A 56977-nucleotide genomic window follows, 5' to 3' on the forward strand; every position below is an offset into this window, starting at 1 on the left:
GGCAGCCAGCCCCACGGCCACGATCGGGAGGGTGGCGTAGATGACCCACCAGGCGAACTTGTAGTCGTGGTGGTACCGCTCCTCGCGGTCGGCCAGCCCCCGGCCCCACGCCTTCAGGATCCGGGCGATGTCCTTGGAGAAGTAGACCAGGACCGCGGCGATGGCTCCGACCTGGATCACCGCGGTGAAGGCGACGACCGCCTTGTCGCCCACGGGGATCCCCATCAGCCCCTCGGTGATCTTCAGATGGCCGGTGGAGGAGACCGGCAGGAATTCGGTGACCCCTTCGACGATCCCGAGGACCGCTGCCTGCCCGATGCCGATGGTGCTCAATGCGTCCGTCCCTACGGTTGTGCCTTGAGGTCTACAAGTGTGTAGACGATGGGGGTGACTGTAGAGGATCCGCGGGCAGGTGCGCCACGCCCCGCGCCACGCCCGGCTCCACGGCCCGTGTCCGGCCTGCGTGGCGATCACCGCCGGGGGCCGCCAGAATGAGAGGCCGGAGGGACTTGCGCAGGTAGTGGCAGCAGCGGGGGATCGCAGGGGAGTGCCCATGTGCCGATGGCTCGCCTACTCGGGGACGACCATGTTGCTCGACACCATCCTCTACAAACCCGCCCATTCGCTGATCGACCAGAGCCTGCACTCCAAGTTGGGCGTGGAGACGACGAACGGCGACGGATTCGGCATCGGCTGGTATTCGGAGGGCAACGAGACCCCGGCGCTCCTGCGCGACGTCGGTCCGGCCTGGAACAACCGCAACCTGCGCGAGATGGCGGACCACGTCAGCTCCCCGCTCTTCTTCGCCCACATCCGGGCGTCGACCGGGACGGCCGTGCAGCAGTCGAACTGCCACCCGTTCCGGCACGGCCGCTGGATGTTCATGCACAACGGCGCCATCGACGGGTTCCACCTGATGCGCCGGGACCTCTGCCTCCTGGTCGACCCCGCGCTCTTCGTCCACATCGAGGGGACGACCGACTCCGAGGTGATGTTCCACCTCGCCCTCACCTACGGACTGGACCGGGATCCGCCGGCCGCCGTGGCCCGCATGGCGGGCACCGTCGAGCGCGTGGGCCGCGAACACGGCGTCGAGTTCCCGCTCCAGATGACCCTCGCCGTGACCGACGGCGTGAGCCTGTGGGCCTTCCGCTACTCCACCCGGCACGCTTCGCGGTCGCTGTTCTACAGCAGCCGGGTGGACGCCCTGCGCAGGCTCCACCCCGACGTCGCGTTCCTGCGCGACATCTCCGAGGAGACCCGCCTGATCGTCTCCGAGCCCCTCGGTGACCTGCCCGGCGCGTGGAACGCCGTACCGGAGAGCAGTTACGGCGTGGTCCGTCCCGGCCAGGACGAGATGCACCCCTTCACCCCGCAACCCGTATGACGCCCCGCGTGGAGGCACGATGCGCCCCTACCCGCCGATCGCCGAGCACGGACTGATCGGGGATATGCAGACCTGCGCGCTCGTCTCCTCGGAGGGGGTCCTGGACTGGTTCTGCGCGCCCCGTTTCGACTCGCCCAGCGTCTTCGCGGCCCTCCTCGACCACGAGCGCGGCGGGTACTTCGCCATCACCGCGGAAGGGGCGCCGGGGGAGGGCGGGGTGACCACCCGCCAGCTCTACCTGGCCGACACGGCCATCCTCCTCACCCGGTTCCTGACCCCCGAGGGCGTCGGTGAGGTCGTCGACTTCATGCCCGTCCCCGAGGGGTCCACCGCCACCGACCGGCACGAAGTGGTGCGCTACATGCGCGTGGTACGCGGCACCGTGCGCTTCACGCTGCGGTGCCGGCCCCGCTTCGACTACGGCAGGGCGCCGCACGCGCTCACCCTGGACGGCGCCTGCGCCGCGCGCTTCGAGGGGCCGGGCGTGACCGCGCACCTCCAGTCCGTCGGCGCGGTACGGCTGCTGGCCGACGGCCGGGACGTGGCCGCGACGGTCACCCTCGACGCGGGCCAGAACGCGGCCGTCCTGCTGACGGTCACCGGCCCGGGGGACGAGCCCCCCGGGCCGGCCGAACCGGCCGCCATGGTCGAGCGGTTCGTCGCGGCACGCGGCTTCTGGCACGGCTGGATCGGCCGCTGTACCTACCGCGGCCGCTGGCAGCAGATGGTCAACCGGTCCGCCATCACCCTCAAGCTCCTCACCTACGCGCCCTCGGGCGCCCCGGTGGCCGCGGCCACCATGGGCCTGCCCGAGCAGGAAGGCGGCGAGCGCAACTGGGACTACCGCTACACCTGGGTGCGCGACGCCTCGCTGTCGGTGCGCGCCATGCGGGACCTCGGATTCACCGACGAGGCCGACGCCTTCCGCCGCTGGCTCCAGCAACGCCTGCACGACGGCGGCGCCCCGGGCGGCGAACCCCTCCAGATCATGTACCGCGTCGACGGGGACCCGTACCTGAGCGAAGAGGTCCTCGGCCACCTGGAGGGGTGGCGCCGCTCGGCCCCGGTGCGGGCGGGCAACGGCGCCGCGGACCAGCTCCAGCTGGACATCTACGGCGAGGCGGTCTACGCCCTCGCCCAGTCGGGCCGGACCAGCGACGTCGTCGGCTACGACGCCTGGAAGCGCTCCGCCGGGCTCCTCGACTGGCTGGGCGACCACTGGGACCGCCCCGACGAGGGCATCTGGGAGACCCGCGGCGGCCGGAAGGACTTCACCTACAGCCGTCTCATGTGCTGGGTCGCCTTCGACCGCGGCATCCGGCAGGCCGTGGCCAACGCCCGCCCGGCGGACCTGGCCCGCTGGACCGCCGAGCGCGACGCCATCATGGAACAGATCATGACCCGCGGATGGAGCGCGCAGCGGCGGGCGTTCGTCCAGCACTACGACAGCACCGTCCTGGACGCCTCCCTGCTGCTGATGCCGCTCGTCGGTTTCATCGCCCCCAAGGACCCGCGCTGGCTCTCCACCCTGGACGCCATGGACGCCGAACTCGTCTCGGACAGCCTCGTCTACCGCTACGACCCCCAGGCCTCTCCCGACGGCCTCCAGGGCGCCGAGGGCACCTTCTCCCTGTGCAGCTTCCTCTACGTGCACGCCCTGGCCCGGGCAGGGAGGCTCGAGCAGGCCCGTTACGCCTTCGACAAGATGCTGACGTACGCCAACCACGTCGGCCTGTTCGCCGAGGAGATCGGACCCACCGGCGAGCAACTGGGCAACTTCCCACAGGCGTTCACCCACCTCGCCCTCATCACCGCGGCCCTGGCCCTCGACGCCGAGCTCGACCGCGCCGCGGGCCGGCCCCCGGGGTGAGGGGACACCGAGGGGAGCGCTGCCCGGCGGTCAGGGCCGCACGGAGCCCCGGCCGGAGACCGGGCCGCCGCGACGGCCCGCGCGGGCGGCGGCCGTGGGGGCCAGGGCCGCGCGCAGGGGAGCGGCGAGGAGGCGGCGGACCTCGGACGGGGTGAGGGCCGCCGGGGTGGGGAGGGGGTTGAGGTAGCGGGTGTAGATGAGGCCGCCGAGGACCGTCACCACGGCGGTGGCGCGGGCGGTCGCGTCCCGGCCGCCGAGAAATTCAACGAGCCGTCCCAGCAGCTCGTGTTCGAGGTACTCGCGGAGCACCTCGGCGGCCTCCTCGCCCCGGGCGGAGAGCCGGCGGAAGCCGGTGTCCTCCCACAGGCCCGTGACCGCGTCGACCAGGCGCTCCGGGAGGGTGGCGGGATCGCCGCCGAGGACCTCGTCCACCGTCAGCGCGGTGGCGCAGTGGAACTGCATCACGTCCGCGAACAGGCCCTTCTTGGAGCCGAAGTGGTACGCGATCAGCGCCGGATCGACCCCGGCGGCCGTGGCCACCGCGCGCAGCGTGGTGTTCCGGTAGCCGTGCTCCAGGAACAGCGCGTGGGCCACCGGGACGATCGACGCGCGGATCGGCGGATTGCCCCGGGGGCGGCCCCGGGTGCGGGCGGGCGCGGGGGCGGGTGCGGCGATATTCATCAGCGTTGAGCCTGCGTTCCGGGGCCGACACAGTCAAGGGCGTTCCGGCAACCACACGAAGGGATCACCCGACCTCATGCGCATCGCAGTCTTCGGCGCCAACGGACCGACCGGCCGCCACCTGACCGGCCAGGCCCTCGCCGCCGGCCACCAGGTCGTCGCGGTGACCCGCCGCCCCGGTTCCCTGGCCCCGGCGCCCGGGCTCACCGTGGCCGTGGCCGACGCCACGGACCCGGTGGCCGTCGACGAGGCCGTCGCGGGGACGGACGCCGTCCTCTCCGCGCTGGGCGCACGCTTCACCAAGGAGCGCGTCAGCACGTACTCGGCGAGCGCCACCGTCCTCACCACGGCCATGGGCCGCCACGGCATCGGCCGCCTGCTCGTGGTCAGTTCGAGCGTCGCCGACCCGCACTGGCGCCCCACCGGCGCCCACTTCTTCAACCACGTGCTCGACCCGCTGGTCAACCGGCGGCTCGGCCGCACCCTCCACGAGGACATGCGCCGCATGGAGGACGTGATCCGCGGGACGGGTCTCGACTGGACCCTCGTCCGCCCCTCCGGCCTCTTCGAGCACCCGGTCGTCACGGACTACCACACCGCCGAAACCAGCGCCGACGGCGTCTTCACCGCCCGCACCGACCTGGCCGCGAGCATGCTCCGAGAGCTGGAGGAGCGGCGCTACCTCCGTACGGCGATGGGCGTCGTCACCACCGGGGTGAAGCCGAACGTCGCCAAGCTGATCTGGAACGAGGGCGTCAAGAAGAAGTGACCGGCCCGGCCTCCGGGGGCCCGCCGGGCCACTCCGGCCTTCTCGGCCCCGCCGACACCATCGGCCCCGGACCCTCGCGGTCGCCTCCGCGCCCTCCCCGTACCCCCCGTACCGAAAGCGAAGTGATCCCGCGTGCCCACCGTGCCCGTCCTCGACTCCACCTTCCACTACCGGGAGTCCGGTGACCCCGACGGACTGCCGTTCGTCTTCCTCCACGGCAACCCCACCTCCTCCCACCTGTGGCGCAACGTCCTGCCCGGGGTCGCCGCCCCCGGCCGGCGCCTGCTGGCGCCCGACCTCATCGGGATGGGCGACTCCGGCAAGCCCGACCTCGGCTACTCCTTCGACGACCACGCCCGCCACCTCGACGCCTGGTTCGACGCACTGGGCCTGGCCGAGGCCGTCCTCGTCGGCCACGACTGGGGCGGCGCGCTCGCCTTCGACCGGGCGGCCCGGCTGCCGGGCACCGTGCGCGGCCTCGCCTTCACGGAGACCATCGTCAAGCCGCTGGCCGGGGACGAATTCCCTTCCGCCGGGCGGGAGTTGTTCACCCTGCTGCGCACCCCCGGAGTGGGCGAGGAGATGGTCCTGGAGAACTCGCTGTTCATCGAGGGGCTTCCCGCGACCCTCGCCACCCCGCTGGCCCCGGTCGACCTCGACGCCTACCGGCGCCCCTTCCCGACCCCGCGCAGCCGCCGCCCGGTGCTGGCGTGGACGCGCATGATGCCGCTGGACGGCGAGCCGGCCGAGGTCGTGGAGCGCATCGAGCGCTACGACGCGTGGCTGGCCGCGAGCACCGAAGTTCCCAAACTGCTGGCCGCGTTCGAACCGGGCCCGGGCGCGATGACCGGCCCGGAGACGGTGGCCTGGTGCGAGCGGAACATTGCCGCCCTGGAGGTCTCCCGGCACGGTCCGGCCGGCCACCACTCGCCGGAGGACCGCCCCGGGGAGCTGGCGGCGGCGATCGACGGCTGGGCCGTCCGGCACGGACTGACGCGCCGGTAGTCCCGCGAGGCCATCGGGGACTTCCGGGCCCGTGCCCGCTTGGTGGGGATTTGGGATTTCCGATGGCGTATCAAAACTCAGCCCCGGGTAATGCCGAATCCGTGTCCAGAAACGCAAGAAATGACCCGATTTGGCCAGAGTGGCCGCGCTCCCGCCCCGCGCACGGCCCGGGATGCGCCGCGCACCCCACCCGGATGGCGGCGGCGCGGTGACCGGCGCCCCGGCGACCCCGGCGACTCCGGCCGCCGCGGATCCGGCCGCCGCCCCCGGTGCGGTCCCCGCCGGACCGGCCGCGTCCGAGACGTCCACCCACTGCCCGTACTGCGCCCTGCAGTGCGCCACCCTGCTCGGCGGTCCCCGGCACGCGGTACGGGTCCGCCCGGACCCGGGATTCCCCGTGAACCGCGGGAGCCTGTGCCAGAAGGGATGGACCGCCGCGACGGTCCTCGGCGCACCGGACCGCCTCACGACCCCGCTCCTGCGCGACGCGGCCGGCCGGCTCGCCCCGGTGGACTGGGACCGGGCGCTCGGGCACACGGCCGAACGGCTGCGCCGCCTCCGGGCCGCCCACGGTCCGGACTCCGTGGCCGTCCTGGGCGGCGGCGGACTGACCAACGAGAAGGCCTACCTCCTGGGCAAGTTCGCCCGACTGGCCCTCGGCACCGGCCGCGTCGACTACAACGGCCGCTTCTGCATGTCCGCCGCCGCGGTCGCCCAGCAGGCGGCCTTCGGCCTCGACCGGGGCCTGCCCTTCCCCGTCACCGACCTCGACGCGGCCGACGTCGTCCTGCTCGCCGGATCCAACCCGGCCGAGACCATGCCGCCCCTCATGCGCCACCTGGAGCGCGCCGACCTGATCGTGGTCGACCCCCGCCGCACCCGCACCGCCGCCACCGCCGCCCTGCACCTGCGCCCGGTCCCCGGCACCGACCTCGCCCTGGCCCTCGGCCTCTTCCACCTCACCGTCAGCGAGGGACTGCTCGACAAGGCGTACGTGGCCGAACGCACCAACGGCTTCGACGAGACCTGGGCGCGGGCGAGCGCCTGGTGGCCCGAGCGGGTCGAGGCGGTCACCGGCGTACCGGCCGCGGAGCTGCGCACCGCCGCGCGCATGCTCGCCGGCGCGGCCGGTGCCTACGTCCTGACCGGACGCGGCGCCGAGCAGCACAGCAAGGGCGCCGACACGGTCGCCGCGTTCGCCAACCTCGCCCTCGCCCTGGGCCTGCCCGGCCGCCCCGGCCGCGGCTTCGGCACGCTGACCGGCCAGGGCAACGGGCAGGGCGGGCGCGAGATGGGACAGAAGGCCGGCCAGCTGCCCGGCTGCCGCTCGCTGGCCGACCCGGCCGACCGGGCCCACGTCGCCCGCGTCTGGGGCGTCGCCCCCGACCGGCTGCCCGCCCCCGGGAACGGCGCGGGCGCCTACGAGATCCTCGACGCCATCGGCAGCCCCGGCGGACCCCGGGCCCTGCTCGTGTTCGGCTGCAACCCCCTGGTCTCGGCGCCCGACGCCACCCGGGTGGGCCGGCGGCTGGCCGCGCTGGAGCTGCTGGTCGTCGCCGACTTCGTGCCCTCCGAGACGGCCCTGGCCGCCGACGTGGTCCTGCCCGTCACCCAATGGGCCGAGGAGGAGGGGACCCTGACCAGCCTTGAGGGCCGGGTCCTGCGCAGGCGCCGCCTGCTCGACCCGCCGCCCGGCGTGCGCCCGGACCCCGCCGTCATCGCGGAGCTGGCCGTACGGCTCGGCGAGCCCGCGGCACGCTTCCCCGCCGATCCGCGCACCGTCTTCGAGGAGATCAGGGCGGCCACCCGGGGCGCCCCCGCCGACTATTCGGGCATCGACTACGCGCGGCTCGACGCGGGAGAGGCCCTGTACTGGCCCTGCCCGGAGGGCGCCGGCCCCACCCCGAGGCCCTTCCTCGACCGGTTCGCGCACCCCGACGGCCGGGCGCGGTTCACGCCCGTCGAGCACCGCGAGGCGGCCGAACGCCCCGACCGGCGTTTCCCGCTGTACGCGACCACGGGCCGGGTCCTGGCCCAGTACCAGAGCGGGGCCCAGACCCGGCGGGTGCCCGAACTGCTCGAAGCGGCCCCCGGACCCTTCGTGCAGGTGCATCCCGACACGGCGGCCCGCGCCGGACTCGCAGACGGACAGCGCGCCCGCATCGTGTCGGCCCGCGGCGCCACCGTGGCGGAGGTCCGCTGCGATGCCACGCTGCGCACCGACACCGTCTTCGTGCCGTTCCACTTTCCGGGCGCCGGGCGGGCCAACCTGTTCACGCACGCCGCACTGGACCCCCGCAGCGGGATGCCCGAGTTCAAGGTGTGCGCGGTACGCCTGGAGGCCGCCCCGTGACCGGCCCGGTGAACGGCTTCGCGCGGGTGCGCCGGCGGGGGAGCGCGGATCCCGAGCGGATCGTCGTCGTCGGATACGGCCCCGCCGCCCACCGGCTGGTGGAGCGGCTCGGCCACCACGGTGGGGCGGGCCCGGTCACCGTCCTCGGCGCCGAGCCGGAACCGGCCTACAATCGGCCCCTGCTGACCCACGTACTGGACGGCTCGCTGCCGGCGGACGCACTGCGGCTGCCCGAACCGCCCCCGGGAACGGTGGTGCGGCTCGGTGTCCGGGCCGTCGCCCTCGACCGGCGCCGGCGCCTGGTGCACACCGACGACGGCGAGCGCCACCCGTACGACCGGCTCGTCCTCGCCACCGGCGCCACGCCGCTGGTGCCCGGGCTGCCCTGGGCGCGCGGCGCCGACGGGCGCCTCACGGAGGGGATCCGGGCGCTGCGGACCCTCGCCGACGGGACGCTCCTCGATGCGAGGGGCACCGCGGTGGCGGTGATCGGCGGCGGTGTCCTGGCCGTCGAGGCCGCGCTGGCCCTGCGCCGCCGCGGCCGTCCGGTGACCCTGGTCCACCGGGGCCCGTACCCGCTCGACCGCCACCTCGACCCGCGCGGCGGTGACACCCTCACCGCCCGGCTGCGCGCCCTCGACGTGGACGTACGGGCCGGCCGGAGCGTCGTGGCCCGCGCGCCGGGGGCCCTGGTGCTCGACGACGGCAGCCGGACCGATGCCGACGAGGTCCTGCTGTGCCTCGGGGCCCGCCCCCGGGTGGCGCTCGCCCGGTCGGCCGGGCTGGCGGTGCGCACCGGCGTCCTCGTGGACCACCGGCTGCGCACCAGCGCCGCCCGGGTGCACGCGCTGGGCGACTGCGCCGAGCCCCTCGACGCGACGGAGCCCGCCGGGCGGGTGCCCGCGGGCGGTTTCGCGGCGGCCTGGGACCAGGCCGAGACCCTGGCCGTGCTGCTCACCGGGGGCCGGGTCCGGCCCGACGGGAGCCGGCGGGTGCTGCGGCTGAAGGCGGAGGAACTCGACCTGATGCGGGTCGGCACCCCGGAGGGCGCCGAGGAGACCGTCGTACTCGGTGACGCGGGCCGGGGGCGGTACGCGCGGCTGTCGCTGGCGGGCGGGCGGCTCACCGGCGCCGAGCTGATCGGTCTCGGCCGCGCCGCGGCCGACGTGGTGCGGCTGCACGAGCGGGGCGGGACCGTGCCCGCCGACCGGCTGGCACTGCTGCTGGGCGGCCCGCCCGGGTACGCGGCCGGTCCGCCGCCCGGGACGGCCCTGGTCTGCCACTGCAACAACGTCACCGGTGACGCGCTGGCCGCCGCCTGGCGGGCCGGGGCCCGTACGGGCGAGGCGCTGGCGGCGGCCACCCGGGCGGGCACCGGCTGCGGGGGCTGCCGGGACGAGGTCCGGGACCAGTGCGCCGCGTGGGCCGCCGAAGCGGAAACGGGAACGGGAGCGGAACCGCGAACAGGGACAGCGGCGGCAGAAGAAGCGGAACAAGCGGAACAAGCAGAGGCGCGAGCGGGAGCGACGGCGGCCGGGCGGCCGCGGGAGGCGGGGCAGCGGTGACAGGGGTGCTCGTCGTGGTCGGCCACGGGATGGTGGGGCACCGGCTGGTGCGCGAGGTGCGGGAACGCGACCGGTCGGACCGGTGGCGGATCGTCGTGCTGGCGGAGGAATCCCGGCCCGCCTACGACCGGATCGCCCTCTCGGCGTACGCGCGCGGCGCCGACCCGGCGGAACTCACCCTGGACGGAGCCGCGTTCACCGGTGACGAGCGGGTCCGTTCCCGGCGGGCGAGCCCGGTGGCACGGATCGACCGGGCGCGGCGCACGGCGTACTGCGCGGACGGCACTGCCGTGCGGTACGACGCGCTGGTACTGGCCACCGGAGCGCGGCCCTTCGTACCGCCGGTGCCGGGGCACGACCTGCCGGGATGCCATGTGTACCGCACGCTCGACGACGTGACGGCGATCCGGTCGGCGGCCCGCCCCGGCCGGCCGGCGGTGGTCGTCGGCGGGGGCCTGCTCGGGCTGGAGGCCGCGGGCGCGCTCGCCGCGCTCGGGATGTGCCCGCAGGTGGTGGAGGCCGCTCCCTGGCTGATGGCGGTCCAGCTGGACGAGGGCGCGGGGCGGGTACTGGGCCGCCTGGTGGGCGCGCTGGGCGTGCGGCCCCGGTGCGGAGCCGGGCTGAAGTCCGTCGACGCCGGGCCGGACGGCCGCGTCCGTACGGTGACCCTCGCCGACGGGGAGCTCCTCGACGCCGCCCTCGTCGTCTTCTCCACGGGCGTCCGCCCGCGCGACGAACTGGCCGCGGCGGCGGAGCTGCCCACCGGCGAGCGCGGCGGCTTCCTCGTGGACGCCCGCTGCCGCACCCCCGACCCCCGGGTGTGGGCGGTGGGCGACTGCGCCGCCGTGGAGGGCCGCTGCCACGGCCTGCTGGCCCCCGGGTACCGGATGGCCGAGACGGTGGCCCGGGAACTGTGCGCGGATCCGGGGGAGCCGTTCACCGACCCGGACCTGTCCACCAAGCTCAAGCTGCTCGGGGTGGAGGTGGGGAGCTTCGGGGACGCGCACGCCCGCTCCGAGGGGGCGATGGAGTTCATCCGCAGCGACCGGGGCGGCGAGCGGTACGCGAAGCTGGTCCTCGACGGGACGACGGGCGCCCTGCTCGGCGGGGTGCTGGCGGGCGACACGGCCCCGTACGCCACCCTCCACTCCCTCCTCGGCAGGCCCCTTCCGGACCCCCCTCACCTGCTGCTCGGCCCGGTCGCCCGCTGACTCCCGCCCGGCGGACCGCCCCGTACCCGGCCATCCCGGGGCGGGGTGAATGCCCCGATTCACGCCTTATGCGATTTCAGCAACGCGGAGTGACTCCCGTCACTTCCCGTGACGGAAGGGACATGGCTCCCGAAGGACCGGGCAAGCGGGCACGAGCACCACCACCGCGGGTCCGCCGCGGTGCCCGATCCGGAGGTACAGCGCGTCGTGTCCGAGCAGCAGACCATCCACATCGCCGGAGCCTGGCGGTCCGCGGTATCAGGAGCCACCCGAGAGGTGCTCGACCCCGCCGACGCGACCGTCCTCGCCGTCGTGGCCGAAGGCGGCACCGCGGACACCGACGCGGCCGTCAGCGCCGCCCGCGCGGCCTTCGACGGCGGTGAATGGCCCCGGACCCCCGTCCTGGAACGGGCCGCGCTGCTGCGCCGCACCGCCGACCTGCTCCAGCGCGACCGCGAACGCATCGGGCTGCTGGAGAGCCGCGACGCGGGCAAGACCCTGGAAGAGGGCCGGGTGGACGTGGACTGCGTCGCCGACGCCTTCCGCTACTTCGCCGGCCTCGTCGCGGGCGAGAGCGCGGGCCGCGTGGTCGACGCCGGCACCCCCGACGTCCACAGCGTCGTCGTCCACGAGCCCGTCGGGGTCTGCGCCCTGATCACCCCGTGGAACTACCCCCTCCTCCAGGCCTCCTGGAAGATCGCCCCCGCCCTCGCCGCGGGCAACACCTTCGTGCTCAAGCCCAGCGAGATCACCCCGCTGTCCAGCGTGGCCCTGATCGGCCTCCTCGCGGAGGCCGGACTGCCCGCCGGCGTCGCGAACCTGGTCACCGGTCCCGGCGATCCCGTCGGCGCGCGCCTGGCCGCCCACCCCGACGTCGACCTCGTCTCCTTCACCGGCGGCCTCACCAGCGGCACGAAGGTGATGCGCGCGGCGGCCGACTCCGTCAAGAAGGTCGCCCTCGAACTCGGCGGCAAGAACCCCAACGTCGTCTTCGCCGACGCCTGCGCCACCGACGAGGGCTTCGACACCGCCGTCGACCAGGCCCTGAACGCCGCCTTCATGCACAGCGGCCAGGTCTGCTCCGCCGGCTCCCGGCTGATCGTCGAGGAGAGCGTCGCCGAGCGCTTCGTCGGCGAACTCGCCCGCCGGGCCGACCGGATCCGCCTCGGCCGCGGCACCGACCCCGGCGTGGAGTGCGGCCCGCTCGTCTCCGCCGCCCAGCGCGAACGCACCGAGACCTACGTGGCCTCCGCCCTGGAGGAGGGCGCTGTCCTGCGCTCCGGCGGCGAACGCCCCGACGGACCGGGTTACTTCTACCGGCCGACCGTCCTGGACCGCTGCCACCGCGGGATGCGCGTCGTGCGCGAAGAGGTCTTCGGCCCCGTCCTGACCGTCGAGACCTTCCGCACCGAGGACGAGGCCGTCGCGCTCGCCAACGACACCGAGTTCGGCCTCGCCGGCGCCGTGTGGACCTCCGACCCGGGCCGCGGCCGCCGCGTGGCCGGCCGGCTGCGCCACGGCACCGTCTGGATCAACGACTTCCACCCCTACCTCCCGCAGGCCGAGTGGGGCGGCTTCGGCAAGTCCGGCACCGGACGCGAACTGGGCCCCTCCGGCCTGGCCGAGTACCGCGAGACCAAGCACGTCTACCAGAACCTCGCCCCGCGCCCCGTGCGCTGGTTCGCGGGCTGAAGGAGGAGCGAGCCATGACCACCCCCACGCACCCCCGCGCCGAACGCGCGCCGGAGCACGAGTTCGCCTACGACTACGTCGTCATCGGCGGCGGCACCGCCGGCTCGGTGATCGCCTCCCGCCTCACCGAGGACCCCGACGTCACCGTCGCCGTCATCGAGGGCGGCCCCAGCGACATCGACCGCCCCGACGTCCTGACCCTGCGCCGCTGGATGGGCCTGCTCGGCGGCGAGCTCGACTACGACTACCCCACCACCGAGCAGCCCCGCGGCAACTCCCACATCCGCCACAGCCGCGCCCGCGTCCTGGGCGGCTGCTCCTCGCACAACACCCTCATCGCCTTCAAGCCCCTCCCGTCCGACTGGGACGAGTGGGAGCGGGCGGGAGCCGAGGGCTGGCACGCGGCCGCCATGGACCCGTACTTCGACAAGCTCCTCAACCACATCGTCCCGGTGGACGAGAAGGACCGCAACGCCATCGCGCGCGACTTCGTCGACGCCGCGCAGAGCGCCCTGGGCGTCCCGCGCGTCGAGGGCTTCAACCGCAAGCCCTTCCACGAGGGCGCCGGCTTCTTCGACCTCGCCTACCACCCCGAGGACAACAAGAGGTCCTCCGCGTCCGTCGCCTACCTGCACCCCGTGATGGACGACCGCCCCAACCTCCGGATCTTCCTGGAGACCTGGGCCCACCGCCTCGAACTCGACGGCACCCGGGCCCGCGGCGTCCACGTACGCGCCAAGGACGGCACCGAGTCCCTGATCACCGCGCGCCGCGAGGTCCTCGTGTGCGCGGGCGCCGTCGACACCCCCCGCCTGCTCCTCCACTCGGGCATCGGCCCGCGCGCGGACCTGGAAGCCCTCGGCATCCCCCCGGTGCACGACCTGCCCGGAGTGGGGGAGAACCTGCTCGACCACCCCGAATCGGTGATCGTCTGGGAGACCGACGGCCCGATACCGGAGAACTCCGCGATGGACAGCGACGCGGGCCTGTTCGTCCGGCGCGACCCCGACTCCCCGGGCCCCGACCTGATGTTCCACTTCTACCAGGTCCCCTTCACCGACAACCCCGAACGCATCGGCTACGAACGCCCCGCGCACGGCGTGTCGATGACCCCGAACATCCCCAAGCCCCGCAGCCGCGGCCGGCTCTACCTGACCAGCGCGGACCCCGAGGTCAAACCGGCCCTGGACTTCCGCTACTTCACCGACGAGGACGACTACGACGGCCGCACCCTGGTGGACGGCATCAAGATCGCCCGCGAGATCGCGGCGACCGAGCCGCTCGCCGGCTGGCTGCGGCGCGAGGTGTGCCCCGGCCCGGACATCACCGGCGACGAAGAGCTGAGCGCCTACGCCCGCTCCGTCGCGCACACCGTCTACCACCCGGCCGGCACCTGCCGGATGGGCGCCCAGGACGACCCCGGCGCCGTCGTCGGCCCGGACCTCAAGATCCGCGGCCTCGACGGCATCCGCATCGCGGACGCCTCCGTCTTCCCGACGATGCCCGCGGTCAACCCGATGATCGGAGTGCTCATGGTCGGCGAGAAGGCAGCCGAACTGCTGACCCGGGAAGGCGGTGCCCGATGAACACCGCCCCCACCACCGCCGCCACGGCCCCCGCCGGCACCACCGCGGCGCCGCCGGTCTTCTCCGTGGACGGGCTCTGGAAGGTGTTCGGCCCCGAGAAGGCCGCCGCCGAGATCCCCGGCTCCGCCGACCTCGCCGGGCTGTCCGCCGCCGCACTGCGCGAGCGGACGGGCTGCACCGCGGCCGTCCGCGACGTCACCTTCGACGTCCGCAAGGGCGAGGTCTTCGTCGTGATGGGCCTGTCCGGCTCCGGCAAGTCCACCCTCGTACGCTGCCTCACCCGGCTCATCGAGCCCACCGCCGGGAGCCTGTCCATCGACGGCGAGGACGTCCTCGCCATGGACGCCCCCCGGCTGCGCGCCCTGCGCCGCCACCGCGCCGCCATGGTCTTCCAGCACTTCGGCCTGCTCCCGCACCGCAGCGTCCTCGACAACGTCGCGTACGGACTGGAGATCCAGGGCGTCGCGCGGGGCGAGCGCCGCGACAAGGCCGCCGAACTCGTCGCCAAGGTCGGCCTCGAAGGACTGGAGGGACGCCGCCCCGGCCAGCTCTCCGGAGGCCAGCAGCAGCGCGTGGGCCTGGCCCGCGCCCTCGCCGCCGACCCCGAAGTCCTCCTGTTCGACGAACCGTTCAGCGCGCTCGACCCCCTCATCCGCCGCGAGATGCAGGAGGAGGTCACCCGGCTCCACCACGAAGAGGGCCGCACCATGGTCTTCATCACCCACGACCTCTCCGAGGCCCTGCGCCTGGGCGACCGGATCGCCCTGATGCGCGACGGCCGGATCGTGCAGCTCGGCACGCCCGAGGAGATCGTCGGCTCGCCCGCCGACGACTACGTACGCGACTTCGTCCGCGACGTCCCGCGCGAACAGGTCCTCACCGTCCGCACCGCCATGCGTCCCGCGACCTCCGCCGAGGCCGAACAGGGACCCGCGCTGAGCCCCGGCACCACCGTGGTCGAGGCCATCCAGGCCGTCGCCCGCACCGGAGGCCCCGCCCGCGTGGTCGACCACGGCCGCTGCCTGGGCGTCGTCGACGACGCGGGCCTGCTCGCCGTCGTGGCCGGACTCCCGGCCGCCACCGGACGGGGGGTGGCGGCGTGAACCGCCCCCTGCGTCCGCCGGTCCCCGTCCCCGACGCCCGGAGGTGGTGCGCGTGACCGCGACCCCGACCCACACCCCGCCCGACACCCGCCCCGCGCCCGCAGGCCGGGCCACCGCACCTCCGGACGCCCCGCAGTCCTCCGGAGGGTCAGCCGGCCCGCACGGCGCCACGGCCGGGTCCCCCGCCCACGACCGCCCCCGCAGAACCCGGACCGGCGGCCGGTCCGCCCGCCGCGCCCTGCTCATACCGATGGGCGCCGCCCTCGCCCTGCTGATCCCGCTCGCCGTGGCCTTCCCGGGCGCCGGCAGCTGGCCCGCGGCCCTGGCCGTCGACCTGTCCGGCCCGCTCGGCCGCGCCGGCGACTGGATCATCGACCACCGCGACAGCCACCCGCTGTTCCTCTACTTCTTCGGCCACGTCAGCAACGCCGTCGTGGTGTCCGTCCGCGCCGTGTACCTGCTCCTCCTCGCGGCCGGCTGGACCGGGGTCACCGCCCTGGCCGCCCTGGTCGCCTGGCGCCTCGCGGGCATCCGCCTCGCCCTGACCTGCGCCGCCGCCTTCGCCGCCTGCGGACTGCTCGGCATGTGGGTGCCGACCATGCAGACCCTCGCGCTCATGGCCGTCGCCGTCGCCGCCTCCGTCGTGCTCGGCGCCCTGCTCGGCCTCGCCGCCGGGCTCTCCCCGCGCGCCGACCGCGTCCTGCGCCCCGTACTCGACACCATGCAGATCCTGCCCGCCTTCGCGTACCTGCTGCCGATGGTGCTGGTCTTCGGCATCGGCGTGCCCGCCGCCGTCCTCGCCACGGTCATCTACGCGGCCCCGCCCATGGCCCGCCTCACCGCCCTCGGCCTGCGCGAGGCGGACGCCGGGGTCATGGAGGCCGCGGCCTCCCTCGGCGCCACCGGACGCCAGCGGCTGCTCACGGCCCGCCTGCCGCTCGCCCGCCGCCGGCTCCTGCTCGGCGTCAACCAGGCCATCATGACCGGCCTGTCCATGGCCGTCATCGCCTCCGTGATCGGCGCGGGCGGTCTCGGCGACCGCGTCTACCAGGCACTCGCCTCCGTCGACGTCGGCGCCGCCCTGGCCGCCGGCATCCCGATCGTGCTGCTCGCCGTCGTACTGGACCGCACCGCCGACGCCGCCGGCCGCCGCATCGGCACCGACCCCGTCCCCGTCGGCGAACGGCACCTGCTGCGCCGGGTGTTCGCCGGCTGGTACGGACGCCTCCTGACCCTCCTGGCGGCCGTCGCCGCCGCCGTCGCCGGCCGCATGGCCACGAGCTCCGTATGGCCCGAGTCCTGGACCGTCTCCCTGGCCGCCCCGGTCAACTCCGCCGTCGCCTGGATGACCGACCACCTCTACTCCGGTGTGCCCGTGGTCGGCGGCACCGCAGACTGGGCCGCCCGGTTCACCGGCTGGATCCTCGACCCGCTGCGCAGCGGACTCCAGGCCGCCCCCTGGTGGCTGCTCCTCCTCGTGGCCTGCGCCCTCGCCCTCCTCGCGGGCACCTGGCGCACCGCACTGACCGCCGTCCTCGCGCTCGCCGCCATCGGCGTGCTCGGCGTGTGGGAACCCTCCCTGGACACGCTGTCCCAGGTGCTCGCCGCCGTCGCGGTCACGCTCGTGCTCGGCTTCGCCATCGCGGTCGCGGCCGCCCGCAGCGCCCGCGCCGAACGGCTGCTGAGGCCCGTCCTCGACGTGTGCCAGACCCTGCCGCAGTTCGTCTACCTGATCCCCGTGGTCGCCCTGTTCGGCGTCGGCCGCGCACCCGCCGCGGCGGCCGCCGTCGTGTACGCGCTGCCGGCCGTCGTCCGGATCACCGTCCAGGGCCTGCGCGAGGTCGACCCCACCGTCGTGGAGTCCGCCCGCTCGCTCGGCGCGACCCGCTCGCAGCTCCTGCGGCAGGTCCAGCTGCCCCTGGCCCGGCCCGCTCTGCTGCTGGCCGTCAACCAGGCCGTGGTCCTCGTACTCGCCGTCGTGATCATCGGCGGCCTGGTCGGCGGCGGCGCGCTCGGCTACGACGTCGTCCTCGGCCTCGCCCAGGGCGACCTGGCCACCGGCCTGGTGGCCGGCGCCGCGATCGTCTGCCTCGGCCTGCTCCTCGACCGCGTCACCCAGCCCGCGAAGGAGGCCTGACATGCCGCGCACCACCCCCCGGCACGCCCTGGCCGCGCTCGCCGCCGCCACCTCACTGGCCGTCCTCACCGGCTGCGGGGCCGCCGACATGACCCGCCAGTCCTCCCCGTACGCCGACGCCCGGGGAGCGAAGACCGTCACCCTCTCCGTCCAGTCGTGGGTCGGCGCCCAGGCCAACACCGCCGTCGCCTCCTACCTCCTGGAACACGAGCTGGGCTACCGCGTGGACACCGTCCAGGTCGACGAGGTCCCCGCCTGGGACGCCCTCAGCCAGGGCCGCGTCGACGCGATCCTGGAGGACTGGGGCCACCCCGAGCAGGAGAAGCGCTACGTCGAGGGCAAGAAGACCATCACCTCCGGCGGCGAGCTCGGTGTGACCGGCCACATCGGCTGGTTCGTCCCCACCTACTTCGCCGAGGCGCACCCCGACGTCACCGACTGGAAGAACCTCGGCAAGTACGCCGACCAGCTGCGCACCCCCGAGAGTCGCGGCAAGGGCCAGCTGATGGACGGCTCACCGTCCTACGTCACCAACGACAAGGCCCTCGTCAAGAACCTGGGCCTGGACCTCGAGGTGGTCTTCGCCGGCTCCGAGGCCGCCCAGATCACCCAGATCAAGCAGTTCGCCAAGGAGCACAAGCCCTTCCTGACGTACTGGTACGAGCCCCAGTGGCTCTTCGAACGCGTCCCGATGACCGAGGTCAAGCTCCCCGAGTACACCGAGGGCTGCGCGGACGACCCGCAGAAGGTGGCCTGCGCCTACCCGCACACGCCCCTGAAGAAGTACCTGAACACCCGCTTCGCGGACACCGGCGGCGAGGCGGCCTCGTTCCTGAAGAAGTTCCACTGGACCAAGGCCCAGCAGAACGAGGTCTCCCTCATGATCGCCGAGGAGAAGCTGTCACCGCAGCAGGCGGCGAAGAAGTGGGCCGACCGCAACGAACAGGTCTGGAAGCCCTGGCTCCAGTGATCACCCCGCTCCCCGCCCCCGCTCCCCGTCGCCCCGCTTCCGCCGGGGCGGCGGGGAGCGCTCGTCTCCCGGCCCCCCGTCGGTCGGCCCGACGCCGACAGGTGTTCACCCGCCGCCCCGGCCGCCCGCGCCGTGCCGGTCGCGGGGGAGGATACCGTGACGTGGCTGTGCCGTCGGGAGCGCAGCCCGGCTGTCGGGCGTTGGACCGTACGAGGGTGCGGTCGTGCCGGGCACACCGCAGCACCCGAGGGATGAGGAGGACCGATGAGCACGGCCGACGAGGGACGGCAGTGGCCGGACGAGGCCAGTCTCGACAACGCGAGGGCGACGCTGTTGCAGCTCCTCGCACGGGCGGGGGTCCCTTCCGGTGACGCACGGGAACTGATCGGGCTCGTGGAGGCCGGCGCGCTCGCCCTCGCGCACGAGGAGCTGAGCGCCGCGGGCCGCACCGCGCCCGGGGACAAGGGCGAGGAGTACGAGGCGGGCCGGCTCGACGGCGCAGACGACGTCCTGGAGGGGCTCGGCGACATCGCCGAGCGGACCCTGCTGCTGGTCGTGAGCCCGGACGGACAGCGCAGCGCGCCGGGGGAGCGGCCGCGCGCCGGCCGGGTGGAGGTGGAGCAGACGCGGGTGGCGCTCACCCCCCTGTACCTGTCGTTCACCGCGGTCTCGGAGCTGGATCCGGAGGTGACCGAGGAAGTTCTCGTCGCGGTCCTCGCCACGATGACCCTGCGCCAGCGGGCCGGGTACGCCGGGCGGCTGACGCGCTTCACCGGAACCCACCGGGCCCGGCTGGAGCGGCTGTTCGCGCAGTTCGGGCCGGGCAGCGCCATCGCGGTGCACGGCCGCTATTCGCTCCTGCACTCCGCCACCAGCATCGCCGTGCTGGAGCGGCTCGCCGCCGCGCCGCAGGAGCTGCGCCTGGAGTGGGACGCCGCGGAACTCCCGCCCGCGTGGCTGGACGGCCTGACCGCCGCCTGGACGGCCGGGGGCTGAGCGCACCGCCGGAGCGCGGGCGGCCGTGGGACGATCGGCGGACGTCCTGTACGCACCTGTCACGAGGAGTCGCCGATGGCCGTCCGCCGGGTCGTTCCGAACATCGAGTCGCGGACCATGGAGGAGGACCGGGCGTTCTACGGCCTGCTCGGGTTCGAGGAGGTCATGAACCACGGCTGGATCATGACGCTGGCCTCCTCCTCCCAGCCCGCCGCGCAGATCAGCTTCATGACGGCCGACGCGACCGCGCCGGTCATGCCCGACATGAGCGTCGAGGTCGACGACGTGGACGCCGCCTACGCGGCCGTGCTGGCGAGCGGGGCGGAGATCGTGCACCCCCTCCAGGACGAGGAGTGGGGAGTGCGCCGCTTCTTCGTCCGGGACCCGAACGGCCGCGTGGTCAACGTACTCGGCCACCGCTAGGGGCTGTCGTCGAAGTCGTGTCGTAGCCCGGAGGGCGGCCCCGCGGCGTCCGGTGCGTGCTCTCGGCGTGCCGGGCGGAAGCCCTCGTACTGGACGTACTCGGGATTTCGCCCGGTGCGGCGAGAGTGCGTGCCGGGCGTCGCGGGGCAGACACGACTTTGACGACAGCCCCTAGCCCCTACCGCCCCCGGTCGCGCGCGGCGCCCGCGACCGGGGGCGCCGCGCCCGGGCGGGCGCGCCGCACGCCACCGCGGGGACCGGTGAGGTCACCTACCGCTCGCGCTCCGGCGGTCCCCGCGGGCGTCGCCCCGGACGAGGGCGTGCAGGTGCTCGTCGTGCCAGCCGTCCGCGTGCAGCAGCGCGCCGCGCATGGTGCCCTCAAGGGTGTAGCCGGCCTTCGCGGCCACGCGACAGGACGCCGGGTTGGCCACGGAGTGGCACAGGCGCAGGCGGTGCAGGCCGAGTTCGTCCAGGGCCCAGTCGGTGACGCGCCGGGTCGCCGCGACCGCCACCCCGCCACCGCGCGCGGCCGGCAGGAGCCAGTACATGATCTCCGCACTGCCGCCCGCCAGGTCGATGTCGCCCCAGCCGCACAGCCCCACGGCCTCCTCGCCGGGGCGGGCGACGGCCCAGATCGCACTCAGCTCGGCCCCCCAGCGCTCCCGCATGCCCTCGATGCGCCGGCGGGCGTCCCGCTCCGTCTCCACCGTCAGCCGGTTCCACTGACGGACCTGCGGGTCCCGGGCCGCGGCCAGCAGGGCGTCGGCGTCACCGAGCCGCCAGGGCCGCAGCTCCAGACCGCCCGCCAGACCCAGCACCGGTTGTTCCATCGCAGCCATCCGGCCCGCCTCGACGACCGCCGGTATGCGTGAACTGTTGATCATCGCGGCATCTTCCCACAGCCCCGTGGGGGTCCCGAGGGGTCCGGGGCGTCTGCCACACCGGCTCCGGAGCCAGCCGGCCGTGGTGGGGCCCGTCCGGCGCGGCCGGCGGGCCCGCTGCCGCCGGACGCCCGGGGGACAGGAACTCCCGGAACACCCGTGCCGAGCGCGGGTTGTCCTCGCACTGCCACACGCCGTGCGGGCAGTAGTCGGTGATGCTGTGGTAGACCGGCCGGTGCGCCTCGATCCAGAGCAGCATGCGGCGCACGTACTCCGGATTGTCGCCGCGCCGGAACAGGCCCCACTCGGGGAACGAGATCCGCTTGCCGTGCGCCGCGGCGAAGTCGGCCTGCTGCTGGAGTCCGTAGGGCTGGGTGACCTGCTCGTCGAAGGTGTCGCCGGGCGGCTGGTCGTAACTGTCCATCCCGATGATGTCGACCACGTCGTCCCCGGGATAGCACCTGGTCCACGCGATGGCGTCAGCACCGCGGTTGGGCGCGAAGTCGAAGCGCAGCCGCTGCCCCGGCACGGAGCGCATGGCGGCCACCACGCGCCGCCAGTACGTCTTCCAGCTCTCGGGGTCCGGACGGCAGCGGTGCGCGTAGTCGAAGCCGTTCATCTCCCAGCCCAGGACGATCACCGTGTCCGGCACCCCGAGGGCGACCAGCCGCTCGGCCAGCCGCCGGAAGTGCTGGTCGTACGCACCGCGCGCACCGGAGCGCAGCAGCTCGGCGACCCGGGCGTCGGGCACGCCGGACTCGTTGTGCTGCGCCATCGGCACGTTCAGGACGAACAGCCGGTCCGCCCCGGCCCTGCGCCACCGCGCCCAGCTCCGCAGGGAATCGGGCGCCCCCTCGATGTTCGCCCAGGTGTCGCCGGGCAGGTACGTGTGCCCGGCGCGCAGCTCGGCGCCCCCGAGCCAGGCCGACAGCTCCCGCATCCGCTCCACCCCGGGGGAGCCGTAGTGGAGGTAGGCGCCCACCGCGACGTCGGTCCCGGTGTCGCGGACGGGCCCCCGGTGCGGGGGCGGGGCGTGGCCGCCCCCGGTGACGAGCAGGCAGACGGCGAGCGCGCTCGTACAGGCGCCGGCCAGCCAACGGCCCCGATGGGACATGACGCCTCCACGAGCTTCGCGAGCCGATGCATCAGGCTGCGAGGTTAGGCGGGTTCCCCAGTCCACCGCGCGTCCGGTGGCCCGGCGCTGGGCCGTTCGCGGGGTCCGCGCCCTGCGCCGGGCCCGATCGGGTGAACGGGCGTGCGGGGGGTGCGGCCGCCCCGTCGCCGGGGCGGCCGCACCCCGTCCGTCACAGGCCGCGCGTCAGCCGGTCGGTGAGCAGCCGGGTGAAGCGGGCCGGGTCGGGCAGGTCGCCGCCCTCGGCGAGCAGCGCGCTGCCGTACACCAGCTCGGCGATCTCCGGCAGGGCGGGATCGTCGGCGTTGGCCCCGTGCGCCGAGCGCAGGGCGGTGATGAGGGGATGCGTCGGGTTCAGCTCCAGGATCCGCTTGACCGGCGGCATCTCCTGGCCCATGGCCCGGTACATCTTCTCCAGCGTCGGAGTCATGTCGTGGGCGTCGCCGACGATGCACGCCGCCGAGGTCGTCAGCCGCGACGACAGCCGGACCTGCTTGACCTGGTCGGACAGGGCGCCGGTCAGCCAGGGCAGCAGCGCGGCGAACTCCTCGTCGCGCCGCGCCCCGGCCTCGGCGTCCCCCTCGTCGTCGGCGGCGTCACCGAGGTCGACCTGCCCCTTGGCGATGGACTGCAGACGGTGGCCGTCGAAGGCGGGGACCTGGTCGGCCCAGACCTCGTCGACGGGGTCGGTGAGGATCAGGACCTCGTACCCCTTGGCCGCGAACGCCTCCATGTGCGGGGAGTTCTCCACCATGGCGCGGGTCTCGCCGGTCAGGTAGTAGATCGCGTCCTGGCCCTCGCGCATCCGCCCGACGTACTCGCGCAGACTGGTCTTCTCCTCCTTGTCGTGCGTGGAGTCCGCCGACACCAGCTCCAGCAGGGCCTCGGTGTTGTCGGTGTCCTCCAGCAGGCCCTCCTTCAGCACCCGGCCGAACTGGTCCCACAGCTTCGCGTAGCGCTCGGCGTCATTCGTCCGCACGCCCTTCAGCGCGCCGAGGACCTTCTTGACCAGGCGCCGGCGCACGCTGCGGATCTGCCGGTCCTGCTGGAGGATCTCGCGGGAGATGTTCAGGGACAGGTCGTGCGCGTCCACCACCCCCTTGACGAAGCGCAGGTAGTTCGGCATCAGCGCTTCGCAGTCGTCCATGATGAACACGCGCTTGACGTACAGCTGCACGCCGCTCTTGCTCTCGCGGGAGAACAGGTCGAACGGCGCCTGCGAGGGGATGAACAGCAGCGCCTCGTATTCGAAGTTGCCCTCGGCGCGCATGTGGATGGTCTCGGCCGGGTCGAGCCAGTCGTGGCTGATCTGCCGGTAGAACTCGTGGTACTCGGCCTCGGTCACCTCGCTGCGCTGACGCGCCCACAGCGCCTTCATCGAGTTGAGCGTCTCGACCTCGTGCGTGCTCGCCCCGTCGGCGCCGGAACCCGCCTCGGAACCTTCCTCGGCGGAGGCCTCGGAGGGGGCCTCGGCGGGCCGCTCGACGGCCATGCGGATCGGCCACCGGATGAAGTCCGAGTACTGCTTGACGATCTGACGGATCTTCCGCTCGGCCAGGTAGTCGGCCAGCCCGTCCTCGCTGTCGACGGGCTTGAGGTGCAGGGTCACCGAGGTTCCCACGGGCAGGCCGTCGACGGCCTGGATCTCGTAGGTGCCCTCGCCGTCCGACTCCCACTGGGTCCCCGACTCGGTGCCCGCCCGCCGGGTGCGCAGGGTGACCCGGTCGGCCACCATGAACGCCGAGTAGAAGCCGACGCCGAACTGCCCGATCAGGTGCTGCGCCGCGGCGGCGTCCTCGGCCTCCTTGATCTTCTGCAGCAGGCCGGCGGTGCCGGACTTGGCGATCGTGCCGATCAGCTCGACGAGCTCGTCCCGGCTCATGCCGATGCCGTTGTCGCGGACGGTCAGCGTACGGGCGTCCGCGTCGGTCTCCAGCACGATGTGCAGGTCCGAGGTGTCGGCTCCGAGGTCTGCGTCGGTCAGCGACTCCAGCCTCAGTTTGTCCAGGGCATCGGAGGCGTTCGAGATCAGCTCGCGCAGGAAGATGTCCTTGTTCGAGTAGATCGAGTGGATCACCAACCGGAGCAACTGACGGGTCTCGGCCTGAAATTCCAGCGTCTCGACACTGCTGACCACTCTGGGGGCTCCTTAGTTTTCGGATGAAAATGCATGATAAACGGGCTCCGCCCGCCCACGGGCCGGATCGGCCCCCGGCGAGCGGAGCAGGGAGCCGCACCGGTGCCCGAATGCCGTCGCCGTCGTGGGATACCCGCGCGAGGCGGGGTAGGCGCCCTCCATGAACACACATGCCCTCGACACCTCGCCGCAGGCCGGGAAGACGTCGGCACTGCAGAAGACGTCGGCACTGGACACGGCGGCGTCCTGGTGGCTGACCTCCCTCGACCGTCTCGAACGGACCACGGCCGCCGATCCGGCCATCCGGGTCCTCCAGCGGACGATCCGGGCCCTTCCGCTGGGAGACGTGCGCGAACTGCTGCGCGGCAGACCGCTCGGCCATCCCGTCCACCCCGTTCTCGTCCAGGTGCCGATCGGCTGCTGGCTGTCGGCCGGCGTGCTGGACGCCGTACCGGGGGCGCACCGCGCGGCCACCACCCTCACGGCCGTCGGGCTGGTGGGCGTCGCCCCGGCCGCCATCGCCGGCTGGGCCGACTGGGCGGACCTCCCGCCCGAGCAGGCCCGGGTCGGCCTGGCCCACGCGGCCACCAACGCCGTGGCGGTGACCTGCTACGGGCTGTCCCTGGCGGCGCGGCTGGGCGGCCGGTCCGTACGGGGCCGGCTGTGGTCGGCGGCGGGACTGGCGGCGGTCGCCGTGACGGGCGCCCTCGGCGGCCACGTCGCCTACCGGCAGGCCGTGGGAGCGGACGCGGCAGCGCACTGACCGGCCCGGATGGGCCGGAGCGCGCATCATCCGGCCGTGACGGGCCACACGTCCATCATGAAGAGACCACGCGGCTTCGCCGCACCCGGCGGGCGGCCACTGCCGCTGCTGCTCCTGCTCCTGCCGGTACAGGCGGCCCTGCTGGCCGGACTCGGATGGCTGGTCACCGGACCGGCCGCCCGCCACTGGCCGCTCTCGGCGGAGCCGGGGGCCGAAAGGGCGCTCGCGGAGCACCGCTCCGGCCCGGGGAACGGGGTCACGGGCTGGTTCTCCGTGCTCGCCGGGACGGAGGCCGTCATCGGGGTGACGCTCGTCTGCGTCGTCGCCCTGCTCCTGCTGCCCGGGGCCGCGCGCCGCACGGACGCCCTGTTCCTGGGGGTCTCCGTGGCCGCCCAGTCGACGGTGTTCGTGACCGTGACCGCGCTCGTCGCCCGCCCGCGCCCCACCGTGCCCCACCTGGACGGGGCGCCCCCGACATCGAGCTTCCCCTCCGGGCACGTCGGAGCCTCGCTCGCCCTCTACGGCGGCCTGGCCGTACTGGTCCTGCTGCGGATGCGCAGCCCCTGGAGGCATGCCGTCGCCGGAGTGCTGCTGCTGATCCCGCCGGCCGTCGGCCTGTCCCGGATGTACCGCGGCATGCACCACCCCAGCGACGTCGCGGGCGGGCTGCTGAACGGCGCCCTGACGCTGCTGATCGTGGGAGGGGCGTTCCTGAGCGCGCGCGGGACCGGAAAGGAGCCGGAGCCCGGGCCGCAGTCCGAGCCCGGGCCGCAGTCCGGGCCGCGATCCGCGTCGGAACCCCCGTCCGCCCTCGCCGGCGGCGCCGTCCTCGTCGTACGCCATCCCCTCAACTGCCCGGACCGGCTCGCCGACCGGGTGCGCGCCGAACTGCACGCCCGGGGCCACCGGGAGCAGCGGTGGCTGCTGACCTCCGCTGAACACCCCAGCGCGGACCTGGCCGAGCGGACCGCCGCCGGCGACGCCGCCCTGGTGGTGGTCTGCGGAGGTGACGGCACGGTGCGCGCCTGCGCCGACGTCCTCGCCGGTACGGGGATCGCCATGGTCATCGCCCCCTGCGGCACCGGGAACCTGCTGGCGCGCAACCTCGGCCTCCCCCTCGACCCGGTCAGCGCCCTCACCGAGTCCCTGGCGGGCGACGGCTTCGGGATCGACGTCGGCCGGATCCGGGGCGACGGCCTCCCGCCGACGCGGTTCACCGTCATGGCCGGGGCCGGATTCGACGCCGCCATGGTCCGCGACGCCTCGCCACGGCTCAAGTCCCGCGTGGGCTGGGCCGCGTACGTCCTGTCCGCCGTGCGCCACCTCGGCGACCCGGGTGTGCGCCTGACGGTCCGGATCGACGGGGGACGCCCGCGCCGACGCCGGGCCCGCATGGTCGTCATCGGGAACGTCGGCACCCTCCAGGGCGGCCTGCCGCTGCTGCCGGGGGCCCGGCCGGACAGCGGGCGCCTGGAGGTGGTGCTGTTCGACCCCCGCGGCCCCTTCGGCTGGTTCACGGCGGCCGGACACCTGGCCCTGCGCCTCCTGCGTCCCGGCGCCCCCACGCCCCCGGGACGTACCGCGGCCGGGGGAGCGCTGGAGTACTTCAGCGCCACCCGGGTCGAGGTGCGGTGCGCCGCACCGCAGCCGCGCGAGCTCGACGGGGACGCGGTGGCCGACGGCGCCGGGTTCACCGCCGAGATCGAACCGGGCGCCCTGCGGATGTACCTCCCCGGTCCCCCCGGCGCCCCGGCCCGTCCGACGGTTCCGCGGGGACGGCGCGAGCGCGCCGGGCGCGCCGGGCGCACCGAGCAGACGCAGGAGCAGACGCGGCAGGAGGGGAGTGGGGATGGGCACCGCGAAGCGGGTACCGCAACGGCACGACGTGGAAGGTGAGGAACTCTCCGCCGACGAGGCGTGGACCGCGCTGCGCCGCTACGGCGGCTGGAGCCTGGCGCGCGACTCCTTCGTCCGCTTCCGCTACGCGGACGGCTTCAGCCACGCCCGCGCACTCGGCCTCCAGACCGTGCTGTCCCTCGTCCCGCTGGCCATCGCGGCCGTCGGGCTGTCCGGCGTCCTGCACACCGAGGACATCGGCCGCATCGCCGAACTGACGATCCGAGGGCTCAGCAGCGGCCCCAGCCTGCCCGTGGTGGACGACGCCCTCAGCGAGAGCCGGCGCCACGCGGGCAGCGGGGGCCAGGCCGCCCTGTGGCTGGGACTGGTGTTCTCGCTCGTCAACGTCACCACGGGACTCTGCCAGGTCGAACGGGGCGCGAACCGCATCTACGGCAACGAACGCGACCGGCCGTTCCTCGCCAAGTACACGCGAGGCCTGGTGATGGCGTTCCTCGCCGGCTTCCCGCTGGGCCTCGGCTTCATCGTCACCGTGCTCGGCAGCCACCTGACGCGGGCCCTGGCCGAGGTCTACGCGCTCGCCCCGAGCACCGTGCGGGCCTGGGAACTGCTGCGCTGGCCGGTCGGCGTCCTGCTCGCCGTCCTCGCCACCAGTGCCATATTCCGCCTCTCCCCGCGCCGCAGCCAGCCCGGCTACACCTGGCTGGCCTTCGGAGCCGTCGTCTACCTGGTGCTCTGGATCCTGGCCACCTGGGGCCTGAGCCTGTACGTCGGCGCGAGCGGCTCGTTCACCAGCGTCTACGGTCCGCTCAGTGCGATCGTGTCGCTGCTGATCTGGTCCTACCTCACCTCGACGGCGCTGTTCCTCGGACTCGCCTTCGCCGCCCAGCTGGAAGCCGTACGCGCGGGAGTCCGGGAGCCGGTCACGGCCGATCCCGGAGTCTGACCGCACGAGGAAAGGAGCCGTCCCATGCCACGCCCCACCGATCCCACCGATGCCGCCGATCCCACCGATGCCACGGAACCCCCCGGCCGTTCACGCCGTTTCCCGGGGGCGTACGCCGGGCCCGACGCCGCGTTCGGGGCGCGCCTCGTGCTCGTCACCGCCGCGACCGCCATGGCGGCCGTCCCGTTCGCCCTCGCCCTGGTCCTGGTGGAGTCCCGGTGGGCCCCGCTGTACCGCCTGGACCTGGCCACGGCCCGGCGGCTGCACGCCACCGCGCTGGAGCATCCCGGCTGGGTGCGCGTCCTGGACTTCCTGACGGGCGTCGTGTGGGACCCGGTGACCATGCGGCTGCTCGTGGCCGCCCTGGTGATCTGGCTCGCCGTCCGCCGGGCCTGGCGGCTGGCGGCCTGGGCCGCCGTGACGGCGGTGGCGAGCGGGCTGATCGGGCTGCTGGTGAAGACCATGGTCGAACGGGCCCGCCCCTCCCTGCCGGACCCGGTGGCCCACGCCCCCGGCTTCTCCTTCCCCTCGGGCCACGCGATGACGGCGACCACCTCGTGCGCCGTCTTCCTGCTGGTCCTGCTGCCCCTGGTGCCGCGCGCCTGGCGCCCGCTGCCGTGGGCCCTGGCCCTGCTCTCGGTGCTGGGCGTCGGCTACACCCGGGTCGCGCTCGGGGTCCACTGGGTCAGCGACGTGGTGGGCGGCTGGCTGCTCGGCCTCGCGCTGGTGGCCGCGACGACCCTGGTCTTCGAGGTCTGGCGGGCGGACACGGGCCGCCCCCGCGCGGCGGTCACCGAGGGCCTGGAGCCGGAGCTCACGGCACCGGACCCCGAAGCCCCCCGTGCCGGCCGGACCACCGGGTGACCGGCCCGGGGCCCCGGGCCGCCCCGGCGGGCGTCAGTTCATGACCAGGACGCGCGTGTTCGGCACGAGCTTGCGGTTCACGCTGGTGCTCTGCACGAAGATGGTGAAGTCGTCGTTGTGGTCCGGCTTGAGACGGACCTCGCTGTCCGGCAGTCCGAGCAGGGCGCGGGCCTCGGGACCGGAATACACCCGGTCCGTCTTCTTCTCCAGCACCGCTATCTGCTTTCGCGCCTGGACCTTTTCCGACTTGCTCAGCTGATAGAACGCGCAGCCGGTGCGGTAGGTGTGCCCGGATTCGACGACCCATTCCTTGATGGCCGCTTCACGGGTCACGGGAACCAGCCGGTATTGCGACGGATCCACCGGCGCGAGACCGGCCGCCTGGATGGACTTGGCATTGACGGCCTCCGCACCCGCGGAGAACACCTTCCGCGAGCCGCGGATCCCCTTGGTGCGGCCGACCATGAAGTTTTCGGTGGCCTTCAGGATGACCTGCCCGGCCTCTTCCAGCCCCTGGGTGCTCGTGGCGTCCCAGATGGCGATGTTGTCCTTCGGGAAGCCGCACCGCATGGCCTCGCGCTTGCCCATCTGGTCCGGGACGAGCACGGCCAGCGTCCAGTTGTCCGCCTGCGTCTCGATCATCGTGGCCACGGCCTGCACCAGCTCGGACGGGGTGCGGCCCGGGGCGTCGGGGCAGCGGTGGCTCGCGTTCTCCTGACCGTCGGTCAGCACGAAGGTGAGGAAGCTGTGGTCGCCGTAGAGCTGGGCCGTCTGAGCGAGTTCGCGCTGGGACTTCAGGGTGGCGGCCAGCAGGGCCGTCATTCCGCCGGCGCGGTACATCTGCTTCAGGGACGGCATGCGCAGCACGTCCTTGTCGTAGATGACGCACTCGACCTTGTCCGAGAAGGCGTACACCGTGACGCGGGTTTCCTGGTCCAGTTCCTGCGACCGGCGTGCCAGATAGGCGATTTGCTGATCGGCGACTTCGACGACCTTGCCGCTCAGGTGTGACATGGAAGAACTGGCATCCAATACCAGGGCGACGTGATTGATGTAGTTCTGGTTTCCGGCCATGACGGCTCCCCCTCGTTTTCCCGAACTGGATGCTCCGATCCTCCCACCCGCCACTGACAATCGGCCGTGGTCGTGAATGGGGACGGGACGGGACGGGACGGGGAGGGAGCGGGGGGGCGTGGACACGCGCGGACAGCCGTGAACACTGCCCGCCCCGGGCGGCCCTGGAAAGTGGACAGGCTCCGGGACGAGTCTGTGCGTGTCGCCGGGAGAACGACGACACCACGCACCACGCTCCACACACCACCACCGCATACGGGAGACCCGCCATGAAGCCGCTGCTCTTCGAAGACGACCCGCAGTTCTGGTACGAGACCCTGCGGGCCATCGGCCACGCCGCCTACGGGGGCTCCGACTTCGGCGAGGTGATCGCCACCGCGGAGAAGATCACCGCCGGTGACTACGACAGCTGGTACGAGCAGTGGTTCGCCACCGCCGAGCGCACCGCCGCCCAGGCCGCCGCCGCGCTGGCGGGCGGCCACCGGATCAGCGCCCGCGACGCGTACCTGCGGGCCAGCAACTACTACCGGTCCGCGGAGTTCTTCCTGCACGGCAACCCCGACGACCCCCGGATCGCGGCGACGTACGAACGCGCGGTCAGTGCCTTCCGGGAGGCGGCCCGGCTGTTCGAGCCGCGCGTCGAACCCGTCGAGATCCCCTTCGAGGGCACCGTCCTGCACGGCTACTTCTACCGGGCCCCCGGCGACGCCCCCGCGCCGACGGTCATCATGCACAACGGCTTCGACGGCTCCGCCGAGGAGATGCACTTCTTCGGGGGAGCGGCCGGGGTGGAACGCGGCTACCACGTCCTCACCTTCGACGGCCCCGGTCAGCCCGCCGCCCGCTTCCGCGACGGACTGCCCTTCCGCCCGAACTGGGAGACCGTCGTGACGCCGGTCGTCGACTGGCTGATCGCCGAACGTCCCGAAGTCGACCCCGAGCGGATCGCCCTGTTCGGCCTCAGCATGGGCGGCGTGCTCGCGCCCCGGGCCGCCGCCTTCGAACACCGCCTGGCCGCCGTGGTCGCCGTCGACGGCGTCTACGACCTCGGCGAAGTCAGCACCCAGCAGATGCAGATGCCGCGGGCCGAGGCCGAGGCCCTGCTGCGCGCCGAGCACGCCCCCGAGGTCGACGCGGCCTTCGAGGCGCTGATGAAGACCAACCCGACGATCCGCTGGGCCATCACCCACGGGTCGTACGTCATGGACGTCGAGACACCCCGTCAGTTCCTCGCCTCCTATCTCGACTACACCCTGGCCGACGGCGTGGCGGAGCGGATCACCTGTCCGACCCTCGTCTGCGACGCCGAGGACGACCTCTTCTTCGCGGGCCAGGCCGAACAGCTCTACGAGCACCTCACCTGCCCCAAGACCCTCGCCCGCTTCACCGTCGCGGAAGGCGCCGGCGCCCACTGCCACACCGGAGCCCAGCGCCTGGCCATGGGCCGCATCTTCGACTGGCTCGACACGACCCTGCGCCCCTGACCGGCCGGATGCGGCCGCGCGGGCGCTACCAGTCCGGCACGGTCCGGGCGGGGGACGAGGCCTGCGCGTGGCCGGCCCGGGCCGGCGCCCGCGGGGGCCAGTGTGGATGTTGGCCGTGCTGCGCGAGCCGCCGTCGATCCACCGGGTCCCGGCGGCGCGGCCGGGCGGCAGGGCGAGGACGCGTCGAAGACGTGCAGGTGGCCGGTGCGGGCGGCCAGGGCCGCCCGTACCGGGCCTGCGTACGGAACGCTCCGGATCCCGGGACCCAACCAGCCGGCATCCCGGGAACACACTCGAGACTGACCCGTGCACCGCCGCCAACCGCACCCCGTCTCGCCCTGCTTCCGCACTCTGCCGCGGTGGAGTCCGGGCGGATCGGCATCCGGCCGGACCTCACCAGAACGAGCTACGCCCCTCGCGCCCGGAGGCCATTGCCGTTATTCAAGGCTGAGCAGGTGCGCGTCTACAGAAGAGCCTCCTCAGTGCATCCCGACATGGTTGGCTTCAACGGACGTGGCGGCAACGGAGAGGAAAGCCGTGTCCGATGAGGTGACGGGCTGGCTGGCGCAGACCGCTTTACCGTTGAGCTGCCTCACCGCAGGCGTGTCCACTGCTGATCTCCAACCGCTGAAGAACGTTCTCGATGGCGTACGGATCGTAGGTCTGGGGGAGGCCACCCACGGGACGCGCGAGTTCTTCCAGCTCAAGCATCGCCTGCTGGAGTTCCTGGTCACAGAGCTGGGATTCTCGGCACTGGCCATGGAGGCCAGTGCGTCGGCCAGCCCAGCTGTCGACGCCTATGTCCGCGAAGGCGTCGGTGATGCCGCGCAGGTGCTTGCCGGGCTGGGGTTCTGGACGTGGCGGACCCACGAGGTGCTCGCCATGATCGAGTGGATGCGCGAGTACAACCGAGGGCGACGAGAAGACCAGAAGGTTCGTTTCATCGGCGTCGACCCGCAGCAGTGCGGCAGCTCTCTGGCGGTGATCGATTCCTTCCTTCACAAGACGGCACCGGACCGCGTGACCAGACTTCTCTCCACGCTCCGCGTGCTCGCCAAGGCATATCCGGGATCGCAACCCGATCCTCAGCGGAGCCTGGTGCACATGGCCGAGGAACTGCTGGAGTTCCTCGGCGGACGCGGCCCTGACGCAGCCGACGCGCTCCGGCATGCCCAGCTACTGGTGCAGGCCGCCGACCTGGTGACGCGCGCCAGGCAGCACACGGACCCGGAACAGACTGTCTATGCGGTACGCGACCGGTACATGGCCGACGCCGTAGGGACCGTCCTCGAAGACCCGTCCGCCAAGATCGCCCTCTGGGCGCACAACGGGCACATCACCAAGAGCCCTCACGGTGGCGCGGTGCCGACACTAGGACAACACCTTCACGCACGGTACGGCGACGCCTACTACGCACTCGGCCTGCTGTTCGGCAGCGGTTCTTTCCGCGCCCGTCGGATATGGCCCGGTCCGTGGTCTCGTCCCCGAGCCGGCGCCGTCGTCACCAACCGGATCGGCCCTGCCCGCGCGGACGCCGTAGAGGTCCGGCTGGCTAGCGCCAACCCTGGCGACCACCTCGTGGACCTGCGCAGCGCAGCCGACGCGCCGAGGGCCGTACAGGCGTGGCTCAACGGCCGACACGGCATACGAAGCTTCGGCGCCATGGTGCCGCGCTGGACCTACCGCTTCAATCTGAGCCCTTCCTCCTTGGCCGAGGAGTACGACGGGCTGGCCTACATCGCGGTCTCGTCCGGCTCCCGGCCTCTCCCGATCTCATGAACGCCCCTTTGCCGGAGCAAGATCAAGGCCGGTCGACAGAAGTGGCCCACACTGACCGTGCCCAGCCGGCCATTGCCTCTTGTCATGCGCGGATCAGGAACAGGTGCTGGGCTTGTCGTTTGTGGTCCGTCGTCGCACGCGGATCGAACTTGGCGTGCCGCAGCGACCCTGGCCACAGGATCCGGCCCCGGGTGGACGCCCGCCCTGCGCCGGGCAGATCCACGGCACGGGGACCGGCCCGGTGGCGGTGCGATGACCCGGACGTCCTGGTTGTGCTCCGAGTTTCCCCAGTTCACCGGACATGCCACCGGCGCCCTCCCCGGAGACGTCGACCGATGCTGGCGGGCCTTCCTGCGAAGGTTCGACGTGGAGCACACCTTCCGCCTGCTCAAGCAGACCTGGCACGTCCTGACCGCACACGCTCAACCCCGGCTCGCCCGGCCACTTGCGCGCGACCTCCGTCGGCCGTGGGAACGGCCGGCTGAACCGAACAGACTCACCCCCGCCCGAGTCCGCCGGGGGTTTCGGAACCTCCGCGCGAAGACGGGCACTCCAGCCCGTGCACCCAAACCCACTGCCCGGGCCCCGGCCGCCCACCCGGCTCGAAGAACCGGAGACCCGCCACCCGATACGACGTCGGACGCGTCCTCGCCACAGGCGAGTCATACGCCCGACCCACACATCACAAGGTCGGCACCAAGCCTCGACGAATCGGATAGCCGGCAGGCTCAGGCGCTCCACCACTCATCGGTGCCACATCCGACCTCGTAGTGCCACCAGCCCTCTGTCTGCCCCTCTGCCAGAAGAGCCTTGATCCCGGCGAAGTCGGCGCCAGCCAGTGCCGTGAAGGCCACCATGGGAAAGTCCTCGCTGAAGACCTCGCCTCCGAGCTCGAACACTGAAAGGCGCTGACGCACCGCCTGCGGACTGCGTCCCAGGGGACCAGTGGGCACAGGCACCACACGGATCGTGCAGTTGCCCGACGCGCTGACGCGCCCGACAGCCCAGTGGAGGCCGTCGGCGTCGGTCTGGTATTCCACTACATCACCCTCAGCGACCCCATTCTGAAGAAACGGGATGTTCTGCACACACGCCGTGCCATCGCCGAGCGGCGTCGCCCACAGACCCTCGGTGTCCTGGGGGAACCATCCTTCGCGAGGGACGAACCGGAACCAGACCTTGATCTTCTCGACCACGTTCTCCATGACGGTCATCATGCGCCGACCGTTGAAAAGGCCTCGTACCGGGTCTGATCTGGAGATCAACCTCAGCCGTCACGGCACGGCCGGAGGCTAAAGGGCAAGCTGAGGTCGAGGCCCGCGTCGGCGAGACCGGCCAGCACCCCGGTCATCCAGGCCGCGCCCCCGGGGCCGCCCCCGCCGGGCACGAGAGTCGGGTCGTCGTTCACGCCACACCGCTGGGATCGCAAACGGGGACGAATCCCCGTGTCCTGCGGCGAGGCTGTCGGGCGTACCGGTGAATAGTCCCCGATACGCCTGGAGGTGATGTATCGAACGGCTGCTCGACCGCACGCCCTTCCGTGGCTCGCGGGGAGCGCCGGCGGCCGGGTGCGCGATCATTGGGTGTGGAGGGTCGACCGGCCGGCAGGGGAGAGAGCGTGGTGGGCGTGCAGGACACCGTGAGTGCCACCCTCGCGGGGCTGATCGCGGCCGCGCCGCAGGAGCAGAGCGGAGCCCTGTGGCGGCTGCGCGCGGCCGCGCGCCAGCTGGACGCCAACCTGGTGCGGCTCCAGCCCGCCGCGGAGGTCGCCGCGCACGCCGAGCCGGACCTCGACGTGCTGCTCCTCGTCGTCGAGGGGGGCGGCTTCCTCACCCTGGACGGCACGGCGTGGGACCTGGTGCCCGGCTCGCTCACGCTCCTGCCGCGCGGGGCCACCCGCGCGCTCCGGGCCGGCCCGGACGGCCTGGTCTACCTCACCGCGCACCGCAGGCGCCCCGGGATGAGCATCGGCCGGCCCCCCGGCTCCGAGCCCGACACGGAGAAGTGCCGGGTCCACCAGGTGTGCGGCCAGTGCCGCCGGCACGCGATAGAGGCCGACGCGCGCTACTGCAGCCGCTGCGGCGCTCCGCTGAACCCCTCCGCGGCAACCGGCTGAGGAGGGAATTCCCTTTTCCGCGTCACGGGTGCATGCGGGAGCCCTTGACGATTTTGTCCACCACATTGCGCGGCCCGTACACGGCCATGCCGACGAGGTCCAGCAGCTCGCGCGGCACGGCCCGCAGCGCGGCGCGGTTGTCCCGGTCGTTGCCGGTGGCGAAGAGGTCGGTGGTGAAGACCGACAGCGGCAGCCCTCGGGTCACGGCCCGCAGGTGGGAGGTGGTCAGGGCCTCCTTGGACGCCTGGAAGACGAGGACGGGCTGGCGGAACATGGGCAGGTAGCCGGTGCCGTCGGCGTCGGCATAGGGCTCACCGATGACCTCCGGGACCTGCCGGCCGATTCCGCTCACCAGAAAAGCGGTCGTGTTGAGGCGCTGCCACGTTTCGAGATCGTCGCGCAATACGACGGCGATCTTCGTCTCGAATCGAACGGGTTCACTGACGGTTTCCATATGCCGGATTCAACACCGGTGGTCCTTGGCGGGTCTTGTACGATCTTTGCATGGTTGACCAGCCGCAGATCCGGGCCTGGCGCCCGTCCCTGGCCGGAGTCGACGAGGTCTTCCACGCGCGCATGACCGACCACGTCTACCCCATGCACGCGCACGACTCCTGGACCCTGCTCATCGTCGACGACGGCATGGTCCGGTACGACCTGGACCGGCACGAGCACGGAGCCCTGGACCGGACGGTCACCCTGCTCCCCCCGCACGTCCCGCACAACGGACGCTCCGTCACCGCCGGAGGCTTCCGCAAGAGGGTCGTGTACCTGGACGCGACGCATCTGGGGGCCGGTCTCGTCGGCCTGGCGGTGGACAACCCCGTCCTGGAGGACACGGGACTGCGCCGGCGGATCCACCAGCTCCACGGCGTCCTCGAACGGCCCGGCGACGAGCTCGAGGCGGAGAGCCGGCTGGCGCTGGTGTCGGAACGCCTGCGCGACCACCTGCGGCGGAGCGTCGGGGAACGCGGCCCGGTCCGCGACGCGGGCACGGCAGACCTCCTGCGCGACCTCCTGGACGAGAGCTACGTCGAAGGCGTGAGCCTCCAGGAGGCCTCGCTGGCCCTGCACGCGCACCCGGCGCACCTGGTCCGCGTGTTCTCCGGGGCGTTCGGCATGGCCCCCCACCAGTACCTGACGAGCCGCCGCGTCGACCTGGCCCGCAAGCTCCTGCTGACGGGCATGCCGGTGCGCACCGTGGCCGCCGCGGCGGGCTTCTACGACCAGTCCCACTTCAACCGCCACTTCAAGCGCGTCCTCGGTACCAGCCCGGGCCGCTACGCCCGCAGCGGCCACCCCGGATCTCGGCCACGCTGAGCCGCGCCGCCGGCGTGGGCTTCGAGGGTGAATCCGGTCAGTCCCTTCCCCCGGTCCGGCAACTGGTCCGAGCTGCCGCCCGCCGCCGGCGCGGCCGTCATGGCCACCGGGATCGTCTCGGTCGCGATGCACCTCGCCGGGTACGAGGCCGCCTCGTTGGCGACCCTGGCGCTCGCCTGTCTGCTGTGGCTGGTGCTCGCCTGCGACTTCGGGAACCGGCTGTTCGGTGAGCGGGCACGCTTCCGCGCCGAGGCGGACACCCCGGCCGCGTTGACCGCCGTCGCGGCGACCACGGTCCTGGGCACCCGGCTGTCCCTGCTCGGCCTACAGTCCCTGGCCGCGGCCATGCTGCTGCTGGCCGTCGTGCTCTGGCCGCTCCTGCTCACCGCCGTCGTACGGCACTGGAGGCGCCGGATGCCGGGAGCGGTGTTCCTCGTCTGCGTCGCCACCCAGGGCCTCGCCGTCCTCGCCGCCACCCTGGCCGTCGCGACCGACGCCGACTGGCTCGCCGAGACGGCCCTGGCCGCCTTCTGCCTCGGCCTCCTGCTCTACCTGGAAGCTCTGCTCCGCTTCGACTTCAGCCACGTACTGGAGGGCGCCGGAGACCACTGGGTGGCGGGCGGCGCGCTCGCCATCTCCGCACTCGCCGGCTCGAAACTGACCGCCTCCACCGTGTGGACCGGCGCCGCGCACGAGGCGCTGCGCACCGCCACGCTCGTGACGCTGGCCCTGGCACTGGCCTGGTACGCGGTCCTGATGGCCGCCGAACTCCTCCACCGCAGGCCCGGCTACGACATCCGGCGCTGGGCCAGCGTCTTCCCGCTCGGGATGACCGCGGCCGCCTGCCTGTCCACCGCGCCGGCGGTGGAGATCGGCTGGTTGCGGCCGCTGGGCGAGGTGCTGCTGTGGATCGCGGTGGCCGCCTGGCTCTGGACGGCGGCGGCGTTCACCCGGGCCTGGACCCGGCCGGAGCAACCGCACCCGGCCGCCTGACGCCGCCGCCTCACCGCCCGGGCCGTCCCCGCCAGGGCCCCGGCCCCGCCCGGTCCGTCCCGTTCCGCTCCGTCAGAAGCTGTAGGCGGCGCCCAGGGAGGCGAACTTCTCGCCGCGCTCGCGCATCCGCCGCTCCGAGTACTCCACCAGCCACGGCTTCTCGGCGAGCTGGGCCGCCACCTCCTCGGCCACCGCACGGGCCCCCTCGGCCTCCCGGATGTCCAGGCGGTCCATCATCAGGTTGTCGTGCAGATAGCGGTACAGGACCAGATCGGACAGCCCGTGCGGGTTGAGGGCGGCGCGGATGGCCCGTTCCCGCCGGGCCGGCACGGCCGTGAAGCGCTCGTGGTCGCGGGGGAGGGGGCCCGGTACGCCGTAACCGGCGGAGCCGGTGAACTCGACGCGGACCCCGTTGAACCAGCCGACCCGGACGCCCTTGCGCAGGCAGAAGTTGAAGGCCTCCGCGAGCTTCTCGACGATCGGCTCCCCCCGGTCGTTCAGCGAGGTGTTGCACAGCATCGGTACCCCGGTCGCCCCGTGGAAGGCGGTCAGCAGGGCGTGGAGGGCCGGGTTCTGCTCCGCCGTCACCGACTGGACGCGGGCCGAGTGGTCCAGGTGCGCCACGGCCGGGATCCGGTCCCGCACGGCCCCGCGGATGGTGAAGGTCTCCAGCATGTACGGGGACGGCCGGCTGTTCTCGAACCAGTCCGCCAGGTGCTCCTCCAGCACCACCGGGGCCACCGGGCGCCACCACTGCCGTTCCTTGAGCCGGTTGAGCTCCTCCTTCGCCGCGTAGGTGGTGGGGTCGGCCAGCAGGCTGCGGTTGCCGAGAGCGCGCGGGCCGATCTCGGACCGGCCGTGGAACCAGACGACGGGTCCCGCGCGCAGGTCCCGCACCGCCGTGGCCAGGTCGGCTTCGCCGGCCGCGGCCACGAACGGGGCGTGTGCGGCGAGGACCTCGTCCAGGGCGGTGTCCGCCCCGCCGAGGTAGGGGGTGGGGAAGCGGAAGTCGAAGCGCCCGCCGGGGCTCTTCTTGCGGAACGCGGCCAGGGCCATGCCGATGGACTGCCCGTCGTCCCCGACGCAGGGCGGCGCCAGCAGCCGCCGGAAGCCGTAGGTGTCCATCAGGTGGCTGTTGGTCGGGCAGTTCAGCGCGTACCCGCCGGCCAGGGCCAGGGTCGTCTCCGCCGGGGCGAGCCCGTAACGCTCCAGCGCCTCCTCGACGTTGCGCTCCATGATCCGCACCGAGATCGCCTGGACCTCCTTCATGACGGCCCCCGCGAAGGACTCCTCGTCGGTGAACTGCGGGTCGCGCACCAGGGTGTCGGCGACCTGGCGGGCGATCTCGTCGAGCGCGGCGGCCGGGACGGTCATGGAGGTGATGTCGTCGAAGGCGTACCGCCCGAGGACGGCCTCCCGGTCGCAGCTGCCGTGGGCCTTGGTCGCCCCGGCCAGGGCCATGAGGGTGCCCTCGCGCTGGTGGAAACGGTCCTTGGCGGCTCCGTAGAGGGGGCCCGGTGACTGGACCGGGAAGACGCTCATCTCCCCGCCGCGCACGACGCAGCCGGTGAACCACTTGTCCGTGATCGCGCGCTCGACGACGAAGTCGGGGCCGCGGTCCACGGCGAACCCGAGGACGGTCCCGCCGTGGAAGACATCGCTGTCCAGCAGGACGGCACTGTGGAGGTGCGCGAGGCTGTGGTAGGCGAGCGCGGGGTGCTCGGCGCCCAGGTGGTAGTCGTCGACGGTGTCCAGCCCGGGCGTTCCCCAGATCTCCACCATGTCGGCCCGGGACAGTCCGTGCTCGGCGAGCCGGGCGTCCACGAACTCCTCGAGGTGGTCCTGGTCGAGGAAGGGGGTGCGGTGCTGCTTCTGGCCGCTGATCCGCTCGACCTCCCAGTGCGCCAGGAGGCTGACCCGCGGTCCCTCCTTGTGCCACAGGGAGAGGTTCGCGTCGTGGCGGTAGGTCACGTTCAGTACGCGTTGCAGGCCGACCGGGTTGACGTAGGCGGACAGGTAGTGGCCGTCCTTCATGGGCTCTCCATCGGGGTGGGCGGGAGCCGCCGGCCGGGCCGGCGCGTGCGGGCGAGGACCACGCCGTAGCCGCCGCCGGGGCTTTCGAAGGCCTCGCTCAGGGTCCAGCCGGAGGGTGCGAGGAGTTCTTCGAGTTCGGGCAGGGAGCAGTACAGGTAGTCGAAGTAGGGTCCGGCGAGGGCCCCGGAGCGGATGCGGATGCGCAGCTGGCCGGCCATCCGTCCGGCCCGCCGGTTCGCCTCGTGGTAGTCGGTGTGCACCCGGCCCGTGGAGGCGTACGGGTCCCGCCCGGTGGCCAGGAGCCGGGCCCCGGGGGCCGCCACCCGGGCGAACTCGGCGAGGGTGCTCGCGGCCCGGGCCCGGCCCCCGAGCAGGCCGAGGTTGGCCCCCAGCGCGAGGAGGGTGTCGAACGCGCCGTCCCCGCAGGGGAGTTGTTCGGCGTCGCCGAGCAGGGCGGGCAGCGCCCGCTCGCGGCACACCGCCACCGCGCCGGGGGAGGAGTCGACGGCGGTGACGTCCAGGCCCTCCCCCCGCAGGTGCAGGGCGTGCCGCCCGGCCCCGCAGCCGATGTCCAGTACGGCTCCCCGGGCGCGGGCGGTCAGCAGCCGCTCCCGTTCGGGCCAGTCGTCGAAGGGGGCGAAGTACTCGGCGGCGTCGCAGACCCCGACGAACCCGTCGGAGCGCTCGATGACCTCGAAGACCGCGCCGGGCTCCGCGCGGGTGGCCCAGCAGCGGCGCAGCAGGTGGCCGATGGCATCGCCCGCGACGGGTTCCGCGTGTGTGAGGGGGGCTTCCATGACGGTCCTCCGCGGACGGGATCAGGCGAAGGTGAGGGCGCCTTCGCGCGCGAGGCGACGGCACAGCAGGACCAGCGAGTCCGCGTCCAGGTCGGTCCCGAGCGTGCCGGGCGTGAAGGGCCCCTCCGTGGACGCCAGCGCGATGAGGGCCTTCTCGGTGTGGAGCGGGGTCCTCAGCTCGCGGCGCCCGAAGACGGTGTGCACCCGCTGCTCACCGCTGCGCACCCGCAGCCGCGCGGTGCGGCGCAGCGGGCTGGCCGCCGTGATGCCGTCTGCGGCGGCGAGGGCCGAGAAGCGGCCGGTCGCGAGGGTGCGGGGCGGCGGCAGGGCGGATTCCAGGTGCCGGTCGAGCAGGGCGCTCACGTCGGTGTCCGCGAGGGAGGCCGCGAACCGGGCGAGGGCGGGCCCGATCCGCTCCGCCATCTCCGGGGCGCCGCCCCGGGGCATCGGGATCGGTCCGCTCAGCCCGCTCTCCCCGCAGAACCGCTCGAAGGCCAGCTCCAGCAGACGCCGGGCGACGGCGTCGTACCGCGGGACGTTGAACTGGACGGTCTGGTGGACGGAGAGGCCGCCGTCACCGGAGGTCCTGGCCATGTGCGGGGTGCCTTCGGGGACGTAGAGCATGTCGCCGGGGTGCATGGTGAGGGTGCGCACGCCCGCGTCGGGGTCGTTCTCCCGTTCCCACAGGGAGGGGTGGATCTCCCAGTGCTTGGTGCCGTGCGTCTGCATGACGATGATGTCGTGCGGGTCCGCGTGCAGCGAGAAGGCCTGGGAGCTCGGCGGGGTCACGAAGAGGATCACCCCGCAGCGCAGGTGGGTCTCGTCCTCGAACTGACGGCACATCGCGCGCAGCGCGGGGACGTACTGGTCCACCTGGTTGAGCGTCAGGGAGGCCCCGGCGGCCAGGTGCTGGGCGACCTTGACGGGATCGGGGGAGCCCTCGGAGGCGAGCGTCATGATGCGCCGCACGTCGGCGGTGCTGCCGACGCTGCGCGTCCTGGGCTGCTCGCCCACGCTCATGTACGTGGAGGGGGGCAGGTTGCGGCCCATGCTGCACACCCAGAGCTGGGAGACGCGCAGGGTGCGCGAGTCGATGAGCTCGTCGATGTCCTCGATGCCGAGCAGGCCGGAGATGTCGGCCACGCCGGTCCGGTGGAGGGGGCGCCGGCCCCAGGAGTCGCCGATCGTGCGCACCAGTTCGGCGGCGACTTTGGTGCCGGGCGGGTAGCCCATCGGGCCCAGGACCGCGTCGTCCGACGGTGCGTCGACGGTTTCGAAGTCTGTCTCTGCGAGTGGCTGCTGCACGGCCCCTTCTTCCACTTCTTCCACGGGTCGGCCCGGTTCCGGAAGGACTGCGGGGGCGTGCCCGGCGCGCCGCTGCGGGCCGGGCACGCGCAGGGGTGCGGTGGCCCCGGGGGGCCACCGCACCGTCCGTCACTCGTCGGTGTAGGACGCCGACTCGTGCGCGATCGTCGTCGGTACGGCCTCGTCGAACAGGTCCTCCGACGCCTCGATGGCGTTCTCGGTGTTCATGACGTTTCCTCCCTCGATATATGTCGCGAAGCGGATCGAAATAACGTGTCACTTCGCATCGGGATGCCCCCTGCCGGACCGCGGATGAGCACGCCCGTCGGGTGGCTCGACACTTCGAACGTAACAACGGCATGTCTGCGGGGTCAATGGCCAAATCCCTTGGGAGCTCCTTTCGGACATCCGCGGAGATGATCGGTCGAACCCGGGCGCGAGGTGGGTGCAAGAGAATTCAACAAACGTGGTTTCCGTTCCTTCACGGCTTCTCCCCGCAGGCTCCCCCGGCTGTCCGGACCATCGGTCTAGAGTGTCATGCCGCATATATGCGGTTTCATATAAAATGACCTGCTTGCCCAGATATTTTGCCCATATCTTTCCGCTGCCTCCCCCGGCTAGGCTGCCCCGGTCGCGGCCGCCCGGCCGAGCGGGCGATCCACCGGAGGAGCGGAGGCGAGACACCCAGATGACCATTCACGTTTTCGCAGGGCCCACCCTCGAAACAAAGGAAATCCTGGGAGAAATTGATGACTGTATTGTGCACCCACCGATTCGCCATGGTGATCTGTTTTCCTGCGGTGTGCGACCGGAAGATTTCGTGCTCATTATCGACGGGCTCTACCACGGGCATGAGCCGATTCGGCACAAGGAAATACTGCACGCCATGAGGAACGGCACGGTCGTGATCGGCGCCGCCAGTATGGGCGCATTGCGGGCGGCCGAACTGCATTCCTATGGAATGCGGGGGGTGGGGCGCGTATTCGAGATGTACCGCACCGGTGAGATCGACGCCGACGACGAAGTGGCCGTGTCCCACACCGAGCACCCGGACGGCAGCGCCCTCAGCGAGGCCCTCGTCAACATGCGGCACGCCCTGCGCCTGGCCGGCCGGGAGGGCCTGGTCGACGCCCCGCAGGCGGCGGCGCTCCTGGAGACGGCGCGCGCGCTCCCCTACCCGCGACGGTCCTGGCGGGCCGTATCGCGCGAACTGGCTGCGCGGGGCGGCTCCCCCCGGGACGACGGCGGCCTGGCGGCGGCGGCCGAACGGGTCGGCCGGCTGGCCCGCGAGCGCCCCGAGGAGGTCTCGCTCAAACGCCAGGACGCCCGCGAAGCACTGTGCCGGGTACGTGAGCTGCGCGGATCCCACCCACGGCCGGCGGCCACGGCGGGCCTGTGGACCGCCGACTGGGAAACCGCCTACCTGCACCGCTGGCAGAACCGGTTCACCGGCGAGCGCACGGCCGGCGGTCTGGTGAGCCTCGCGGCCCGCTTCGACTACCAGCGGCTCTTCGGCGCCGACCAGCGCGCGCGCTGGCGCACCCACGTCCTGGCCACCGTCTCGGGCCGCCCACCCGGTACGCCCGCGCGCCTGCTGGAGGACGGGGCGCTGCGCGCCGCCGCCGGACAGGGCCTGGACGCACGGTTGCTGAATGCGGACCGGATTCACGCCTGGGTTCCGGAACGGGAACAAGAAGCAATCGGCGAACGGGAAACCGCCCTGACCCTGCTCATTCGCTCGGCCCGTCTGACGGCCGACCTCCAGAACCCCGTCACCGCGCGTCTGCTCCTTCCGGAACCGGCGGTCCACCACGCCGAGATCGCCGCAAGTCTGGCGACCAACCAGGCAGTTGCCCGATCTGGATATTCCAAGAACACGGACCAGTTGAAGAAAGCGGTACTCCGCGAACATCTCGCAGATGCGTGGGACATGCAGCCGGATTGCGATACGGAAGCACTCGACGCGGCCGCCCGGGACCGCGGATTCACGTCCGCACACGAGGCGGAAGAAGCCCTGCGGCCCTTCTTCCTGAGGCGCCACCAGGAAAACCGGGAGAGCCTCCCGGCGCGGGGAGCGGCCTCGTGAACCCCCTTTCCCCGACCGCCCCGACCGGGCTCAAGGTCTTCACCGCGGGGACCCACCGCGTCCGCCCGCCCGCCCACACCTGGGACCTGATCCGACCCCGCCTCCCGGAGTACGGGATCACCCGGATCGCCGACGTGACCGGCCTGGACGTCATCGGCATCCCCGTCGCCGTCGCCGTCCGCCCCCTCTCGCGCAGCCTGTCCGTGGCCCAGGGCAAGGGGCACACCCCCCTCCTCGCCCGCATCTCGGCCGCCATGGAGGCGATCGAGATGTGGCACGCCGAATTCGCCGGGCCGCCCCCGGTCCACCGCCGGACCCCCGCGTCCGACCTGCGACTGCCCTACGCACTGGGCCTGCTGGACCAGCACGAAGGCAGCCTGCTGCACGACGGCACCCCACTGGACTGGGTCACCGCCACCGGCACGCTCAGCGGCATCCGCGTCCCCGTCCCGCGCGACGCCGTCCGGCTGCGCAGCTCGCTGCCGGGCCGCTGGCGGCCCCCGGGGCTCAGGGTCACCAGCAACGGCCTGGCCTCGGGCAACACCGTCGAGGAAGCCGCGCTGCACGCCGCGTACGAGGTGATGGAACGTGACGCCCTCAGCTCCCTGACCGCCGCTCCCGGGGACCCCCGGGTCCCCTTCCGCGCCGAGACCGTCGACGACCCCCTGTGCACCGGCCTGATCGAACGCATCACGGGCAGCGGGGTCTTCCTCGACCTGGCGTACGTCCCCAACCGCTGGGGCCTCCCCTGCTACGCGGCCTTCGTCTGGAGCGAGGACTTCGCCCTGCTCACCGCCGGATCAGGCGCCCACTCCTCGCCCGGCATCGCCCTGGCCCGGGCCATCACGGAGGCGGTGCAGAGCCGCCTCACCCTCATCAACGGCACCCGCGACGACGTCACCGCCGTCTACGCGCACGTGCGGCGCGGCGCCACCGCCCGGCCCCGGCGCGACCCCGCGGCCCGCGCCCACCACGAACTGCCCGCCGCGCGGGCGCCGCAGTTCGACGACGTCCGCGTCGAACTGCGCTGGGCCTGCGAGCGGCTGGCCGCAGCCGGGGGACACGAACCCCTGGCCGTGGACCTCAGCACCAGCGGGGACTTCTCCGTCGTCAAACTGATCGCCCCCGGCCTGCACAACGGCACCCGCCACGCCGTCCCCCGCCCCGACCACCCCGGCCCGGCCGCCGGATAGCACCCGGCCACGGCCGCCCGGCCACGTACCCGGTCCCGCCCCCAGTCCCGTCCCCAGCCCCGTACCCGCACCGCAGGAGCCCGATGACGACCGCCGAAACCGCCGAGGCAACCGGCACGGCCTGGCGCACGCCCTACATCCGCTACGTGACCGGCCGCGGCATCTCCACCGCCGGAACCAGCCTGGTCAACGTGGTGCTCGCCTTCGCCGTACTGAGCACCGGCGGCGACGGTTTCTCCGTCGGCCTGGTGCTCGGCTGCACGGTGACCGCCCAGACCCTGCTCCTGCCCCTGGGCGGCGTCCTCGCCGACCGGCTCCCGCGGCGCACCCTCGTCGTCACCGGGAACGCCCTGCTCGCCGTGGTCCAGGGCCTGATGGGCGCCGTACTGCTGGCCGGCCCGCCGGATCCCGCCCTGTGGATGTTCCTCGCGGCCGCCGCCGTCACCGGCGCCACGGCCGCCGCCGTGCAGCCCGCCTTCCAGGGGCTCATCGTCCAGCTCGTACCCGCCCGGGCCCTGCAGAGCGCGAACGCCGCGCTGCGCCTCGTGCTCAACCTCGCCCGGATCGCCGTACCCGGCCTCGGCTCCCTGCTCGGCGCCGCCTTCGGCTTCGGCCCCGTCCTGCTCACCGCCGCGGGTGCCTTCGCCGTCTGCGCCCTCGTCCTCGCCGGCCTGCGCACCGGGGACTCCGGGGGACCGGGGCGGTCCGGCGGCTTCTACGCGGGCGCCCGCGAGGGCTGGGCCGCCTTCCGCAGCCGGCCGTGGATGTGGGGCTACGCCCTCTCCGGGACGCTCGCGGTGCCGCTGTGGATGGCCGGATACCAACTGCTCGGCCCCCTCGTCCTGTCCGGCCGGCCGGCCGGGGCGCAGCACTGGGGCTGGGCGGTCTCGGCGTTCTCCGCCGGGATGGTGCTGGGCTCGCTGATCGCCCTCCAGTGGAAACCCCGCCGCGTGATGCTCGCCTGCGTGCTCGTCCAGCTGGTCTGGCCGCTGCCGCTGGCGGCCCTCGCGTACGGCGCCGACCTCATCAGCCTGCTCGCCGCGATGCTGGTCAGCGGAGCCAGCCTGGAACTGGCCGTCGTCTTCTTCGAGACCGCCAAGCAGCAGCACGTGCCGGAGGCCCTCATCGGCCGCGTGACCTCACTGACGATGCTCGGCGAGACGGCCCTGGTCCCCCTCGCCTACCTGCTGGCGGGCGGTGCGGCGGACCGGGCGGGCTCGACCACCATGATGTGGATCTGCTGCCTGGGGATCCTCGTCGCGACGGTGGTCCTGCTCGCCGTGCCCGGGGTGCGCGGCCTCACCTCCGTGCGGCCGGCGCCCGGGGAACGCGGCTGACCCGTCGCCGTCGGCGTCGCCGTCGGCCCGCCCGCGCCTCAGGCGCCCGGGTGCACCCCGCGCAGGGTGGCGAGGTCCGGCCCGGGGAAGCGGGTTCCGGTGATCGCGTCGGGCACCGGACTGCCCGCGACGAGGCGGAAGGGGACGTGCCCCGCCCACGCCTCGACGCCGTCGTCCTTGGGCTCGTCGCGGGCGAACCCGGCGCGCACCTTGACGGAGAACTCCTCGATGGGCAGCGAGAGCACCGCGGTGTGGACGGCCTCGTCCGGACCGGCCGGCCGGGCCGCGTTCGGACCGGTCAGCCGCCCCGGGACGATGCCCTCCACGATCCGGTTCAGCAGCTCGGTCCGCTCCCGCACGTCCTCGATCACCGTGGCCCGTCCGTACAGCATCACGCAGCGGTAGGAACCCGAGTGGTGGGAGGAGGCCCGCCCCAGGATCAGTCCGTCCAGCAGGGTCACGGTGACGCACACCTCGATCCCGGACCCCATCGAAGCCATGGCCCGCCCGTGCGCCGAACCGTGCAGCAGCAGCCGGTCCCCGTCGCGTGCGTGCAGGGTGGGGATCACGACGGGGCCGTCGTCCGTGGTGAATCCGACGTGGGCGACCAGCGCCTCGTCCAGGATCGCGTACGCCGCCTCGCGGTCGTGGGTGACCCGCTCCGGGTAGCGCCGCCCGGTGGTCCGCTCCGTAGGTGCCATGGGGGAAACCTACGGCCGCCTCCCGGGGGCCACCGCCCGGGGCGTCCAGGAGGAGTAACGGCGGGCGGCCCCGGGAGCGTTCCCCCGGGTCAGCCGCCCTGGCCGGCGCTGCCGATCGGGCCGACCTTCACCGAGGAGCCGGAGCCGTCCGTGACGGGCAGCGTGGCCGCGCCCGGCCAGGCGAGGGTGACGGACTTCGTCTCGCCGGGCGGCGTCACGACCAGCCCCGTGATGCGCACGCCGGAGCCGCCCGAGGTGTTCAGCGGGTAGGTGATGCCGAAGGACACCGACGTGGCCTTCATCAGCGTGGTGGAGCCGGCCTTCTGGCCGGTGCGCTGCGCGGACAGCGAACCGGCGCTGGTCTTCAGGTCGACGCCCGCGTACTCGGCCAGCACGCAGTCCCCGCTGCCGTGGTTCTTCAGCGTCACCGCGACGGTTCCCTCGGCGTCGCCGCCGACGGTGCTGTCCATGGCCGTGATCGTCAGGTCGTCGGTGCGGCACTTGCCGGTCTTGCCGCTCCCGGCGGCCCCGGTCCCGGCCGCCGCGCCCTTCCCGTCGGAACCCGCACCGCCGGTGGCCTTCCCGCCGCTCTGGTCCGCCCCGGCGGAGGCCGCGGCTGACGAGGACGAGGACGGAGACGACGACGCAGCGGTGGCCGGGGACGACGGAACGCTCTGCGCCGCACCGTCATCGCCGTTCTGACAGGCCGTGAGGGATAAACCGGCGGCAACGGCCAGGGCGGCGAAGGACAGCTTGTGAACGCGCATCGTTTTCATCCTCGGGGTCGGTCGGCGGGGCCGGGCGCCCGGTACGGGGCCGGCGCGAGCGGGTGTTCGTGATCATCAAGAGGTGCCCGGCCCGGTGAACCGTTCCGCCCGGCGGCCCCCTCATACATTCCTGTTACACGCACGCCCGCACTGGGACACACCCGTGACGCGGCGGATCTTGACCGCCGCCGGGGGCCGGGACCGTGCGCGACGCCGCGAACGGGCGGTACTAGGCTTCCCGCCATGGACGGACGGGGGGCCGGGACGCCCTGGCACGTGTGGGAAGGCGTACCGGCGGGCCGGGAGGAGATACCGGGCCTGCTGCGCCGGCTGGTGACCCCCGGGCAAGCCGGGCCCGCCTGGGAGCGGTTGGAGCAGAAGCTGGGCTGGCAGGACACGGCCCCCCACTTCGCACCCACCGCGGCCCGGCTCTTCACCCTGCTGCCGGAGCTCGACGTGCTGCGGCGTGCAGAGGTGCTCGACTTCCTGGCACGGCGCGGACACGGCGCCTGCCGCAGCTCCGCGGGCGTGCACCGGCCGGCCTTCACCGTGTTCACGCACGGCTGGCCCCCCGTGCTCCCGCTGCTCACCGACGGGGCGGCCGCCGTACGGACCGGCGCCGCGCGGCTCCTGCGCGCGGTCCGCTGCGCCGACCCGCAGGCCCTCGACGCGCTGCGCCGGCAGGCCGCCGTGGAGGAGGATCCGACGGCGCTGGCCGCGCACCTGCTCGCGGTCGGCAGGCTCGTACGGCTCCCCGGCGCCGGGTACGGCCCCGGGGCCGAGCGATGGTTCAGGCCCTGGATGGAGCACGAGGACCCGCTCGTACGGCTGGCGGCCGCCAAGGGCGTGCTCCGGGCCGGACGTCCCGCGGGCCCGGCCGGCCCCGACGGTCCGCCGGACGCGCGCCGCGCCGCCGGGGCGGGCCGCACCGTCGCCGCGGCGTTCGCCGAGCGCGGGAGCGACGCGCTGCCGGACGTACCGTGGTGGCCGGGCGGCCATGCGGTGGCCCGGCGCTTCGCACGCCTGCTGGCCCCCCACCCGCAGGAGGCGGCGGCGCTGGTGGAGGCACTGGCCCACCACCCCCGGGCCGAGCTGCGGGAGGCCGCCCTGGTGACGGCGGACGCCCGGCTGCGGTACTGGCGCGATCCGGCGCCGCGGCTGTGGGACACGCTCGCCGCGGCCCTGGACGACGAGACGCTGGCTCCGGCGGCACTGACGGCCTTCGCCCGGTCGGGGACGCGGGCGACCCCGTACGCGGACCGGCTGGTCGACTACGTCCGCCGCCGCGGGGACGACGGCCGCTCCCCGTACGCCGCCCACGCGGTCATGGCGTTGACCGGGGCGGGCGACGACCGGGCGGCGGCCTGGTACGGGGCGCGCTGCGGCGACTACGGACTGCGGGGGGAGGCGGCGGCGCCCGAACGCTGGGCCCCGGCCCTGCTCCCGGGCCTGCGCGAGCTGCTCGTCGCCGGGGCAGGGACCGCCGGGACCGGGACCGGGGGCCGGGCGGAGGCGTTGCGGATCCTGGCGCGGTGGGGACCGGCCGCCGCCCCCGCCGTACCCGAGCTGACCGCCCTGCTGGACACCCCGGTGGCCCGCCCGGCCGCCGAGGCACTGGGCCGGATCGGCGCGGCGGCCGCGCCCGCGGCCCGTTCGCTGGCCGCGCTGGCCCTCGGGGACCGCAAGCCGACGGGGCACGGAGCCCTCCCCTGGCGGGGCGCCCAGACCGCCGCCTGGGCGTACTGGCGGGCCACGGGAGACCCGGAACCGGCCCTGCGGGTGTGCGGAGCGGCCGTCCGGGCCGGCCCGGGGCGCCCCGTGCTGCGCTACCTCGCCGACCTGGGGCCGCTGGCGGCCCCGTACGCCGATGCCGTACGGCCGCTGCTGAGCGCCCCGGGCGAATGGAGCCGGGTCGGCGCCGCGTCCGCCTGGTGGCGGATCACCGGCGACGCGCCCCCGGCCCTGGCGGCCCTGCTGCCGGAGCTGGCACCGCTGGCGGAGCACCACGTACCGCCGCTGGTGCTGCGGACCGTACGGGAACTGGGCGCGATCGGCCGCCCCGCGGCGGCGGCCCTGCCCGCGCTGCGCGCGGTGACGGCCTCGCGCCGCCGCTACGGCGGGGACGTCGTGCGGGACGAGGAACTGTGCGCCGCCGCCCGGCAGGCACTGCGCCGCATTGACGCGCCACTCGCGCCGGACCGGACGGGGGGTCAGGTGGAGAGAGTGGCCAGGGGGTCGAGGCCGTAGGTGCGGGCGTAGCCGTTCTCGGTCCCGACGAGGAGGTCGACGATCTCGAAATAGCGGTCCCAGAAGGGGGTTTCGCGCAGCGCGTCGATGAGGAGCCGGTAGGCGCCGTGGTCGTCGGCCTCCCACATCCAGACGTCGGTGACGCGGGTCGAGTAGAACTCGGTGTCGAAGAAGCGCGACCGGACGCCGGTGGTCTTGGCCTTGATCGCGGGGACGACCCGGGTGGCGAAGGCGTCGGCCCGCTCGTGCGGGGTCATGGCGAGCCATTCGGGGGTGGTCTTGATGAGCATGAACGCGGTGACGGGCGGTGCGGTCTGCACGTCGGACATGAAGGTGGCCTCTCGGGTGCGGGTGCTGGTGCTGGCGCTGGTGAGGTCGGGCATCGTCAGGAGAGGACGGCCGGCTTGAGGGTCCGGGCGCACCACTGTTCGAAGGTGGTGGGGCAGGAGTGGTCGGGGGTGCGGACGACGCCCGCGTCCAGACCCTCGTCCTTGGCCCGCTTCATGTCGACGACGCCCTGGGCGAACGCCGCGTCGAGGCCGTAGCCGAGGAGGGTGGCGTACAGCTCGTCGAACGGCCGGCGCTCGTAGCGGACCGGACGGCCCAGCTGCTCGCTGATGACGCGGGCCACGTCATCGGGGGAGAGGTCCTGCGGCCCGAGGACCGGGACGCTGCCCGTGCCGCTCCACGAGCGCTCCAGCAGGAGGCCGGCGGCGACGGCCGCGATGTCGGCGACGGCGACGAAGGGAGCCTTGCGGCCCGCGTCGACGACGTCCGTGAACACGCCCCGCTCGCGGATCGAGGCGGCCTCCTCCAGGAGGTTCTCGAAGAAGGACCCGTTGGCCAGGGCGCGGTAGGCGACGCCGGTCCCCGCGATGAGGTCGTCCATCGCGAGGGAGGCGGTGACGAGGCCGGCCCGGTCGGCGACCGCGGTGCCGCGGCCCAGCGCGGAGACGCCGACGACGTGGCCGACGCCGTGCGCGCCGAGGGCCTCGGCGGCGGGCCGGGTGAATCCGCAGAAGCCTTCATCCGGGGTCAGGGAGGAGTCCGGGGGGACCAGCCAGAAGACGGCGTCGGCGCCCTCGAAGGCCCGGCCGACGACCTCCGGGTCGCCGTGCGAGCCGACGACGACCTCGACGCGCTCGCGCACCGGGGCGGGGAGCCGGGCGGGGTCGCGGACGACCACGCGCAGTGCCTCGCCGTGGGGGGACTCCAGGAGCAGGGGCAGGAGCCGGCTGCCGATGTTCCCGGTGGGGGCAGTGATGACGATCATGAAAACCTCGTGTGTCGTGCCGGATCGGTACGTCCCTCATCCTGCGGAGCCCGAATTGTTGCCACAATGGGAACTTCAGCACGCAATCATTGCCCAGAATGGAATAACGCCCATGAGCAGCAGCTCAGAGCCGGTCATCGACGCCCATCTCGCCGTCGCGCTCGACGCCCTGCTGGCCGAGCAGAGCGTCACCCGGGCCGCCGCCCGCCTCCACACGTCCCCCGCCGCCATGAGCCGGACCCTCGCCCGGCTGCGCCGTGTCCTCCAGGACCCCTTGCTGGTGCGCGCCGGCCAGCGGATGGTGCCGACCCCCCGCGCCCAGAGCCTGCGCGAAGAGGCCGCCGCGGTGGTGCGCGGCCTGGAGACGCTGCTCTCTCCCGGCGGCGGTGTGGATCCGGCCACCCTGCGCGCCACCTTCACCCTCCAGGCGGCCGACCTGGTGGGCGCGGCGCTGGCCCCCGGGCTGCTGGGACTGGCCCGCAGGGAGGCGCCGGGGGTGTCGCTGCGGTTCCGGGCCGAGGAGCTGGAGGCGGGACCGGCCCTGCGGGAGGGCCGCATCGACCTGGAGGCCGGGTCCATCGACCACGCCGATCCCGAGACCCGCGTCGAGGAGCTCGTCACCCTGCGGATGGCGGCGGCGGTCCGGCCCGGCCATCCGCTCGCCGAAGGGACGCTGACCCCCGAGCGGCTCGCCGCCGCCGACCACGTCGTCGTGAGCCGCCGCGGCCGCTTCACCGGCCCGCTGGACACCGCCCTCGCCGCACACGGCCTGGTCAGACGGGTCACGGTCGTCCTCCCCGGCCACCTGGCCGCGATGGCCCTCGCCGCCCGCAGCGATGCCGTCTGCCTCGTCCCCACCGTGCCCGGCGCCGCCGTCCCCTCCCCGCTGACCGACGTCGCCACCCAATTCGGCCTGCGCCTACTCGACATCCCGCTGCCGCTGCCGCCGCTGACCATCGGCATGGCCTGGCACCCCCGCCACGCGGCCGACGCGGGACACCGCTGGCTCCGCGACGCCGTCCGGCGGACCCTGCGCACCCCCGGCCCGCCGGCGGCGTGACCCCGGCGCCGCCGCCGACGGGACAGAGTGTTCGAGCTGGCTGAAACGTCGCTGGATCAAACCCCAAACACCGTACGGGCCAAGGTCACCGCATCGAGGTAATGCCACCGGATCTCAGCGGAAGATCGTCCGCACCCGCCGTACTGTGCTCGTGGATCTGGAGGGATTGCCCGGATTATCCGACCTCTTTGTTTTCTTCTTTTCCGGTGACGTGCGCACGCGCCGCCCACCGCCCGTACGAAGGAGAGCCCGCCCGATGACCGTGGACACCAGCCCCGAGGCGCAGTTGGAGCCGACGGACCCGGCCCGGCACACCAGCTTGGGCACGGCGGCGGCCCGCAACCTCGCCACCACGACCAAGTCCGCGCCGCAGATGCAGGAGATCACCTCCCGGTGGCTGCTGCGGGTGCTCCCGTGGGTGGAGACCAAGGGCGGTACCTACCGGGTGAACCGGCGGCTGACCTACACCGTCGGCGACGGGCGCATCGAATTCGTACAGGACGGCGCCCAGGTCCGGGTGATCCCCCGCGAGCTCGGCGAACTCGCCCTGCTCCGCGACTTCGACGACGTGGACGTCCTCACCGCGCTCGCCGGCCGGTGCGTCCAGCACGACTTCCGTGCCGGTGAGGTCCTGGTGCAGCGCGGCGCTCCCGCCGACCGGATCCACCTGATCGCCCACGGCCGGATCAGCCAGACCTCCGTCGGCAGCTACGGCGACGAACTCGCCCTCGCCGTCCTCGCCGACGGCGACCACTTCGGGGAGGGCGCCCTCCTGGACGACGGCTCCACCTGGGAGTTCACGGCCACCTCCGAGACCTCGGGCACCCTGCTCACCCTCTCCCGCGCCGACTTCGCGTCCGTGCTCTCCTCCGCGCCCGGGCTGCAGGCCCACCTCAGGCACTTCAGCACGCTCCCGCTGCAACGGCAGAACCGGCACGGCGAGGCCGAGATCGCCATGTCGGCGGGCCACACCGGGGAAGCGGAACTGCCCGGCACCTTCGTCGACTACGAGGCCAACCCGCGCGAGTACGAACTCTCCCTCGCCCAGACCATCCTGCGGGTGCACTCGCGGGTCGGCGACCTCTACAACGACCCGATGAACCAGACCGAGGAACAACTCCGGCTGACCATCGAGGCGCTGCGCGAGCGCCAAGAGTACGAGCTCGTCAACAACCGCGAGTTCGGCCTGCTCCACAACGCCGCCTTCAAGCAGCGCATCCAGACCCACTCCGGCCCGCCCACCCCGGACGACCTCGACGAACTGCTCTGCCGCCGCCGCGGATCCAAGTTCTTCCTGGCCCACCCGAAGGCCATCGCGGCCATGGGGCGCGAGTTCAACGCCCGGGGCCTCTACCCGGACCACGTCGACCTCGGCGGACAGCAGGTGCCGGCCTGGCGCGGGGTGCCGATCCTGCCGTGCGGCAAGATTCCGATCACCAAGGAGAACACCACCTCCATCCTCGTGATGCGCACCGGCGAGGACAACCAGGGAGTCATCGGCCTGCGTCAGACCGGCCTGCCGGAAGAGTACGAACCGGGCCTGTCGGTGCGCTTCATGGGGATCGACGAGCGGTCGATCATCTCCTACCTGGTCACCACCTACTTCTCCGCCGCCGTCCTCGTGCCCGACGCGCTCGGCGTGCTGGAGAACGTACAGATCGCCCGCAGGCGCGACTAGGCCGTCTCTTCCGGATCTTGCCTGACCCGCGCCGCCCGCTTGACCGGCAAGATCCGAAAGAGACGACCTAGGCCCTGCCACTCACTCCCGCCACACCCCCGCCCGCCCCGCGTGCCCGGCCCGCCGGGAGCCCGCACCGGACGCCGCGGCCCCGCCCGTCCGCATCCCGCACGGGCCGCCCGGCCGGGGCCCCGAGGACGTCCCCGTGCGACCGGGAGCCCCCGGGCCGCCCGGCGCGCGGAGCCGGGCGGCCCGACGGAAGAAACGACCCGGCGGCACCGATACGACCGGCGGCCGGGACGCGACACGAGGACCGGACCGTCCCACCACCCCACCAAGGAGCCACGGATGCCCGACCCCGGGCCTTCCCCCCTGCAATCGAGCCTGCCCGGCGCCGCGGCGCGCTTCGGGGCCCACGGTCACGGCCGCGGCGCCGAGGCCCTCGACGCCGTCCGGGCCGCCCCGGGCGACCTCCCCCCGGAGCCCGCGGCGCCCTCCTACTCCCTCCCGTCCACGGGAACCGTCCCCGCGCCCCGCCCCGTACCGCCCCCCGACGCCGCCCCGGCCGCGGAAGGAACCCTCCCCGGGGGCGCCGCCGCGGCGGGTACGGCCGCTCCCGCCCTGGAGCGGCTCCTGCGCGGCCCCAGCGGCCTGGGCACGACCGGACTCCGGTTCGCCCGCGGCGCGCAGCCGCCGCCGGAGCCCGCCACCGCGCAGGCCGACGCACCGCCGGGCCGCCCGGTGCCCGGGCTCTACCACCACCCCGTGCCGGAGCCCGACCCCGTACGGGTGGAGGAGCTCGGCCGGCGGATCAAGGCGTGGGCGGTGGACGAGGTCGAGCTGTTCCCCCCGGACTGGGAGGACCAGTTCGACGGGTTCTCGCTGGGCCGGTACATGGTCGCCTGCCATCCGGACGCCCCGACCGTCGACCACCTGATGATCGCCACCCGGCTGATGGCCGCCGAGAACGTCCTCGACGACGTCTACTGCGAGGACCACGGCGGATCGCCCGTCGGTCTCGGCGGACGGCTGCTGCTGGCCCACACCGCTCTCGACCCCCTCCACACGACGGCGGAGTACCACCCGCTCTGGGAGCGGTCGCTTGAGGCGGACGCGCCGCGGCGCGCCTACCGCTCGGCCATGGAGTACTTCGTCCGGGAGGCCACGGCCTCCCAGGCCGACCGCTACCGGCACGACATGGCCCGGCTGCACCTGGGGTACCTGGCCGAGGCGGCCTGGTCCGAAACGGACCACGTCCCGGAGGTGTGGGAGTACCTGGCGATGCGGCAGTTCAACAACTTCCGCCCCTGCCCCACCATCACCGACACGATCGGCGGCTACGAGCTCCCGGCGGACCTGCACGCCCAGCCCGCCATGCAACGGGTCATCGCGCTCGCCGGGAACGCCACCACCATCGTCAACGACCTGTACTCCTACACCAAGGAGCTCGACAGCCCCGGCCGTCACCTGAACCTCCCCGTGGTGATCGCCGAACGGGAGGACCTCTCCGTTCGCGACGCCTACCTGAAGGCGGTCGAGGTCCACAACGACCTCATGCACGCCTTCGAGGCCGCGGCCGCCGAACTCGCGGCCGCCTGCCCCGTCCCGAACGTGCTGCGCTTCCTGAAGGGCGTGGCCGCGTGGGTCGACGGCAACCACCACTGGCACCGAACCAACACCTACCGCTACAGCCTGCCCGACTTCTGGTAAGGACGGATATCTCTGTGACCAGCACTGAACTGACCATGAACCACACGGCCTCCGCGTTCATCCCCGCCCCGGCCACGCCCTACCAGGGCGACATCGCCCGGTACTGGGACCACGAGGCCCGACCGGTGAACCTGCGCCTCGGCGACGTGGACGGCCTCTACCACCACCACTACGGGATCGGCGACGTCGACCACGCGGCCCTCGGCAACACCGCCGACAGCGGTTACCCGGAGCGGCTGATCGCCGAGCTCCACCGCCTGGAGTCGGCGCAGGCGGAGGTCCTCCTGAACCACCTCGGCGACATCGGCCCGGGCGACACCCTCGTGGACGCCGGCTGCGGCCGCGGCGGCTCCATGGTGATGGCCCACCAGCGCTTCGGCTGCAAGGTCGAGGGCGTCACGCTCTCGGCCAAGCAGGCGGAGTTCGCGAACGGGCGCGCCGGGGAACTGGGCATCGGGGACTCGGTCCGGGCCCGCGTCTGCAACATGCTCAGCACCCCCTTCGAGACGGGCTCGGCCGCCGCCTCGTGGAACAACGAGTCGAGCATGTACGTCGACCTGCACGACCTCTTCGCCGAGCACTCCCGGGTGCTGGAGGTCGGCGGCCGCTACGTGACCATCACCGGCTGCTGGAACCCCCGCTACGGCCAGCCCTCCAAGTGGGTCTCGCAGATCAACGCGCACTTCGAGTGCAACATCCACTCCCGCCGGGAGTACATGCGGGCGATGGCCGACAACCGTCTCGTCCCGCAGGCCGTCATCGACCTGACCCCCGAGACCCTCCCGTACTGGGAGCTCCGGGCCACGTCCTCCCTGGTCACCGGGATCGAGGAGGCGTTCATCGAGTCCTACAAGGACGGCTCGTTCCAGTACGTCCTGATCGCCGCCGACCGGGTCTGACCCGAAGCGCCCCGCACGTCCCGGCCGGGCCCGTCCACCACGGGCCCGGCCGCCGCCGTGCGCCGGCGGGGTCGTCAGGCGATGGGCGGCGCGGGGTCGATGCTGAAGACGGTGTCGGCGCCGGTGACCTTCAGCAGCTGGACGACCTGGTGGGTGGGGGCCGCGAGGTAGAGGGTGCGGCCGTCGGCGGCGGCTTCGGTCCGGGCGGTGAGGAGCGCGTTCAGGCCGGAGGAATCGCAGAAGGTGAGGTGCTGCAGGTCCACGACGACGTCGGCGCCCCGCGCGAGGGCCCGGCGCAGGGTGTGCTGGAGGCTCGGGGCGCGGGAGATGTCCATCTCTCCGTACGGGCGGACAACGATGATCCGGTCGTTGCTCTCGACATCGATGCGGTCCCCCCGCTCGTCGGCCTGCCCCACCGCTGCCCCCTCTGATCCGGGCCTGGTCAGGGCCCCTGCGGCGGGCGTCCGCCCGCCTCTTCCGAGGACGAGGATAGGCGCCCGCCGCAGGTGTCCGCGTCCGGGGCGCCGCCGCGGTGGCGGAGCGGATGCCGGCCCCCGGGGGCGGAACCGGAGCCGTCCGCGTCCCGACCCGGATTCCGGCCTCCCGCGCGGTCCGCCCTCCCGGGACATGTGTTCGGCGGCTCATCGCTCCGGCGTGGCATTGACGGCCGGGCTCAGCCTTCGCCGCCCGGCAGCAGTTCCTTGACCTTGGCCATGGCGTACCCCCACCCCTGGGCCACCGTCGGCTTGCCCGGCACGGCCAGCTCCTCGGGGTTCGTCAGGACGTCCAGCACGAC

Annotated in this window: 48 protein-coding genes and 1 pseudogene (2 of these 49 running past the window's edge); 32 read left to right on the top strand and 17 right to left on the bottom strand. The window is 73.4% G+C overall.

Going from position 1 to position 56977, the window contains the following annotated elements; translation table 11 throughout:
• Nucleotides 1–333, bottom strand: partial view of an undecaprenyl-diphosphate phosphatase gene (locus ACGFXC_RS04755; RefSeq protein WP_393709432.1) — the start only. It extends 504 nt beyond the left edge of the window; the window shows 333 of its 837 coding nt (coding positions 1–333); the start codon lies at nt 331–333; its stop codon lies off the left edge, out of view.
• A gap of 220 nt (nt 334–553) precedes the next feature.
• Between ACGFXC_RS04755 and ACGFXC_RS04760 the strand changes: the two genes are divergently transcribed.
• Both ACGFXC_RS04760 and ACGFXC_RS04765 read left to right on the top strand, forming a co-directional pair.
• Nucleotides 554–1387 (top strand): class II glutamine amidotransferase, encoded by an 834-nt coding sequence (locus ACGFXC_RS04760; RefSeq protein WP_393709433.1) that lies wholly within the window; start codon nt 554–556, stop codon nt 1385–1387.
• Nucleotides 1388–1406: 19 nt separating this feature from the next.
• Nucleotides 1407–3257 (top strand): glycoside hydrolase family 15 protein, encoded by a 1851-nt coding sequence (locus tag ACGFXC_RS04765; RefSeq protein WP_393709435.1) that lies wholly within the window; start codon nt 1407–1409, stop codon nt 3255–3257.
• A gap of 30 nt (nt 3258–3287) precedes the next feature.
• Here the strand turns inward: ACGFXC_RS04765 and ACGFXC_RS04770 are convergent, their stop codons facing one another.
• Nucleotides 3288–3938, bottom strand: a complete 651-nt coding sequence (locus tag ACGFXC_RS04770) for a TetR/AcrR family transcriptional regulator (RefSeq protein WP_393709436.1) — start codon at nt 3936–3938, stop codon at nt 3288–3290.
• A 76-nt stretch (nt 3939–4014) separates the two neighbouring features.
• Between ACGFXC_RS04770 and ACGFXC_RS04775 the strand changes: the two genes are divergently transcribed.
• From ACGFXC_RS04775 to ACGFXC_RS04830, 12 genes are all read left to right on the top strand, one after another.
• Entirely contained in the window at nt 4015–4707 is a 693-nt protein-coding gene (locus tag ACGFXC_RS04775; RefSeq protein WP_393709438.1) for an NAD(P)-dependent oxidoreductase, read from the top strand.
• Between the two features lie 132 nt (nt 4708–4839).
• Entirely contained in the window at nt 4840–5712 is an 873-nt protein-coding gene (locus ACGFXC_RS04780; RefSeq protein WP_393709440.1) for a haloalkane dehalogenase, read from the top strand.
• Between the two features lie 172 nt (nt 5713–5884).
• On the top strand, nt 5885–8065 hold the full coding sequence (locus ACGFXC_RS04785) for a molybdopterin oxidoreductase family protein (protein ID WP_393709441.1): 2181 nt from the start codon (nt 5885–5887) through the stop codon (nt 8063–8065).
• Nucleotides 8062–9630 carry an FAD-dependent oxidoreductase gene (locus ACGFXC_RS04790; protein ID WP_393709443.1) on the top strand — a complete coding sequence of 523 codons (1569 nt, stop codon included), beginning with the start codon at nt 8062–8064 and terminating at the stop codon, nt 9628–9630. The genes ACGFXC_RS04785 and ACGFXC_RS04790 overlap by 4 nt, the downstream gene beginning before the upstream one ends.
• Nucleotides 9627–10841, top strand: a complete 1215-nt coding sequence (locus ACGFXC_RS04795; protein ID WP_393709445.1) for an NAD(P)/FAD-dependent oxidoreductase — start codon at nt 9627–9629, stop codon at nt 10839–10841. The genes ACGFXC_RS04790 and ACGFXC_RS04795 overlap by 4 nt, the downstream gene beginning before the upstream one ends.
• A gap of 207 nt (nt 10842–11048) precedes the next feature.
• Nucleotides 11049–12533 (top strand): aldehyde dehydrogenase family protein, encoded by a 1485-nt coding sequence (locus ACGFXC_RS04800; protein WP_393709447.1) that lies wholly within the window; start codon nt 11049–11051, stop codon nt 12531–12533.
• Nucleotides 12534–12547: 14 nt separating this feature from the next.
• Nucleotides 12548–14119, top strand: a complete 1572-nt coding sequence (locus ACGFXC_RS04805; RefSeq protein WP_393709448.1) for a GMC family oxidoreductase — start codon at nt 12548–12550, stop codon at nt 14117–14119.
• Complete coding sequence (locus ACGFXC_RS04810; protein ID WP_393709450.1) at nt 14116–15222, top strand: glycine betaine/L-proline ABC transporter ATP-binding protein; 1107 nt, start codon at nt 14116–14118, stop codon at nt 15220–15222. Before ACGFXC_RS04805 ends, ACGFXC_RS04810 begins: the two co-directional genes overlap by 4 nt.
• Nucleotides 15223–15472: 250 nt before the next feature.
• A complete protein-coding gene (locus ACGFXC_RS04815; protein WP_393709617.1) occupies nt 15473–17359 on the top strand; it encodes an ABC transporter permease subunit in 1887 nt (628 codons plus the stop codon).
• A 1-nt stretch (nt 17360) separates the two neighbouring features.
• Complete coding sequence (locus ACGFXC_RS04820; protein ID WP_393709452.1) at nt 17361–18329, top strand: ABC transporter substrate-binding protein; 969 nt, start codon at nt 17361–17363, stop codon at nt 18327–18329.
• Between the two features lie 264 nt (nt 18330–18593).
• Complete coding sequence (locus tag ACGFXC_RS04825; protein WP_393709453.1) at nt 18594–19325, top strand: hypothetical protein; 732 nt, start codon at nt 18594–18596, stop codon at nt 19323–19325.
• A gap of 75 nt (nt 19326–19400) precedes the next feature.
• A complete protein-coding gene (locus ACGFXC_RS04830) occupies nt 19401–19748 on the top strand; it encodes a VOC family protein (protein ID WP_393709455.1) in 348 nt (115 codons plus the stop codon).
• A gap of 266 nt (nt 19749–20014) precedes the next feature.
• Here the strand turns inward: ACGFXC_RS04830 and ACGFXC_RS04835 are convergent, their stop codons facing one another.
• The 3 genes from ACGFXC_RS04835 to htpG form a co-directional block, all read right to left on the bottom strand.
• Complete coding sequence (locus tag ACGFXC_RS04835; protein WP_393709456.1) at nt 20015–20587, bottom strand: GNAT family N-acetyltransferase; 573 nt, start codon at nt 20585–20587, stop codon at nt 20015–20017.
• Complete coding sequence (locus ACGFXC_RS04840; RefSeq protein WP_393709458.1) at nt 20517–21743, bottom strand: glycoside hydrolase family 26 protein; 1227 nt, start codon at nt 21741–21743, stop codon at nt 20517–20519. The genes ACGFXC_RS04835 and ACGFXC_RS04840 overlap by 71 nt, the downstream gene beginning before the upstream one ends.
• 190 nt (nt 21744–21933) lie before the next feature.
• A complete protein-coding gene (htpG, locus tag ACGFXC_RS04845; RefSeq protein ID WP_393709459.1) occupies nt 21934–23898 on the bottom strand; it encodes a molecular chaperone HtpG in 1965 nt (654 codons plus the stop codon).
• 160 nt (nt 23899–24058) lie between these two features.
• Here htpG and ACGFXC_RS04850 point away from each other — a divergent pair, with 160 nt between their 5' ends.
• From ACGFXC_RS04850 to ACGFXC_RS04865, 4 genes are read left to right on the top strand one after another with little or no spacing between them, the layout of a single operon-like run.
• The gene (locus ACGFXC_RS04850; protein ID WP_393709461.1) at nt 24059–24661 is read left to right on the top strand and encodes a DUF2231 domain-containing protein; all 603 of its coding nucleotides are present in this window, start codon (nt 24059–24061) and stop codon (nt 24659–24661) included.
• A 57-nt stretch (nt 24662–24718) separates the two neighbouring features.
• A complete protein-coding gene (locus ACGFXC_RS04855; RefSeq protein ID WP_393709462.1) occupies nt 24719–26557 on the top strand; it encodes a diacylglycerol kinase family protein in 1839 nt (612 codons plus the stop codon).
• On the top strand, nt 26511–27464 hold the full coding sequence (locus ACGFXC_RS04860) for a YihY/virulence factor BrkB family protein (RefSeq protein WP_393709464.1): 954 nt from the start codon (nt 26511–26513) through the stop codon (nt 27462–27464). Before ACGFXC_RS04855 ends, ACGFXC_RS04860 begins: the two co-directional genes overlap by 47 nt.
• A 24-nt stretch (nt 27465–27488) precedes the next feature.
• Nucleotides 27489–28328, top strand: a complete 840-nt coding sequence (locus tag ACGFXC_RS04865) for a phosphatase PAP2 family protein (protein ID WP_393709465.1) — start codon at nt 27489–27491, stop codon at nt 28326–28328.
• A gap of 33 nt (nt 28329–28361) precedes the next feature.
• On the opposite strand, the gene ACGFXC_RS04870 is transcribed toward ACGFXC_RS04865, so the two are convergent.
• Nucleotides 28362–29402, bottom strand: coding sequence for a vWA domain-containing protein (locus ACGFXC_RS04870; protein ID WP_393709467.1), 1041 nt, complete (start codon nt 29400–29402; stop codon nt 28362–28364).
• A 269-nt stretch (nt 29403–29671) separates the two neighbouring features.
• Here ACGFXC_RS04870 and ACGFXC_RS04875 point away from each other — a divergent pair, with 269 nt between their 5' ends.
• The 3 genes and pseudogenes from ACGFXC_RS04875 to ACGFXC_RS04885 form a co-directional block, all read left to right on the top strand.
• Nucleotides 29672–30886 carry an alpha/beta hydrolase family protein gene (locus ACGFXC_RS04875; protein WP_393709469.1) on the top strand — a complete coding sequence of 405 codons (1215 nt, stop codon included), beginning with the start codon at nt 29672–29674 and terminating at the stop codon, nt 30884–30886.
• 537 nt (nt 30887–31423) lie between these two features.
• On the top strand, nt 31424–32665 hold the full coding sequence (locus tag ACGFXC_RS04880; RefSeq protein ID WP_393709471.1) for an erythromycin esterase family protein: 1242 nt from the start codon (nt 31424–31426) through the stop codon (nt 32663–32665).
• A 231-nt stretch (nt 32666–32896) separates the two neighbouring features.
• A pseudogene (locus ACGFXC_RS04885) lies at nt 32897–33384 on the top strand (transposase); the annotation flags it as partial.
• 9 nt (nt 33385–33393) lie between these two features.
• Here ACGFXC_RS04885 and ACGFXC_RS04890 read toward each other — a convergent pair.
• Entirely contained in the window at nt 33394–33882 is a 489-nt protein-coding gene (locus ACGFXC_RS04890; RefSeq protein WP_393709472.1) for a DUF4265 domain-containing protein, read from the bottom strand.
• Between the two features lie 410 nt (nt 33883–34292).
• Here ACGFXC_RS04890 and ACGFXC_RS04895 point away from each other — a divergent pair, with 410 nt between their 5' ends.
• The gene (locus ACGFXC_RS04895) at nt 34293–34781 is read left to right on the top strand and encodes a hypothetical protein (RefSeq protein ID WP_393709474.1); all 489 of its coding nucleotides are present in this window, start codon (nt 34293–34295) and stop codon (nt 34779–34781) included.
• Between the two features lie 22 nt (nt 34782–34803).
• On the opposite strand, the gene ACGFXC_RS04900 is transcribed toward ACGFXC_RS04895, so the two are convergent.
• Complete coding sequence (locus ACGFXC_RS04900; RefSeq protein ID WP_393709476.1) at nt 34804–35235, bottom strand: DUF2000 family protein; 432 nt, start codon at nt 35233–35235, stop codon at nt 34804–34806.
• A 50-nt stretch (nt 35236–35285) separates the two neighbouring features.
• On the opposite strand from ACGFXC_RS04900, the gene ACGFXC_RS04905 reads away from it, so the two are divergent.
• A complete protein-coding gene (locus ACGFXC_RS04905) occupies nt 35286–36101 on the top strand; it encodes an AraC family transcriptional regulator (RefSeq protein WP_393709478.1) in 816 nt (271 codons plus the stop codon).
• A 27-nt stretch (nt 36102–36128) separates the two neighbouring features.
• Nucleotides 36129–37094 carry a tellurite resistance/C4-dicarboxylate transporter family protein gene (locus ACGFXC_RS04910; RefSeq protein WP_393709479.1) on the top strand — a complete coding sequence of 322 codons (966 nt, stop codon included), beginning with the start codon at nt 36129–36131 and terminating at the stop codon, nt 37092–37094.
• Between the two features lie 72 nt (nt 37095–37166).
• Here ACGFXC_RS04910 and ACGFXC_RS04915 read toward each other — a convergent pair whose 3' ends face one another.
• From ACGFXC_RS04915 to ACGFXC_RS04925, 3 genes are read right to left on the bottom strand one after another with little or no spacing between them, the layout of a single operon-like run.
• Nucleotides 37167–39128 (bottom strand): carbamoyltransferase C-terminal domain-containing protein, encoded by a 1962-nt coding sequence (locus tag ACGFXC_RS04915; RefSeq protein WP_393709481.1) that lies wholly within the window; start codon nt 39126–39128, stop codon nt 37167–37169.
• Entirely contained in the window at nt 39125–39925 is an 801-nt protein-coding gene (locus ACGFXC_RS04920) for a class I SAM-dependent methyltransferase (protein ID WP_393709483.1), read from the bottom strand. The genes ACGFXC_RS04915 and ACGFXC_RS04920 overlap by 4 nt, the downstream gene beginning before the upstream one ends.
• A 21-nt stretch (nt 39926–39946) precedes the next feature.
• Complete coding sequence (locus ACGFXC_RS04925) at nt 39947–41230, bottom strand: JmjC domain-containing protein (protein ID WP_393709484.1); 1284 nt, start codon at nt 41228–41230, stop codon at nt 39947–39949.
• A gap of 688 nt (nt 41231–41918) precedes the next feature.
• On the opposite strand from ACGFXC_RS04925, the gene ACGFXC_RS04930 reads away from it, so the two are divergent.
• From ACGFXC_RS04930 to ACGFXC_RS04940, 3 genes are all read left to right on the top strand, one after another.
• Nucleotides 41919–43316: a TfuA-like protein gene (locus ACGFXC_RS04930; RefSeq protein WP_393709486.1), complete on the top strand. Its 1398-nt coding sequence runs from the start codon at nt 41919–41921 to the stop codon at nt 43314–43316.
• Nucleotides 43313–44509, top strand: coding sequence for a YcaO-like family protein (locus ACGFXC_RS04935; protein WP_393709488.1), 1197 nt, complete (start codon nt 43313–43315; stop codon nt 44507–44509). The genes ACGFXC_RS04930 and ACGFXC_RS04935 overlap by 4 nt, the downstream gene beginning before the upstream one ends.
• Nucleotides 44510–44592: 83 nt before the next feature.
• Nucleotides 44593–45846: an MFS transporter gene (locus ACGFXC_RS04940; protein WP_393709490.1), complete on the top strand. Its 1254-nt coding sequence runs from the start codon at nt 44593–44595 to the stop codon at nt 45844–45846.
• Nucleotides 45847–45884: 38 nt separating this feature from the next.
• On the opposite strand, the gene ACGFXC_RS04945 is transcribed toward ACGFXC_RS04940, so the two are convergent.
• The gene (locus ACGFXC_RS04945) at nt 45885–46547 is read right to left on the bottom strand and encodes a pyridoxamine 5'-phosphate oxidase family protein (protein ID WP_393709492.1); all 663 of its coding nucleotides are present in this window, start codon (nt 46545–46547) and stop codon (nt 45885–45887) included.
• Nucleotides 46548–46636: 89 nt separating this feature from the next.
• A complete protein-coding gene (locus ACGFXC_RS04950; protein ID WP_393709494.1) occupies nt 46637–47314 on the bottom strand; it encodes a DUF4232 domain-containing protein in 678 nt (225 codons plus the stop codon).
• Between the two features lie 243 nt (nt 47315–47557).
• On the opposite strand from ACGFXC_RS04950, the gene ACGFXC_RS04955 reads away from it, so the two are divergent.
• Nucleotides 47558–49561 carry a hypothetical protein gene (locus tag ACGFXC_RS04955; protein ID WP_393709496.1) on the top strand — a complete coding sequence of 668 codons (2004 nt, stop codon included), beginning with the start codon at nt 47558–47560 and terminating at the stop codon, nt 49559–49561.
• Here the strand turns inward: ACGFXC_RS04955 and ACGFXC_RS04960 are convergent.
• Nucleotides 49525–49890, bottom strand: a complete 366-nt coding sequence (locus ACGFXC_RS04960) for a darcynin family protein (protein ID WP_393709619.1) — start codon at nt 49888–49890, stop codon at nt 49525–49527. The genes ACGFXC_RS04955 and ACGFXC_RS04960 overlap by 37 nt on opposite strands.
• 56 nt (nt 49891–49946) lie before the next feature.
• A complete protein-coding gene (locus ACGFXC_RS04965) occupies nt 49947–50834 on the bottom strand; it encodes an NAD(P)H-binding protein (protein ID WP_393709498.1) in 888 nt (295 codons plus the stop codon).
• A 112-nt stretch (nt 50835–50946) separates the two neighbouring features.
• Between ACGFXC_RS04965 and ACGFXC_RS04970 the strand changes: the two genes are divergently transcribed.
• From ACGFXC_RS04970 to ACGFXC_RS04985, 4 genes are all read left to right on the top strand, one after another.
• Complete coding sequence (locus ACGFXC_RS04970; RefSeq protein WP_393709499.1) at nt 50947–51894, top strand: LysR family transcriptional regulator; 948 nt, start codon at nt 50947–50949, stop codon at nt 51892–51894.
• 256 nt (nt 51895–52150) lie between these two features.
• Nucleotides 52151–53572, top strand: a complete 1422-nt coding sequence (locus ACGFXC_RS04975; RefSeq protein WP_393709501.1) for a family 2B encapsulin nanocompartment shell protein — start codon at nt 52151–52153, stop codon at nt 53570–53572.
• 348 nt (nt 53573–53920) lie between these two features.
• On the top strand, nt 53921–55282 hold the full coding sequence (locus tag ACGFXC_RS04980) for a family 2 encapsulin nanocompartment cargo protein terpene cyclase (protein WP_393709503.1): 1362 nt from the start codon (nt 53921–53923) through the stop codon (nt 55280–55282).
• A gap of 14 nt (nt 55283–55296) precedes the next feature.
• Nucleotides 55297–56181, top strand: coding sequence for a geranyl diphosphate 2-C-methyltransferase (locus ACGFXC_RS04985; RefSeq protein ID WP_393709505.1), 885 nt, complete (start codon nt 55297–55299; stop codon nt 56179–56181).
• 74 nt (nt 56182–56255) lie between these two features.
• Here the strand turns inward: ACGFXC_RS04985 and ACGFXC_RS04990 are convergent, their stop codons facing one another.
• Together ACGFXC_RS04990 and ACGFXC_RS04995 are read right to left on the bottom strand one after the other, a co-directional pair.
• Nucleotides 56256–56597: an STAS domain-containing protein gene (locus ACGFXC_RS04990; protein WP_393709507.1), complete on the bottom strand. Its 342-nt coding sequence runs from the start codon at nt 56595–56597 to the stop codon at nt 56256–56258.
• A gap of 257 nt (nt 56598–56854) precedes the next feature.
• Nucleotides 56855–56977, bottom strand: the 3' portion of a protein-coding gene (locus ACGFXC_RS04995) for a thiamine pyrophosphate-dependent enzyme (protein WP_393709509.1). It continues 1608 nt past the right edge of the window; the window shows 123 of its 1731 coding nt (coding positions 1609–1731); the start codon falls outside the window, past its right edge; it ends in the stop codon at nt 56855–56857.

This window comes from Streptomyces sp. NPDC048507 (assembly GCF_043199995.1).
Lineage (GTDB): Bacteria > Actinomycetota > Actinomycetes > Streptomycetales > Streptomycetaceae > Streptomyces.

Bases quoted from the DNA above. Each gene is read 5' to 3' on its own strand.
- ACGFXC_RS04760 (WP_393709433.1), top strand. From the start codon at position 554: ATGTGCCGATGGCTCGCCTACTCGGGGACGACCATGTTGCTCGACACC.
- ACGFXC_RS04765 (WP_393709435.1), top strand. From the start codon at position 1,407: ATGCGCCCCTACCCGCCGATCGCCGAGCACGGACTGATCGGGGATATG.
- ACGFXC_RS04770 (WP_393709436.1), bottom strand. From the start codon at position 3,938: ATGAATATCGCCGCACCCGCCCCCGCGCCCGCCCGCACCCGGGGCCGC.
- ACGFXC_RS04775 (WP_393709438.1), top strand. From the start codon at position 4,015: ATGCGCATCGCAGTCTTCGGCGCCAACGGACCGACCGGCCGCCACCTG.
- ACGFXC_RS04785 (WP_393709441.1), top strand. From the start codon at position 5,885: ATGCGCCGCGCACCCCACCCGGATGGCGGCGGCGCGGTGACCGGCGCC.
- ACGFXC_RS04805 (WP_393709448.1), top strand. From the start codon at position 12,548: ATGACCACCCCCACGCACCCCCGCGCCGAACGCGCGCCGGAGCACGAG.
- ACGFXC_RS04810 (WP_393709450.1), top strand. From the start codon at position 14,116: ATGAACACCGCCCCCACCACCGCCGCCACGGCCCCCGCCGGCACCACC.
- ACGFXC_RS04815 (WP_393709617.1), top strand. From the start codon at position 15,473: ATGGGCGCCGCCCTCGCCCTGCTGATCCCGCTCGCCGTGGCCTTCCCG.
- ACGFXC_RS04820 (WP_393709452.1), top strand. From the start codon at position 17,361: ATGCCGCGCACCACCCCCCGGCACGCCCTGGCCGCGCTCGCCGCCGCC.
- ACGFXC_RS04825 (WP_393709453.1), top strand. From the start codon at position 18,594: ATGAGCACGGCCGACGAGGGACGGCAGTGGCCGGACGAGGCCAGTCTC.
- ACGFXC_RS04830 (WP_393709455.1), top strand. From the start codon at position 19,401: ATGGCCGTCCGCCGGGTCGTTCCGAACATCGAGTCGCGGACCATGGAG.
- ACGFXC_RS04835 (WP_393709456.1), bottom strand. From the start codon at position 20,587: ATGGCTGCGATGGAACAACCGGTGCTGGGTCTGGCGGGCGGTCTGGAG.
- ACGFXC_RS04840 (WP_393709458.1), bottom strand. From the start codon at position 21,743: ATGTCCCATCGGGGCCGTTGGCTGGCCGGCGCCTGTACGAGCGCGCTC.
- ACGFXC_RS04850 (WP_393709461.1), top strand. From the start codon at position 24,059: ATGAACACACATGCCCTCGACACCTCGCCGCAGGCCGGGAAGACGTCG.
- ACGFXC_RS04855 (WP_393709462.1), top strand. From the start codon at position 24,719: ATGAAGAGACCACGCGGCTTCGCCGCACCCGGCGGGCGGCCACTGCCG.
- ACGFXC_RS04860 (WP_393709464.1), top strand. From the start codon at position 26,511: ATGGGCACCGCGAAGCGGGTACCGCAACGGCACGACGTGGAAGGTGAG.
- ACGFXC_RS04865 (WP_393709465.1), top strand. From the start codon at position 27,489: ATGCCACGCCCCACCGATCCCACCGATGCCGCCGATCCCACCGATGCC.
- ACGFXC_RS04870 (WP_393709467.1), bottom strand. From the start codon at position 29,402: ATGGCCGGAAACCAGAACTACATCAATCACGTCGCCCTGGTATTGGAT.
- ACGFXC_RS04875 (WP_393709469.1), top strand. From the start codon at position 29,672: ATGAAGCCGCTGCTCTTCGAAGACGACCCGCAGTTCTGGTACGAGACC.
- ACGFXC_RS04890 (WP_393709472.1), bottom strand. From the start codon at position 33,882: ATGATGACCGTCATGGAGAACGTGGTCGAGAAGATCAAGGTCTGGTTC.
- ACGFXC_RS04900 (WP_393709476.1), bottom strand. From the start codon at position 35,235: ATGGAAACCGTCAGTGAACCCGTTCGATTCGAGACGAAGATCGCCGTC.
- ACGFXC_RS04905 (WP_393709478.1), top strand. From the start codon at position 35,286: ATGGTTGACCAGCCGCAGATCCGGGCCTGGCGCCCGTCCCTGGCCGGA.
- ACGFXC_RS04915 (WP_393709481.1), bottom strand. From the start codon at position 39,128: ATGAAGGACGGCCACTACCTGTCCGCCTACGTCAACCCGGTCGGCCTG.
- ACGFXC_RS04920 (WP_393709483.1), bottom strand. From the start codon at position 39,925: ATGGAAGCCCCCCTCACACACGCGGAACCCGTCGCGGGCGATGCCATC.
- ACGFXC_RS04930 (WP_393709486.1), top strand. From the start codon at position 41,919: ATGACCATTCACGTTTTCGCAGGGCCCACCCTCGAAACAAAGGAAATC.
- ACGFXC_RS04940 (WP_393709490.1), top strand. From the start codon at position 44,593: ATGACGACCGCCGAAACCGCCGAGGCAACCGGCACGGCCTGGCGCACG.
- ACGFXC_RS04945 (WP_393709492.1), bottom strand. From the start codon at position 46,547: ATGGCACCTACGGAGCGGACCACCGGGCGGCGCTACCCGGAGCGGGTC.
- ACGFXC_RS04950 (WP_393709494.1), bottom strand. From the start codon at position 47,314: ATGCGCGTTCACAAGCTGTCCTTCGCCGCCCTGGCCGTTGCCGCCGGT.
- ACGFXC_RS04955 (WP_393709496.1), top strand. From the start codon at position 47,558: ATGGACGGACGGGGGGCCGGGACGCCCTGGCACGTGTGGGAAGGCGTA.
- ACGFXC_RS04960 (WP_393709619.1), bottom strand. From the start codon at position 49,890: ATGTCCGACGTGCAGACCGCACCGCCCGTCACCGCGTTCATGCTCATC.
- ACGFXC_RS04965 (WP_393709498.1), bottom strand. From the start codon at position 50,834: ATGATCGTCATCACTGCCCCCACCGGGAACATCGGCAGCCGGCTCCTG.
- ACGFXC_RS04970 (WP_393709499.1), top strand. From the start codon at position 50,947: ATGAGCAGCAGCTCAGAGCCGGTCATCGACGCCCATCTCGCCGTCGCG.
- ACGFXC_RS04975 (WP_393709501.1), top strand. From the start codon at position 52,151: ATGACCGTGGACACCAGCCCCGAGGCGCAGTTGGAGCCGACGGACCCG.
- ACGFXC_RS04980 (WP_393709503.1), top strand. From the start codon at position 53,921: ATGCCCGACCCCGGGCCTTCCCCCCTGCAATCGAGCCTGCCCGGCGCC.